Origin of the sequence: Catellatospora paridis, from assembly GCF_009720365.1 — a bacterium.
Lineage (GTDB): Bacteria > Actinomycetota > Actinomycetes > Mycobacteriales > Micromonosporaceae > Catellatospora > Catellatospora paridis.
The window spans coordinates 114,895-172,336 of record NZ_ML769318.1 but is presented as its reverse complement, the minus strand read 5'-3'; the positions used below and the strand labels follow the sequence as shown (position 1 = coordinate 172,336).

General features: G+C 72.3%; 52 protein-coding genes and 1 tRNA gene (2 of these 53 running past the window's edge). 18 read left to right on the top strand and 35 right to left on the bottom strand.

Annotated features, from left to right (window positions below; translation table 11 throughout):
* The 3 genes from F9C41_RS20435 to F9C41_RS20425 form a co-directional block, all read right to left on the bottom strand.
* On the bottom strand, positions 1-532 hold the 5' portion of the coding sequence (locus F9C41_RS20435) for an MFS transporter (protein WP_155388437.1). 764 nt of this gene lie to the left of the window's left edge; the window shows 532 of its 1,296 coding nt (coding positions 1-532); its start codon is at positions 530-532; the stop codon falls past the left edge of the window.
* A 108-nt stretch (positions 533-640) separates the two neighbouring features.
* The gene (locus F9C41_RS20430; RefSeq protein WP_407924714.1) at positions 641-1,090 is read right to left on the bottom strand and encodes a MarR family winged helix-turn-helix transcriptional regulator; all 450 of its coding nucleotides are present in this window, start codon (positions 1,088-1,090) and stop codon (positions 641-643) included.
* Positions 1,091-1,157: 67 nt separating this feature from the next.
* The gene (locus F9C41_RS20425) at positions 1,158-2,597 is read right to left on the bottom strand and encodes an NCS2 family permease (RefSeq protein WP_230689792.1); all 1,440 of its coding nucleotides are present in this window, start codon (positions 2,595-2,597) and stop codon (positions 1,158-1,160) included.
* Between the two features lie 130 nt (positions 2,598-2,727).
* On the opposite strand from F9C41_RS20425, the gene F9C41_RS20420 reads away from it, so the two are divergent.
* Positions 2,728-3,486, top strand: a complete 759-nt coding sequence (locus F9C41_RS20420; protein ID WP_155388435.1) for a DUF3027 domain-containing protein — start codon at positions 2,728-2,730, stop codon at positions 3,484-3,486.
* Positions 3,487-3,595: 109 nt separating this feature from the next.
* Here F9C41_RS20420 and F9C41_RS20415 read toward each other — a convergent pair whose 3' ends face one another.
* Both F9C41_RS20415 and F9C41_RS20410 read right to left on the bottom strand, forming a co-directional pair.
* The gene (locus tag F9C41_RS20415; RefSeq protein WP_155388434.1) at positions 3,596-4,225 is read right to left on the bottom strand and encodes a futalosine hydrolase; all 630 of its coding nucleotides are present in this window, start codon (positions 4,223-4,225) and stop codon (positions 3,596-3,598) included.
* A complete protein-coding gene (locus F9C41_RS20410) occupies positions 4,222-5,040 on the bottom strand; it encodes a hypothetical protein (protein WP_155388433.1) in 819 nt (272 codons plus the stop codon). Before F9C41_RS20410 ends, F9C41_RS20415 begins: the two co-directional genes overlap by 4 nt.
* A 33-nt stretch (positions 5,041-5,073) precedes the next feature.
* Between F9C41_RS20410 and F9C41_RS20405 the strand changes: the two genes are divergently transcribed.
* Positions 5,074-5,304 (top strand): DUF2530 domain-containing protein, encoded by a 231-nt coding sequence (locus tag F9C41_RS20405; RefSeq protein ID WP_155388432.1) that lies wholly within the window; start codon positions 5,074-5,076, stop codon positions 5,302-5,304.
* The gene (locus tag F9C41_RS20400; protein WP_155388431.1) at positions 5,301-6,104 is read left to right on the top strand and encodes a 1,4-dihydroxy-6-naphthoate synthase; all 804 of its coding nucleotides are present in this window, start codon (positions 5,301-5,303) and stop codon (positions 6,102-6,104) included. Before F9C41_RS20405 ends, F9C41_RS20400 begins: the two co-directional genes overlap by 4 nt.
* A 110-nt stretch (positions 6,105-6,214) precedes the next feature.
* Here the strand turns inward: F9C41_RS20400 and F9C41_RS41850 are convergent, their stop codons facing one another.
* A complete protein-coding gene (locus tag F9C41_RS41850) occupies positions 6,215-6,601 on the bottom strand; it encodes a cold-shock protein (protein ID WP_155388430.1) in 387 nt (128 codons plus the stop codon).
* Between the two features lie 191 nt (positions 6,602-6,792).
* On the opposite strand from F9C41_RS41850, the gene F9C41_RS20390 reads away from it, so the two are divergent.
* Complete coding sequence (locus F9C41_RS20390; protein WP_155388429.1) at positions 6,793-9,192, top strand: helicase-associated domain-containing protein; 2,400 nt, start codon at positions 6,793-6,795, stop codon at positions 9,190-9,192.
* A 123-nt stretch (positions 9,193-9,315) separates the two neighbouring features.
* Positions 9,316-9,561, top strand: a complete 246-nt coding sequence (locus F9C41_RS20385) for a hypothetical protein (protein WP_155388428.1) — start codon at positions 9,316-9,318, stop codon at positions 9,559-9,561.
* A gap of 192 nt (positions 9,562-9,753) precedes the next feature.
* Here F9C41_RS20385 and F9C41_RS20380 read toward each other — a convergent pair whose 3' ends face one another.
* The gene (locus F9C41_RS20380) at positions 9,754-10,605 is read right to left on the bottom strand and encodes a L,D-transpeptidase family protein (protein ID WP_155388427.1); all 852 of its coding nucleotides are present in this window, start codon (positions 10,603-10,605) and stop codon (positions 9,754-9,756) included.
* A 132-nt stretch (positions 10,606-10,737) separates the two neighbouring features.
* Here F9C41_RS20380 and F9C41_RS20375 point away from each other — a divergent pair, with 132 nt between their 5' ends.
* A complete protein-coding gene (locus F9C41_RS20375) occupies positions 10,738-12,411 on the top strand; it encodes a DNA repair helicase XPB (RefSeq protein WP_155388426.1) in 1,674 nt (557 codons plus the stop codon).
* Between the two features lie 128 nt (positions 12,412-12,539).
* Here F9C41_RS20375 and ligD read toward each other — a convergent pair whose 3' ends face one another.
* From ligD to ku, 3 genes are read right to left on the bottom strand one after another with little or no spacing between them, the layout of a single operon-like run.
* Positions 12,540-13,367, bottom strand: coding sequence for a non-homologous end-joining DNA ligase (gene ligD, locus F9C41_RS20370; RefSeq protein ID WP_155388425.1), 828 nt, complete (start codon positions 13,365-13,367; stop codon positions 12,540-12,542).
* Positions 13,364-14,221, bottom strand: coding sequence for an ATP dependent DNA ligase (locus F9C41_RS20365; RefSeq protein WP_407924713.1), 858 nt, complete (start codon positions 14,219-14,221; stop codon positions 13,364-13,366). The genes ligD and F9C41_RS20365 overlap by 4 nt, the downstream gene beginning before the upstream one ends.
* The gene (gene ku / locus F9C41_RS20360) at positions 14,218-15,255 is read right to left on the bottom strand and encodes a non-homologous end joining protein Ku (RefSeq protein ID WP_155388424.1); all 1,038 of its coding nucleotides are present in this window, start codon (positions 15,253-15,255) and stop codon (positions 14,218-14,220) included. Before ku ends, F9C41_RS20365 begins: the two co-directional genes overlap by 4 nt.
* Positions 15,256-15,320: 65 nt before the next feature.
* Here ku and F9C41_RS20355 point away from each other — a divergent pair, with 65 nt between their 5' ends.
* The 6 genes from F9C41_RS20355 (at position 15,321) to F9C41_RS20330 (ending at position 20,962) form a co-directional block, all read left to right on the top strand.
* Positions 15,321-15,818: an NUDIX domain-containing protein gene (locus tag F9C41_RS20355; RefSeq protein ID WP_230689790.1), complete on the top strand. Its 498-nt coding sequence runs from the start codon at positions 15,321-15,323 to the stop codon at positions 15,816-15,818.
* 51 nt (positions 15,819-15,869) lie between these two features.
* Positions 15,870-17,177: an MFS transporter gene (locus F9C41_RS20350; protein ID WP_230689789.1), complete on the top strand. Its 1,308-nt coding sequence runs from the start codon at positions 15,870-15,872 to the stop codon at positions 17,175-17,177.
* Between the two features lie 105 nt (positions 17,178-17,282).
* A complete protein-coding gene (locus tag F9C41_RS20345; protein ID WP_155388423.1) occupies positions 17,283-18,245 on the top strand; it encodes a class I SAM-dependent methyltransferase in 963 nt (320 codons plus the stop codon).
* Positions 18,246-18,364: 119 nt separating this feature from the next.
* On the top strand, positions 18,365-18,883 hold the full coding sequence (locus F9C41_RS20340) for a SigE family RNA polymerase sigma factor (protein WP_155388422.1): 519 nt from the start codon (positions 18,365-18,367) through the stop codon (positions 18,881-18,883).
* A 2-nt stretch (positions 18,884-18,885) separates the two neighbouring features.
* Positions 18,886-20,073 (top strand): hypothetical protein, encoded by a 1,188-nt coding sequence (locus tag F9C41_RS20335; RefSeq protein ID WP_155388421.1) that lies wholly within the window; start codon positions 18,886-18,888, stop codon positions 20,071-20,073.
* 76 nt (positions 20,074-20,149) lie between these two features.
* Positions 20,150-20,962 (top strand): ALF repeat-containing protein, encoded by an 813-nt coding sequence (locus tag F9C41_RS20330; protein WP_196279856.1) that lies wholly within the window; start codon positions 20,150-20,152, stop codon positions 20,960-20,962.
* Positions 20,963-21,052: 90 nt separating this feature from the next.
* Here the strand turns inward: F9C41_RS20330 and F9C41_RS20325 are convergent, their stop codons facing one another.
* The 3 genes from F9C41_RS20325 to F9C41_RS20315 form a co-directional block, all read right to left on the bottom strand.
* Complete coding sequence (locus F9C41_RS20325; RefSeq protein ID WP_196279855.1) at positions 21,053-21,289, bottom strand: hypothetical protein; 237 nt, start codon at positions 21,287-21,289, stop codon at positions 21,053-21,055.
* A 144-nt stretch (positions 21,290-21,433) separates the two neighbouring features.
* Positions 21,434-21,506 (bottom strand) — tRNA-Thr (locus tag F9C41_RS20320).
* Between the two features lie 65 nt (positions 21,507-21,571).
* Complete coding sequence (locus F9C41_RS20315; RefSeq protein WP_155388418.1) at positions 21,572-21,865, bottom strand: DUF2218 domain-containing protein; 294 nt, start codon at positions 21,863-21,865, stop codon at positions 21,572-21,574.
* A 133-nt stretch (positions 21,866-21,998) separates the two neighbouring features.
* Here F9C41_RS20315 and F9C41_RS20310 point away from each other — a divergent pair, with 133 nt between their 5' ends.
* Both F9C41_RS20310 and F9C41_RS20305 read left to right on the top strand, forming a co-directional pair.
* Complete coding sequence (locus F9C41_RS20310) at positions 21,999-23,765, top strand: metallophosphoesterase (RefSeq protein ID WP_196279854.1); 1,767 nt, start codon at positions 21,999-22,001, stop codon at positions 23,763-23,765.
* A gap of 140 nt (positions 23,766-23,905) precedes the next feature.
* A complete protein-coding gene (locus F9C41_RS20305; RefSeq protein ID WP_230689788.1) occupies positions 23,906-24,718 on the top strand; it encodes a CPBP family intramembrane glutamic endopeptidase in 813 nt (270 codons plus the stop codon).
* A gap of 219 nt (positions 24,719-24,937) precedes the next feature.
* Here F9C41_RS20305 and F9C41_RS20300 read toward each other — a convergent pair whose 3' ends face one another.
* Positions 24,938-25,792, bottom strand: coding sequence for a PSP1 domain-containing protein (locus F9C41_RS20300; RefSeq protein WP_155388416.1), 855 nt, complete (start codon positions 25,790-25,792; stop codon positions 24,938-24,940).
* A 223-nt stretch (positions 25,793-26,015) separates the two neighbouring features.
* Here F9C41_RS20300 and F9C41_RS20295 point away from each other — a divergent pair, with 223 nt between their 5' ends.
* Positions 26,016-27,566 carry a hypothetical protein gene (locus tag F9C41_RS20295; RefSeq protein WP_155388415.1) on the top strand — a complete coding sequence of 517 codons (1,551 nt, stop codon included), beginning with the start codon at positions 26,016-26,018 and terminating at the stop codon, positions 27,564-27,566.
* 8 nt (positions 27,567-27,574) lie between these two features.
* Here the strand turns inward: F9C41_RS20295 and F9C41_RS20290 are convergent, their stop codons facing one another.
* From F9C41_RS20290 to F9C41_RS20245, 10 genes are all read right to left on the bottom strand, one after another.
* A complete protein-coding gene (locus F9C41_RS20290) occupies positions 27,575-28,282 on the bottom strand; it encodes a hypothetical protein (protein ID WP_155388414.1) in 708 nt (235 codons plus the stop codon).
* A complete protein-coding gene (locus F9C41_RS20285) occupies positions 28,270-28,563 on the bottom strand; it encodes a hypothetical protein (RefSeq protein ID WP_155388413.1) in 294 nt (97 codons plus the stop codon). The genes F9C41_RS20290 and F9C41_RS20285 overlap by 13 nt, the downstream gene beginning before the upstream one ends.
* A complete protein-coding gene (locus tag F9C41_RS20280; RefSeq protein ID WP_155388412.1) occupies positions 28,560-28,889 on the bottom strand; it encodes a YbaB/EbfC family nucleoid-associated protein in 330 nt (109 codons plus the stop codon). Before F9C41_RS20280 ends, F9C41_RS20285 begins: the two co-directional genes overlap by 4 nt.
* Positions 28,890-28,999: 110 nt before the next feature.
* Positions 29,000-30,199, bottom strand: coding sequence for a DNA polymerase III subunit delta' (locus F9C41_RS20275; protein WP_155388411.1), 1,200 nt, complete (start codon positions 30,197-30,199; stop codon positions 29,000-29,002).
* 150 nt (positions 30,200-30,349) lie between these two features.
* Positions 30,350-32,437, bottom strand: a complete 2,088-nt coding sequence (gene tmk, locus F9C41_RS20270; protein WP_230689787.1) for a dTMP kinase — start codon at positions 32,435-32,437, stop codon at positions 30,350-30,352.
* A gap of 309 nt (positions 32,438-32,746) precedes the next feature.
* Entirely contained in the window at positions 32,747-33,376 is a 630-nt protein-coding gene (locus F9C41_RS20265; protein WP_196279853.1) for a TetR/AcrR family transcriptional regulator, read from the bottom strand.
* Between the two features lie 106 nt (positions 33,377-33,482).
* Entirely contained in the window at positions 33,483-36,347 is a 2,865-nt protein-coding gene (gene topA, locus F9C41_RS20260; protein ID WP_155388409.1) for a type I DNA topoisomerase, read from the bottom strand.
* A 293-nt stretch (positions 36,348-36,640) separates the two neighbouring features.
* On the bottom strand, positions 36,641-37,132 hold the full coding sequence (locus F9C41_RS20255) for a hypothetical protein (protein WP_155388408.1): 492 nt from the start codon (positions 37,130-37,132) through the stop codon (positions 36,641-36,643).
* A 1-nt stretch (position 37,133) separates the two neighbouring features.
* A complete protein-coding gene (locus tag F9C41_RS20250) occupies positions 37,134-38,129 on the bottom strand; it encodes a transcriptional regulator TrmB (RefSeq protein WP_155388407.1) in 996 nt (331 codons plus the stop codon).
* 137 nt (positions 38,130-38,266) lie between these two features.
* Positions 38,267-42,025: a S8 family serine peptidase gene (locus tag F9C41_RS20245; RefSeq protein ID WP_155388406.1), complete on the bottom strand. Its 3,759-nt coding sequence runs from the start codon at positions 42,023-42,025 to the stop codon at positions 38,267-38,269.
* A 248-nt stretch (positions 42,026-42,273) separates the two neighbouring features.
* On the opposite strand from F9C41_RS20245, the gene F9C41_RS20240 reads away from it, so the two are divergent.
* Together F9C41_RS20240 and F9C41_RS20235 are read left to right on the top strand one after the other, a co-directional pair.
* Positions 42,274-45,300 (top strand): AfsR/SARP family transcriptional regulator, encoded by a 3,027-nt coding sequence (locus F9C41_RS20240; protein ID WP_230689785.1) that lies wholly within the window; start codon positions 42,274-42,276, stop codon positions 45,298-45,300.
* A 192-nt stretch (positions 45,301-45,492) separates the two neighbouring features.
* On the top strand, positions 45,493-46,164 hold the full coding sequence (locus F9C41_RS20235) for a M15 family metallopeptidase (RefSeq protein WP_155388404.1): 672 nt from the start codon (positions 45,493-45,495) through the stop codon (positions 46,162-46,164).
* Here the strand turns inward: F9C41_RS20235 and F9C41_RS41400 are convergent.
* The 5 genes from F9C41_RS41400 to F9C41_RS20210 form a co-directional block, all read right to left on the bottom strand.
* Positions 46,113-46,988: a hypothetical protein gene (locus F9C41_RS41400; protein WP_230689783.1), complete on the bottom strand. Its 876-nt coding sequence runs from the start codon at positions 46,986-46,988 to the stop codon at positions 46,113-46,115. The two genes, F9C41_RS20235 and F9C41_RS41400, sit on opposite strands and share 52 nt — an antisense overlap.
* Positions 46,979-47,512, bottom strand: coding sequence for a hypothetical protein (locus tag F9C41_RS20225; RefSeq protein ID WP_155388403.1), 534 nt, complete (start codon positions 47,510-47,512; stop codon positions 46,979-46,981). Before F9C41_RS20225 ends, F9C41_RS41400 begins: the two co-directional genes overlap by 10 nt.
* Positions 47,513-47,708: 196 nt before the next feature.
* Positions 47,709-50,054 (bottom strand): sodium-translocating pyrophosphatase, encoded by a 2,346-nt coding sequence (locus F9C41_RS20220; protein WP_155388402.1) that lies wholly within the window; start codon positions 50,052-50,054, stop codon positions 47,709-47,711.
* 215 nt (positions 50,055-50,269) lie between these two features.
* On the bottom strand, positions 50,270-50,680 hold the full coding sequence (locus F9C41_RS20215) for an ATP-binding protein (RefSeq protein WP_155388401.1): 411 nt from the start codon (positions 50,678-50,680) through the stop codon (positions 50,270-50,272).
* Between the two features lie 11 nt (positions 50,681-50,691).
* A complete protein-coding gene (locus tag F9C41_RS20210; RefSeq protein ID WP_155388400.1) occupies positions 50,692-51,027 on the bottom strand; it encodes an STAS domain-containing protein in 336 nt (111 codons plus the stop codon).
* A gap of 305 nt (positions 51,028-51,332) precedes the next feature.
* Between F9C41_RS20210 and F9C41_RS20205 the strand changes: the two genes are divergently transcribed.
* Positions 51,333-53,597 carry a DEAD/DEAH box helicase gene (locus F9C41_RS20205; RefSeq protein WP_230689782.1) on the top strand — a complete coding sequence of 755 codons (2,265 nt, stop codon included), beginning with the start codon at positions 51,333-51,335 and terminating at the stop codon, positions 53,595-53,597.
* A gap of 45 nt (positions 53,598-53,642) precedes the next feature.
* Here F9C41_RS20205 and F9C41_RS20200 read toward each other — a convergent pair whose 3' ends face one another.
* From F9C41_RS20200 to ssd, 6 genes are all read right to left on the bottom strand, one after another.
* Positions 53,643-53,963 (bottom strand): Rv3654c family TadE-like protein, encoded by a 321-nt coding sequence (locus F9C41_RS20200; protein ID WP_155388398.1) that lies wholly within the window; start codon positions 53,961-53,963, stop codon positions 53,643-53,645.
* Positions 53,960-54,250, bottom strand: coding sequence for a hypothetical protein (locus F9C41_RS20195; protein ID WP_155388397.1), 291 nt, complete (start codon positions 54,248-54,250; stop codon positions 53,960-53,962). Before F9C41_RS20195 ends, F9C41_RS20200 begins: the two co-directional genes overlap by 4 nt.
* Positions 54,247-54,375 (bottom strand): DUF4244 domain-containing protein, encoded by a 129-nt coding sequence (locus tag F9C41_RS20190; protein WP_120321631.1) that lies wholly within the window; start codon positions 54,373-54,375, stop codon positions 54,247-54,249. The genes F9C41_RS20195 and F9C41_RS20190 overlap by 4 nt, the downstream gene beginning before the upstream one ends.
* Before the next feature lie 250 nt (positions 54,376-54,625).
* Positions 54,626-56,173: a type II secretion system F family protein gene (locus tag F9C41_RS42185; RefSeq protein ID WP_407924712.1), complete on the bottom strand. Its 1,548-nt coding sequence runs from the start codon at positions 56,171-56,173 to the stop codon at positions 54,626-54,628.
* Entirely contained in the window at positions 56,170-57,372 is a 1,203-nt protein-coding gene (locus F9C41_RS20175; RefSeq protein WP_407924716.1) for a TadA family conjugal transfer-associated ATPase, read from the bottom strand. The genes F9C41_RS42185 and F9C41_RS20175 overlap by 4 nt, the downstream gene beginning before the upstream one ends.
* A protein-coding gene (ssd, locus tag F9C41_RS20170; RefSeq protein WP_155388395.1) for a septum site-determining protein Ssd crosses the window boundary here: on the bottom strand, positions 57,305-57,442 show its end. The gene runs 963 nt beyond the window's last position; only the last 138 of its 1,101 coding nucleotides appear in the window; its start codon lies off the right edge, out of view; the stop codon is at positions 57,305-57,307. The genes F9C41_RS20175 and ssd overlap by 68 nt, the downstream gene beginning before the upstream one ends.

Sequence of the window (57,442 nt, the reverse complement as noted above, 5' to 3'; positions counted from 1 at the left end):
AGACCGGGCCGGTGCCCAGCCACGCGATGGCGACACCGGCCAGCGCCGGGCCGGTGATGCGGGCGGTCTGGAAGGTGGCGGCGGACAGCGACAGGGCGTTGGGCAGCAGCGGCTTGCCGACCAGCTCCGACACGAACGCCTGGCGCACGGGCGTCTCGATGGCCTGGGCCACGCCGAGCATGCCCGCGAAGATCATGATGTGCCACAGCTCGATGACGCCGGTGGCGATCAGGACGGCCTGCGCGATGGCCAGCACGGCCCATACGCCGTTGGAGACCATCAGCAGGGTGCGCTTGTCGAAGCGGTCGGCCAGCGTGCCGGCGTACAGGGTGAGGAGCATGACCGGGACGAACTGAAGTGCGGTGACCAGGCCCAGCGCGGTCGGGGAGTCGTTGCTCAGCTCCAGGACCAGCCAGTCCTGGGCGACGTACATCATCCACACGCCGATCAGCTTGATCAGCTGACCGCCCGCGAAGAGCCGGTAGTTGCGAACCGTCAGGGAACGGAAGGTGGTGCTCAGTCTTGCCCGCACGCGGAGTGCGCCTCCTCGGATAGCCTTGCCGCCGCTCACCGGCCGGGGTGCCCCGGTCGGATCGGACGGATCAGGCCTCCGCTTGCCTGATCGCGAGTTCCCCCGCGATCAGTCGCGCGCGAGCCGCTCCAGCAGTGCTGCGGCACGTACCACCGTGTCGCGTTCCTGGGCGGTGAAACCCGCCAGCTTGCCGGCCAGCCATTCGTCGCGCACCCGCTGGTAGTCCTCCAGCACCGCGAGCCCCTGTTCACTGGGCGACAGCAGAACCTGCCGCCCGTCGGTGGGGTGCGGGGTCCGGCTGATCAGACCGCGTTCTTCCAGCTTCGCCACGATCTTCGTCATCGTGGGCGGTTGCACCCGCTCCGCCTCGGACAGTTCGCGCGGGGTGAGCGCGCCGCCGATCCGGAGGCTGGTGAGGGCGGACAGCTGGGTCACGGTGAGATCGCCGACCGGGCGCTCCTGGCGCAGCCGACGGTTGAGCCGGGTGATGGCGTCGCGGAGCCGCTCGGTCAGCTCCTCGGGAGAAGCTTGCGTCACCATCACCACCTGCTCCGTCACGCTTATTAGCTTAGCTAATAAGCCTGGCTAACGATATCCCTTTACCCAGGTGAGCGCGGTCACGCTCTCAGAAAACCAGCTTCTCGAGCGCGCCCACGGCGAAATAGAGCACGAAGAGCAGCGCCACGATCCACAGCAGCGGATGCACGTCCCGAAGCTTGCCCTTAGTGGCCTTGATCAGGACATACGTGATGACGCCCGCGCCGATGCCGTTCGAGATCGAGTACGTGAACGGCATGATCACGATGGTGAGGAACGCCGGGATGCCGATCTCGTAGTCGGTCCAGTCGATGTTGCGCACCGCGGTCATCATCAGGAAGCCGACGACCACCAGCGCCACCGAGGCGGCCTCGAAGGGCACCACGGTCACCAGCGGGGCCAGGAACATCGCCAGCAGGAACAGGCCACCGGTGACGAGGTTGGCGAAACCGGTCCGCGCGCCCTCGGCGACACCGGCCGCGCTCTCGATGTACGACGTGTTGCTCGACGTGCTCGCCGCACCGCCCGCCGCGGCCGCGATCGAGTCGACCAGCAGGATCTCCTTGGTACGCGGGACCATGCCGTCCTCGGTCAGCATGCCGCCCTCCTGGGCGACGGCGACCATGGTGCCCATCGTGTCGAAGAAGTCCGTCAGCAGCAGCGTGAAGACGAACATCGCACAGACCACGATGCCCGCGGTCTGCCATCCGCCCAGCACGTTGAAGTTGCCGAGCAGGGACAGGTCGGGCACGCCGACCCACTTGTCCGGCACGACCGGCACGTTCAGCGCCCAGCCGGCCGGGGTGCCCGCCGGGCCGCCCATCGGGCCGACCTGCGCGATCGCCTCGACGATGATCGCCAGCACGGTCGAGCCGATGATGCCGATCAGGATCGCGCCCTTGACCTTGCGGGCGACCAGCACGATCGTCACCAGCAGGCCGATCACGAAGACCAGGCCCGGCCAGGTCACGATCTTGCCGCCGATGCCCAGCCCGATCGGCGGCGAGCCCTGCCCGGTCGAGCGTACGAACCCGGCGTCGACGAAGCCGATGATGGTCAGGAACAGGCCGATGCCGACGCCGATCGCCGTCTTCAGCTGCATCGGCACGCTGTGGAAGACCGCCACCCGCAGGTTGGTCAGCACCAGGATCGCGATGATCACGCCTTCGATGACCACCAGACCCATCGCGTCGGCCCAGGTCATCAGCGGTGCGATCTCGTACGCCACGAGGGCGTTGACGCCGAGGCCCGCCGCCAGCGCGAGGGGGAACCGGCCGACGACACCCATCAGGATCGTCAGCAGGCCCGCCATCAGCGCCGTGGCCGCCGCGACCGCCGCCAGCGGCAGCGTCGCGCCGTCCATGTCCTTGCCGCCGCCGAGGATGAGCGGGTTCAGCACCACGATGTAGGCCATCGTGAAGAAAGTGGCCAGGCCACCACGCACTTCGCGGGACATCGTCGACCCGCGGGCGGAGATCTCGAAGTAGCGGTCGACTCCCCCGACCACACCAGGACCAGCTGTGCTCATGGGGCGCATCGTTCCAGATCGAAGGCCGATTGTGTACCGAGCCACGAAGATCGTCCCGCAGCGACCCGCCGGGCAAGCCCTCGGCCAGGGCTGCCGGGTCACCGAAACTCCAAATCAGCGATGAGGAAGAATGGGGAATGTGACCAGGACCGCCACCCGCGCCCCGAAAGTCGATCAAGCCTGCGCCGAGGCCGTGGACATCGCACGTGCCGCGATCACCGAGGAAGCCGGGCACATCGGCGAGCATCTGAACGTGGTCGCCGAGGGCGATCGCGTGGTCACCCATTACTTCGCCTGCGACCTGCCGGGCTACCGCGGCTGGCAGTGGGCCGTCACGGTGACCCGCGCCCCGCGCAGCAAGCACGTCACCGTCTGCGAGACCGTGCTGCTGCCCGGCGGCGACGCGCTGCTCGCCCCCGGCTGGGTGCCCTGGCACGAGCGGCTGCACCCCGGCGACCTGGGCGTCGGCGACCTGCTGCCCACACCCGAGGACGACGACCGGCTCACCCCCGGCTATATGCTCGGCGGCGATCCCGAGGTCGACGAGGTCGCCTGGGAACTCGGCCTGGGCCGCCCGCGCGTGCTGTCCCCGCTGGGCCGCGAGGAGGCCGCCCAGCGCTGGTACGACGGCGAGAACGGCCCCGACGCCCCGATCTCGCTGGCCGCGCCCCGCACGGCGCGCTGCGTGTCCTGCGCGTTCTACGTGAAACTCGGCGGTTCGTTGGGCCGCATGTTCGGCGCCTGCGCCAATGTGTACGCCCCCGACGACGGCCGCATCGTCTCCCTGGACCACGGCTGCGGCGGCCACTCCGAGGTCCTGATCGACGAGACCGTCATCCCCGCCCCGCCCACCATCTACGACGACGGCGTGGTCGAAGACATCGAATGACCCCGCACCGCGTCCGGCTTGCGATGGCTGCAGTTTCAGTGAAACTGCAGCCATCGACGTCTTCATAGCCGCAGTTTCCCCGAACCTGCAGTGCCGGCGCGCAGCGCCGTCAGGGGCGCAGCGAAGCCAGGGCCGGGCCGGCGGCGGTGAGCGCGGCGAAGGCGTCGCCGATGCGCCAGGCGGCGCGGTCGCGGGGGCCGACGGCGTTGGAGATGGTGCGGAGTTCGGCGAAGGACAGGCCCGCGCCCTGGGCGGCGCAGGCCACGCCGTAGCCCTCCATCGCCTCGGCGACCGCGTTGGGGTGACGGCGCAGCAGCTCGGCGGTGCCCTCGGCGGTGCCGGTGACGGTCGAGACGGTCAGGATCTCCCCGGTGGTGGCGTCCGGCAGCGCTTTCCGCAGGGCGGCCAGCAGTGCGGTGTCCACCTCGGCGGTGGCGCTGCCGAAGCCCAGCTCGTCGAGGCTCAGGAAACCCTGCGGCGAGTCCGCGCCCAGGTCCGCGGCGATGCAGCGGGTGGCCAGCGCCGTCGTGCCCGGGGCCAGGCCGATGCCGCCGCCGATGCCCGCCGACACCACCGCCCGGTAGCGGTCCCCGGCCAGTGCCAGCAGCCGCGCGGTGCCCGCGGCGGCCGCGGCCGGGCCGACCCCGACCGGGGCCACGGTCACGTCCGCGCCCGGCGGCAGGCCCCGGGACAGCGCCTCGGCTTCGGCGGCGACCGCCGTCACGATCAGCAGCGTCACTGCTTCTTCCTCCCCTCGTCGCCGGACGGGTCCAGCGACGACGGACGGTACACGTGGAAGCCCTCGGGGATGGTGCGCTGCTCCTGCTGCGGCAGCCGCTTGGCCGGGGGCACCGGCGGCAGCGGCTTGGCCGGGCCGGGCGCCGGGCCGCCCGGCGCGGGCAGCCGCAGCGCCAGCAGCGCGCCGACGGCCAGGCAGAACACGGCCACCCAGAGCGGCCAGCCGCCCAGGAACGCGCCGATGACCAGGCCCGTCACCCCGGCCACCAGACCGGCGATGGAGGCGTACTGCACAGCCCGCCACAGCGCGCCGAACCCGTGCGCTTCGCGCGGCAGCAGGCGGCGCAGCAGGACCAGGTGCACCACCCACTGCGGCAGGATCAGCGCGACCAGCACCAGCAGCAGGATCCAGCTCGTCAGCCACTGCGCGGCGAGCAGTGTCGCGACGGCCCGCCCGACCAGCAGCAGGCCGATCAGCGCCCGCCCCGAGGCGGGTGCCGCCGCGACGGCCAGGCCCGCGGGCACGGCTGCCAGCACCCCGGCCCCGACGGCCAGCGACAGTTCCGTCGGGCTGGGCGCGCCGACCGCCCAGACCAGTCCGGCGAGCAGGGACAGGTCCGCGGCGACGACGACCGCGTGCAGGTCGTAGAGCCGGGCGACGCCGGTGACGCCGCCCGAGCCCTGCACCCGTATCCGCAGGGCGGTGCGGGTCAGCCAGCGGATGCCGACGACCGATCTGCTCACCGTGGCGATGAGCACCCGGATGGTCCGGACCACGACGTCCGCGAACGTCTGGAGCGCGCGCAGCAGGGGCATGGTGCCTATCCTGCCAGCGCGTACGCTGTTGTCGTGCCCTTGGAACCACCCAAACCGCTGGACCCCCCGACCGTCCCCTTCGCCATCGGCGGCATGGCCGCGTTCGCGCTGGTCGGGCTCGTGTTGTTGTTCTTCCGCGACTGGCTGTCGGCCAACGGTCATTCCAGTTGGCTGTGGATCTGCGTCGCCGGTGTGGTCTGGGGCCTGCCCGGACTGGCCACCATGATCGTGCACGACCGGCACCGGAAGGCGCGCCGCACATGAGGATCGCCTTCTCGCCGTGCCCGAACGACACCTTCGTCTTCCACGCCCTCGTGCACAGCCTGGTGCCCGGCGCGCCGGAGCTGGACGTCACCTTCGCCGACGTGGACGTCACCAACACCGCCGCCCTCGACGGGCGCTTCGACCTGGTCAAGGTCAGCTACGCGGCACTGCCGTGGCTGCTGGACACCTACGAGCTGCTGCCGTGCGGCGGGGCGCTGGGGCGCGGCTGCGGTCCGCTGCTGCTGACCGGGGGCCGCGCCGACATCACCGGCGCGACGGTCGCGGTGCCCGGCGACCGCACCACGGCCTACCTGCTCTTCCGGTTGTGGGCGGAGCAGTCCGGGCAGGTCCCGGGGCGCATCGAGGTGGTGCCGTTCCACGAGATCATGCCGGGGGTCGCGGCCGGTCGCTACGACGCCGGCCTGGTCATCCACGAGGCCCGCTTCACTTTCCAGCGGTATGGGCTGACGAGCCTGGTCGACCTCGGCGAGTGGTGGGAGGCCGACACCGGCCTGCCCATCCCGCTCGGCGCGATCCTGGCCAAGCGGGGCGCCGTCGACGCCGCGGCCGCCACCGGCTGGATCCGGTCCTCCGTGCGGGCCGCCTGGGCCGACCCCGAGGCCAGCCGCGCGTACGTGCTCGCACACGCCCAGGAGATGGAGCCGGACGTCGTCGACCAGCACATCAAGCTGTACGTCAACGAGTTCACCGAGGACCTCGGCCCCGACGGCCACGCCGCCGCCCGCGCCCTCCTCCTCCGCGCCGCCACCGCCGGCCTCGTCCCGCCGGTCGACCTGTGACCCCACCCCCTTGCCGCAACTCTTAAAGACTTGCGCCCTCACGGAGTCCGTGAGGGCGCAAGTTTTTAGGAGTTGTCCCGAGGGCGGCGGGCCGGAGGGCCCGCGGGCGGTCAGACCTCGAGGTCGCGGGCGATGGTGTGGAGGGCCTGGGCGAGGGCCTGGGCGGTCTTCTTCTCCGGGAAGCGGCCGCGCTTGAGATCCGGGAGGATCTTCGCCTCCAACACCTTGATCATGTCTTCGATCAGGGTGTTCAGCTCGTCGGCCGGACGGCGGCGCAGCTCCTGCAGCGAGGGCGGCGCGTCGATGAGCTTGACCTGCAGCGCCTGGTCTCCCTTGCGGCCCGCGGCGACCCCGAACTCGACCTTCTGGCCGGGCTTGAGCTCGCCGACGCCGTCAGGCAGCGCGGCCTTGTGCACGAAGACGTCGCCGCCCTCGTCACGGGTCAGGAAACCGAATCCCTTCTCCGTGTCGTACCACTTCACGCGACCCGTAGGCACTGCTGCACACCTGCTTCTTTCCCCGAGGGCGCCAGGCGCCCGGCACGTCCGAACGGCCACGCCGGTGGTGGCCCGCTGACAAGGCTAGCGATCGTGATCCGGGGGCCCAACTGGAATCCCCGCTTCCGCGTCACCGTCCCGTCCTTACGACTGCCGCGCGCGGACCGCCGACCGGATAGCGTGGAGGCACGATGAGCACCGAGCTGTCCGACCATCTGCGCGCGCTGTCCGACGACGCCCTCGGCGCGCTGCTGCGCCTGCGCCCTGACCTGATCACCCCCGTGCCCACCGACCTGACGGTGCTGGCCGCGCGGGCCCAGACCCGGGTGTCGGTGGCGCGCACGCTCGACACGCTCGACCGGTTCACCCTGGAGATCCTCGACGCGGCCCGCTTCACCCGGTCCCCATCGGACGGCACCACCTCGGCCGCCGAGATCGTGGCCATGGCGTGCGCGCCGACCGGCGGGCCCGAGCCGGCCCGGGTCACCGAGGCGATCGAGCGGCTGCGCGCCCGCCTCCTGCTCTACCCGGCGACCCCCGGCGACCCCGACACGCTGCGACTGGTGCCCACCGTCGACGAGGTCTGCTCGCCGTACCTGGCCGGTCTCGGCCGTCCAGCGGTCGAGCTGGACACCGCGGCCGACCTGAAGGGCGCGGTCATCGCGCTGGTCACCGATCCGGCGCGGCTGCGCCGCACGCTGCTGGCCGCCCCGCCGGCCGCCCGCGCGGTGCTGGACCGGCTCGCCGAGGGCCCGCCGGTGGGCACCACCACCAACCGCACCGAGCCGGTGGCCTGGCTGCTCGAACACCACCTGCTGGTGGAGACCGCCGAGGGGGCCGTCGAGCTGCCCCGTGAACTGGGCCTGCTGCTGCGCCGCGACGCGGGCCCGCTGGGGCCGCTGCACCCGCTGCCGCCCACCATCAGCGCCGCGCCACGCGCGGTGACCACGGTGGACCGGGCCGGCGCGGGGCAGGCGATGACCGTCGTGCGCCATACCGAGGACCTGCTGGAGGCGCTGGGCGAGGAGCCCGCCGCGGTGCTGCGCGCCGGCGGCATCGGGGTGCTGCCGATGCGCCGCCTGGCCAAGGCCGCCGGGATCGCTGAGCCGCTGGCCGGGCTGCTCCTGGAGACCGCCGCCGCGGCCGGGCTGATCGGCGAGCTCGAACTCGGCTCGGAGCTGGCGTTCCTCCCCGCGGCCGGCTACGACCAGTGGCGGGTGGCGCCGCTGGCCCAGCGCTGGACGCTGCTGGCCGGCGCGTGGCTGGCCATGCCGCGCCAGCCGGGCCTGGCCGGGCAGCGCGATCTGAAGGACCGGCCGCTGACCGTGCTGTCGCCGCAGCTGGAGCGGGCCGGCACGCCCGCGGTCCGCCGGGCGGTGCTCTCGGCGCTCGGCGAGCTGGTGCCGGGGACCGGCCCGGACGCCGACGAGCTGCTGGAATGGCTGCGCTGGCAGGCGCCGCGACGGCTGCGGGGGCGGGAGGACCTGCACCGCGAGGCGCTGGCGGAGGCCGCCGATCTGGGCATCACCGCGTTGGGCGGGCTGACCGGATACGGTCGGGCGCTGGTGGAGCAGGCGGCCGCGGCGGGTGCCGACGACGATCCGCTCGGGCGGCGGCCGGAGGCGGAGCTGCCCCCGGAGGAGACTCCGGTGGCCGTAGCGCTGGCGAAACTGCTGCCGCCGCCGGTGGACCACGTGCTGATCCAGGCCGACCTGACCGTGGTGGTCCCGGGGCCGCCGGAGCCGGCGCTCGCCGCCGAGCTGGACCTGATCGCCGAGCACGAGTCCGGTGGCGGGGCGAGCGTCTACCGGGTCACCGCGGCGAGCCTGCGCCGGGCGCTGGACGCCGGGTACGCCGGGCCGGACCTGCACACGCTGTTCGCGCGCCGCTCCCGCACCTCGGTTCCGCAGGCGCTGACCTACCTGGTGGACGACGTGTCGCGGACGCACGGCGGGCTGCGCACCGGCACCGCCACCAGTTACCTGCGCAGCGACGACGAAGGCCTGATCTCGGCAGTGCTGGCCGACCGGCGGCTGAGCGGGCTGCTGATGCGCCGGCTCGCGCCGACGGTGCTGGTGACCGCGTACAGCTCGGCACGGCTGCTGACCGCGCTGCGCGACGCCGGATACGCACCGGTGCCCGAGGACGCCACCGGCGCGGCGGTGCTGACCCCGCCGAAGGTGCGCCGTGCCGCGGCCCGGCCCGCGCTGGAGCCGGCACCCGACGCCCTCGACGCCCCCGGGCTGACCGCGCCGCGGCTGCTCGGCATCGTCGAGGAGATCCGGCGCGGGGACGCTCGCGCCCGTGCCGCCCGCCGCGCGCCGGCCGAGGTGCGGGCCGCCGCCGGGCAGCCGATGTCCAGCCTGACCGCGGTGCAGGCGCACAGCCACGCGCTGGCCGTGCTGCAGCAGGCGGTCCGGGACAAGGCGACGGTCTGGGTGGGGTACGTGGACGCGCACGGCGCGAACGCCTCGCGGCTGGTCCGGCCGGTCTCCATCGGCGCGGGCTACCTGCGCGCCGAGGACGACCGCACGCAGACCCTGCACACCTTCGCCCTGCACCGGATAACCGCGGCGGCACCCGCGGACTGACCGTCGTCGGCACGGTGCGCCGCCACCGCCGATGATCATCGCGATATCCCCCTAATGCCTGGCATTTCTGCCGCAATCCGGCATCGGATGGCACGCTGGAACCGGGAAGGGATGAGGGATGCGATGACGACTGACCAGGAGACGGCGACCGAGCAGAGCGAACCGACGCCGCCCGCGGTGCGGGGGCCCTCGCGCAACATGGTCATGATCGCCGGCGGTGCCGGCGGCGGGCTGGTGGCCTGGTTCTTCTACGCCTGGCTGGGCCTGCGCCGCAACGTGGTGGACGCGGCCGGGGAGTCGATCGGCAGCGGCATCTTCCTGCTGCTGGTGCTGTCCGTGGCGGGGGCGACCTACCGCAGTCGCAGGTGACCCTCGAGCGAAGGGTGATGGGCCGTGGCTGCCCCTAACCGCCACGGCCCATCCGACGTTGCGCTCGCCCCCGTTTGGCGCCCCGAACGCGCACGGCAATCGGATTACGCATCCCGCACGGTAAGCGGTTGCGGTCCTGCATCGATTCAGGCCGAAAGACTGACCGTCATCGACCATTCGGGGGAGGACCGGTCAGGTGCCGGGACGGCGACCGAAAATCTTGACCGGGGTGCCGCTCTTGAGCGTGCTCCAGTACTTCTGCGAGTCGGCGGGCAGCAGGTTGACACATCCGTGCGAACCGATGCTGGAGTTGTGGATGTAGGTCGTGGTGGTGTGGAAACCCTTTCCCTCCACGATCCGCTGCCACAGTGGCAGCCACACGTCCCAGTCGGTGGACCAGTTCTTCGTCTGCCGGTCGTGGATCGTGTACGAGCCGGTCGGCGTGGTGAAGCCGGCCATGCCGGTCCGGGTCACCGTCGGGCCGTAGATGACCCTGCCACCGCTCATGATCCAGGTGGTCTGGTTGGTCAGGTCGATGCACGCGGTGAGCGCGTTGCCCGCGTTGCAGCTGCTCGGCTTCGACTTCAGCAGGCGCTGCGACACGCTGTTGGTCAGCGGGCCGGCCTTGCCGTTGACGGGCCGGATGTCGAAGCGCCTCTGGAACTTCTTGATCGCGGCGCAGTCGGCGGCGGACTGCTTGCCGTCCACCGTGACCGTGCCGTATCCGCCGAGTGTGACCAGTGCCTGCTCGACGGCCTTCTGGTGCTCCCCCTGCGGGCAGACGGCGGCGGCCGGGCTGGTCGTCGGCTTCTTCGTCGGTGAGGGCTTCACGCTGGGCGAGGGCTTCACGCTGGGTGAAGGCACCACGCTCGGCGAAGGCTCCACGCTCGGCTCCGGATCGCTCGACGCGGGTGCCGGGATGGGCTGATCAGTCGGTGCGGCCACGAAGTCCGGCTGCCCACCGGCAGTGTTGTCCTTCGGGTCGCAGGCGGCCGCGAGGGCCAGAGTCGTGACTGCCAACAGGCCCACGAGTAAACGGCGCACCAGGCCTCCCCAGGTTCGATATCGCCGGTGTCGGGACTATAGACGCCTGTGCTGGACGCACGGTTGCCAGCCGTTCGGTCAGAGCGTGGGAGACTGGACTGTTGACCCTCAGTTCCCCAGCGCGAGGTGAGCATGACGAACGGCCCGCTGATCGTCCAGTCCGACAAGACCCTGCTGCTCGAGGTGGACCACCCTGACGCGACCGCGTGCCGGATGGCGATCGCGCCGTTCGCCGAGCTGGAGCGCTCGCCCGAGCACATGCACACGTACCGGCTGACGCCGCTCGGGTTGTGGAACGCCCGCGCGGCCGGGCACGACGCCGAGAGCGTGGTGGACGCGCTGCTGCGCTTCTCCCGCTACCCGGTGCCGCACTCGCTGCTGGTCGACGTGGCCGAGACGATGGACCGCTACGGCCGGCTGCAGCTGCTCAACGACCCCGCGCACGGGCTGGTGCTGCGCGGGCTGGACCGCGCCGTGCTGGTCGAGGTGGCGAAGTCGAAGAAGGTCGCCGGGATGCTCGGTGCGCAGCTCGACCCGGACACCATCGCCGTGCACGGCTCCGAGCGCGGCCACCTCAAGCAGGTGCTGCTGAAGCTCGGCTGGCCCGCCGAGGACCTCGCCGGATACGTCGACGGCGAGGCGCACCCGATCGCGCTGCGTCAGGACGGCTGGCAGCTGCGCTCCTACCAGCGCGAAGCCGTGGAGCACTTCCAGGCCGGCGGCTCGGGCGTGGTGGTGCTGCCCTGCGGCGCGGGCAAGACCCTGGTCGGGGCGGCCGCGATGGCCGACGTCAGCGCGACCACGCTGATCCTGGTCACCAACACCGTCGCCGGCCGCCAGTGGCGGCGCGAGCTACTGGCCCGCACCACCCTCACCGAGGACGAGATCGGCGAGTACTCCGGCGAGCGCAAGGAGATCCGCCCGGTCACCATCGCCACGTACCAGGTGCTCACGACCCGCCGCAACGGCACGTTCCCGCACCTGAACGTGTTCGACGCGCGCGACTGGGGACTCATCGTCTACGACGAGGTGCACCTGCTGCCCGCGCCGATGTTCCGGTTCACCGCCGACCTGCAGGCCCGGCGGCGGCTGGGCCTGACGGCCACCCTGGTCCGCGAGGACGGCAAGGAGGGCGACGTGTTCAGCCTGATCGGCCCCAAGCGGTACGACGCACCGTGGAAGGACATCGAGTCCCAGGGCTGGATCGCCCCCGCCGACTGCACCGAGGTCCGGGTCACCCTGTCCGACGCCGACCGGCTGACCTACGCGGCGATCGAGCCGGAGGAGAAGTACAAGTTCGCGGCCACCGCGAAGGCGAAGCTGCCGGTGATCGAGGCGCTGATCGAGCGGCACTCCGACGAGCAGGTCCTGGTGATCGGGGCCTACCTGGAGCAGCTGCACGAGATCGGCCGCTACCTGGAGGAGAAGGGCGTGTCCGCGCCGATCGTGCACGGCGGCACCACGAACAAGGAGCGCGAGCGGCTGTTCGACGCGTTCCGCGACGGCTCGGTGCGCACCCTGATCCTGTCCAAGGTCGGCAACTTCTCCATCGACCTGCCCGAGGCGGCGGTGGCGGTGCAGGTGTCGGGCACCTTCGGCTCGCGCCAGGAGGAGGCGCAGCGCCTGGGCCGGGTGCTGCGGCCCAAGGGCGACGGTCGCCAGGCGCACTTCTACACCGTCGTCTCCCGCGACACCATCGACACCGAGTACGCGGCGCACCGCCAGCGCTTCCTCGCCGAGCAGGGCTACGCGTACACGATCGTCGACGCCGACGACGTGCTCAGCGGCGGCCCCGCAGGCGCCTGAGCACCCGCGCCGGCTCCGGACGGTCGCCCTGTGGGTAACTCACTACTGCTTGTGGACATCGCGTCACTACCTGTGGATATCACGCTGTGGACAACGCCCCTGACCTGTGGATATCCGGCTCCGCAGGCTCAGAGCCCGGCCAGCAGGCCCGCGTGGAGGTCGCCGAGTCGGGCGGCGCGGTCGAGGACCTCGACGGGGCCGAAGGAGGCTGCGGTGAAGTCGCCATGGGCGACCTCGTCCCAGGTCAGGGGGGCGGAGACGGTGGGTGTGGGGCCGGCGCGCAGGGAGTAGACGCATACCGTCGTCTTGGCCTGGTTGTTCTGGCTCCAGTCGATGAAGACCTTGCCGGGGCGCAGCTCCTTGGCCATCTGGTCGGTGACCATGTCCTTGGCGGCCGCGGCGAACTCGGCCGCGATGTCCCGGGCGTAGGTCGCCACCTCGTCGAAGGTGCCCGCGAAGGTGCTGCTGACCTGCATGCCCTTGCGGCCGGAGGTCTTCGGGAAGGCCTCGCGGCCGTCGACGGCCAGGCGGTCGCGCAGCGCGAGGGCGACGGCGCGGCACTCGTCGAGGCCGGCGGGCGGGCCCGGGTCCAGGTCGAAGACCACCCGGTCGGGACCGGGGCCGCCGACCCTCCACTGGTGGGTGTGCAGTTCCAGGGCGGCGAGATTGGCCAGCCAGACCAGGGTGGCCGGCTCCTGGCAGATGATCAGGCCGTCGGGCGAGACGGGCACCCAGGCGGGCTTCTTGGGCGGGGCGTTCTTCTCGAAGAAGCCGGGCCGGTCCGCGCCGTCGGGGAAGCGGATGCGGGTCAGCGCACGGCCGGCCAGGTGCGGCAGGATCACCGGCGCGATCCGGTGGTAGTAGTCGATCACCTCGGCCTTGGTGGTGCCGTCGGGATAGAGCGGCTTGTCCAGGTTCGACAGGCTCAGCTCGCGGGCGTCGACGCTGACCTTCATCCGCAGTCCTCGCCCAGGCAGTCGCCGGGCAGCTTGTCCGGGCGCAGCCGCAGGAAGATCGGGAACCGCAGGCGGCCGTCGGGCGTGATCTCGCTGAACCGGACCTCGACCACCAGCAGCGGCTCCACCCACGTTCCCGGTTCCGCCGGGCCGGCGAACGGCGAGGCCGGGCGGACCAGGTCCCGCAGCACGGGCAGCAGCGCCCGCTCGGTGCGCACGGTCAGCCCGCCGCCGACCCGACCGCGGTAGCGCAGCGTGCCGTCCGGCAGCGGCGTGCCGATGAGCAGCGCGCCCAGCGGGCGGGCCCCGGCGCGCCAGCCGCCGATCACGAAGTCGCCGGTGCGGACGAACTTCCACTTGATCCAGTCGGGTGAGCGCACCCCGGGCTGGTAGCGCGAGGCCCGGCGCTTGGCCATGACCCCTTCGAGGCCGAGTTCGCGGGCCGCCGCGACGGTGGCCGGACCGTCGTCGAAGCTCGGTGAGACGGTCGCGGCCGGGCAGACCGCGGGCAGGCGCAGCCCGTCCAGCACCTCGCGGCGCTGGTCGTAGGTCAGCTCCGGGCGGATCACGTCGAAGGCGACGTACACCGGGGCGGCGCCCTGCTGCATGGCGTGGAAGCTGGGCAGGCCGGCCGCGTCGAACGCGACCAGTTCGCCGTCGAGCACCTCGGGCACCGGCGGCAGCGCGGGACCGGTCAGCTGCCGCCCGGACCGGCCGAGGAACCGCCCGCCGGCGTAGACGGCCCGGTAGCCGTCCCACTTCACCTCGTACGCCCACAGCGGGCCGCTCGGCAGCGGGCCGGCCGTGGCCAGCATCGGCGCGATGGCGGTCCGGCCGGACGCGACGCGGATCAAGCTGCCTTGGCCTTCTTCGCCGGCGCCTTCTTGGCCGCCGTCTTCTTGGCGGTGGACTTCTTCGCCTCGGCCTGTGCCGACCCGCCCTTGGCCGAGGCGGCCGCCGCGGATGCGGCCTTCGCGGGCTGCGCCTTGCGGGCCGCCGCCTTCTTCGGCGCGGGCTCGGCGTGCTCCGGTTCGGCCTTGGCTGCCTTCTTGATCGGGTGCACGGTGGCGTTACCGGTGCGCTTCTCCGCCGGCTCGGCCGCGCCACCGCGGGCCGCGCGAGCCCGCTCCACCGACTGGCGCAGCGCCGCCATCAGGTCGATCGTCGGCGCGATCGGCTCCTCCGTGGTCGGCTGCACCACGGTGTCCTTCTTGCCGATCTTCACGTCGATGACCTGCTGCAGCGCCTCGCGGTAGGAGTCGGTGAACTCCTCGGGCCGGAAGTCGCCCGACATCGAGTCGACCAGCGAGGCGGCCATCTTGACCTCCTGCGGGCGCAGCTTCACGTCGTCGTCGAGGAAGTCGAACGCGGCCTCGCGCACCTCGTCCGGCCACAGCATGGTGTTGAGCACCAGCACGCCCTCGTGCACGCGTACCGTCGCCAGGGTCTCGCGCTGCCGCAGCGCCACCTTCACCACCGCGACCCGGTCCACGTTCTCCAGCGCCTCGCGCAGCAGCAGGTACGGCTTCACCCCGGCCGCGCCGTCGGGCTCGAGGAAGTACGCCTTGTCGTAGAGGATCGGGTCGATCTGCTCGTTGGGCACGAACTCCAGCACCTCGATGGCGCGGGAGCTGGTCAGGGGCAGATTCTTGAAATCGTCGTCGGTTAGCACCACGATCTCGCCGCCGCCCACGTCGTACCCCTTGGCGATCTGGTCATAGCTGACCTGCTCACCGTCGAGTGCGCAGACGCGCTGATACTTGATCCGTCCGCCGTCGGCACGGTGCACCTGGTGAAATCGGATGTCCTTCTCCTCCGTGGCGGAGTAGAGCTTCACCGAGATGGAGACCAGGCCGAACGAGACGGCGCCCTTCCAGATCGCCCTCATATGGGAAGTATGCCCGATAGGCGGCCGTGTACCGCAAGAACCGTGTGGGATCTAGGCTGGCGCCCATGGGTTCTGACGACGGCTGGGTGAACTCGTACCACGGCAGGATGCGTGCGGCCATGGGCGACGCGACGCTCTTCTTCCTGGGTGCGCGTGGCGTCATCCGGGACGAGCAGGGCCGGGTCCTGCTGATCAAACGCACCGACAACGGGTACTGGGCCTTCCCCGCCGGGGCCATGGAGCTCGGCGAGTCGATGCGCGACTGCGCGGTCCGGGAGACGTTCGAGGAGACCGGGCTGAAGGCCGGGCGGGCGACGCTGTTCGCCTTCCTGTCCGGCCCGCAGTACACCTTCACGAACATCTTCGGCGACACGTACCAGCACGTCTCCGGGTCGTACCTGCTGACCGAGGTCTCCGGCGAACTGGCCCCCGATCCGGACGAGGCCGCCGACGCGGGCTGGTTCTCCCCGGAGGACCTGCCGGAGCCGACCTCGGGCGCGGTGCGCTGGACGCTGGACCACCTGGCCCGCTTCGAGGAGACCGGCCAGATCTACTCCGACTGAGCGCCATAACGGCTTGCCGCGACCGCGGCCCACCAGGCAGTATCGGCGCACGTGACGAGCAAGAGGCGCTTCGCGCTGGACCTGTCGCCGCTGCGGCGGCGTGACTTCCGCCTGGTGTACACCGCGGCCGGGGTCAGCAGCTTCGGTTCGATGATCACGTACGTGACCATCCCGTTCCAGCTCAAGCAGATGACCGGCGATCCGCTGACGGTCGGCCTGCTGGGCGTGGTCGAGCTGGCCCCGCTGCTGTTCATGGCGTTCGTCGGCGGGGCGCTGGCCGACTACATGGACCGGCGCAAGCTCGTCTTCTGGGCCGAGGCGGCGCTCGCCGGGCTCACCGCGCTCCTGCTGCTCAACGCCCTGGTCGGCACCCCGAAGGTCTGGGTGCTGTTCGTCATCGCGGGCCTGGCCGCCGCGGTCGACGGCATCCACCGCCCGGCGATGGACGCGATGATGCCGCGGCTGGCCCCGGCCGAGGAGATGGCCGCCGTCGGCTCGCTGAACTCGCTGCGCTGGCAGATCGCCCAGATCGCCGGCCCCACCCTGGCCGGTCTCATGATCGCCAACTTCGACGTGGCCTGGGTGTTCGCGTTCGACCTGGCCACGTTCGCGGTCGCGCTGGTCTGCTTCGGGCTGGTGCGCGCGGTCGCCCCGCCGGAGGCCGCCGAGCGGCCGTCGCTGCGCTCGGTCGTCGAGGGCATCCGGTACGCCCGCAGCCGCCCCGAGCTGATCGGCACCTACCTGGTCGACGTCAACGCGATGTTCTTCGCCTTCCCGGTCGCCCTCTACCCGTGGGTGGCCGACAAGTACGGCGGCGCGTCGGTGCTCGGCCTCTTCTACGCCGCGCTGGCGGTCGGCTCCCTGCTGGTCACGGTCACCTCCGGCTGGACGGCCCGGGTGCACCGGCACGGCCTGGCAGTGCTGCTGGCCGCAGGCGCCTGGGGCCTGGGCATCGTGCTGTTCGGCCTGGCCGGCTCACTCTGGCTGGCCCTGCTCGGCCTGGTCGTCGCGGGGGCCTCGGACATGATCTCCGGCTTGTTCCGGGGCGTGATCTGGAACCAGACCATCCCCGACCACCTGCGCGGCCGCCTGGCCGGCATCGAGATGCTGTCCTACCTGACCGGCCCGATGCTGGGGCAGACCCGCGCCGGGCTGAGCGCCCGCTGGTGGGGTTACAGCGGCGCGGTCGTCTGGGGCGGCGTGCTCTGCGTGGCCGGCACCGGCGCGCTGGCCGCCGCGCTGCCCGCCTTCCTGCGCTACGACGGTCGCGAGGGCCTGGCCCGCAAGCAGGCCGAGGAGGCCGCCCGCGCCGCCGAACTCGCCGCCCTCCGCCCGGCCGGGGCCCCGACTCCCGCGTGAACGATTCGGCCGACGGAAGGTTTCTGCCTATTCGGTCACTTTCGTGCCAGCTGGTGGCTTAGCCTCCTGTTGGGGCAATTCGCGAGGCGGAACGGAGCGGTCGCCATGCAGACCACACCCGTCGAGGTCATCGACTACGACGCAAACGGCTACGACTACCGCGAATACTGGTCGGGCCGGGACTACGAACTCTGGGCCGAGCAGCGGGTGCTGCGGCGGCTGGTGCCGAAGCTGGGCCGGCCGGCCTGGTTCGCCGACTTCGGCGGGGCGTTCGGCCGCAACGCGGGCCACTACCTCGCCCGCGCCGAACACTCCGTGATCATGGACTTCTCGGCGACCAACCTGCGCAACGCCGGTGAGCGCCACGCTGCCGAGGTCGCCACCGGCAAACTGCACCTGGTGCGCGCCGACCTCTACCGCATCCCGTTCCGGGATTTCGCGTTCGACGCGGGCATGGTGGTCCGGGTGCTGCACCACCTGTCCGAGGTGAACCGCGGGCTGACCGAGATGAGCCGCACCGTCGGCAGCCGCTGGCTGGTCGACGTGCCGATCAAACACCACGTGCTGGGACTGGCCCGGGGCCTGCGCTGCGGGCAGCTGCGCGACGTGCGCAGCCCGGACCCGGTGGCCATGGGCGTCGAGGAGCAGTTCTGGAACTTCCGGCTGGGCGCGGTCCGCGACCGGCTCGGCGACCTCGGCTGGCGCACCTCACTGGGCGCGAGCGTGAACAACTTCCGGCAGTGGGAGAAGGTCGCCCCGCGCGCGAACAAGCTGGCCCGGCCCTTCGTGCACGGCATGGAGGTGGTCGCGCAGACCTGGGGCAAGGGCTGGTGGGGGCCCAGCCAATTCCTGGTCGCCCGACGCCACGATCCCGCGCGGCCGGCATACGACCGGCCGGGCGGACACACCGTGGACCTGCCGCCCGAGCTGGCCGGCCTGGCCCGGCGCATGGTCTGCCCGGTGTGCATGACCCGGCTGAACTGGACGCCGGAGACCGCGACCTGCACCCGCTGCGACCACACCTACCACCGCCACGGGGCGTTCTGGGACTTCGTCCCGCCCCAGTGACCCGAACCGAACGGGCCCCGGATCCACCGATCCGGGGCCCTTCGCCGTTTCCGAGCGGCCGTGCAACCTTTCAGGCCCGGGCGGCCGATGAGAGGGCGACGGAAGTTTGGAGGTAACGGATGTCGCGGGAATCCGACGGCGACTTCACCGAGTACGTCTCGGCGCGCCTGGAACGGCTGCATCGCACCGCGTACTTCATGTGCGGCGACACCCACACGGCCGACGACGTCGTCCAGGCCACGCTCCTCTCGCTGTACGGGAGGTGGCGGCACGCCAGGTCGGCCGACAACCTCGACGGGTACGTCTACCGGATCATGACGCGCCGCTTCCTCGACCTGAAGCGCTCGCGCTGGTCCCGGGTGTTCCTGCGGGACACCGTGCCGGAGCGGCCCACCCCGGCCGACGACAGCGTCGAGCACCGCGACTCGCTCATCGCCGCGCTGCAGCAACTGCCCAAGGGCCAGCGCGCCATCCTCGTGCTGCGCTACTTCAGCGACCTGTCGGTGGAGTCGACGGCACAGGCGCTGGGCTGCTCGACCGGGAACGTGAAGAGCCAGTGCTCGCGGGGCCTGGCCACGCTGCGCACCATCATGGCCGTGCCCGAGCCGGCCGCCGCACGCCACCGAGGAGGTCACTGAAGATGTTCGAGGAGAACGAGTTCCGCGCGCTGCTCAACGACGCTGACGTGCCGCCCACCGGCGTCGACGTCGGCCGGGTGCTCCACGCCGGCCGACGCCGGGCCCGCCACCGCAGCCTGGCCGGAGTGGGCGGCACCCTCGCGGTCATGCTGGCCGTGGCCGGGGTGGTGCCGCTGACCCTCGGCCCGACCGGCGGCGGACAGTCCGAAACCGACCCCACCGCCTCGGGCGCGGCCGCCACCGCCGGCCCGTCCGCCGGCCCGCGGACCTGCACGGTGACCGCGCTGGCCATGCCCGCCGAGTACCAGGCCTGGCAGAACCAGCCGAAGTTCCAGCGGGTGGAGGTCAACACCGCGGACCCGACCGGACGCTACATCGGCGGGCACGCGGTCATCGGGCAGAACCTCATCCCGATCCTGTGGACCGACGGAGTGCCGCAGGTGCTGCCGATCGATCCGACGACGGCGAGCATCGACGCGATCAACGAGCACGGCGTGGTCGTCGGCATGGCCAGCGCCGCCCCCCGCCCCTACCGGTACGACCACGGCACGGTCACCAAACTGCTGCCGCCACCCCACAAGTTGTTCCTCTATCCGCAGCCGTACCTCAACGCGGCGGGCGACATCACGATGAACGCGAAGCCGAAGGCGGGGTACGACGACGAGGCGGGCACGGTCGTGGTGTGGTGGAGAGCGGGCACCCGAGTCCCGGTGGTCCTCCCCCTGTCGGAGAACGCCCGCGCGCAGGGCATCGGCGACGACGGCCGGATCGTCGGCGGGACCGTGGGCGACGCGGGCGCGCTCGACGCGTACCTGTGGGACCCGCGGGGCGACGGCCGGAAACTGGCCGGACCCGCCGGGACGAGGACCAACGCCCACGCCGCACGCGGCGAGTGGGCGACCGGCGGAGCGTGGCGGTCAGGGCAGCAGGGCCCCACGGTGATGCTGTGGAACCTGCGCACGGGTGAGGCGAGGGAACTCGCCGCCGGGCTGGGCGTCGGCGTGAACAGCTCCGGCTGGGTCGTCACCAGCGCCCCGACGGCAACCGTGCTCGTCGACGGCGTCAAGCTCGCGCTGCCCGCCGTGGTGGCCGGAGGGGTGGCCAAGGCCAAGGCGGTCGCCGACGACGGGACGGTCTTCGGGGACTCGTACGACGGGGACGACAGCGTCCCGGTGCGGTGGCGCTGCTGACCGACAAGTTCGTTGCCAGATGAGGACGGTGTGCTCTACCCTGGCCCCCTTTGGTGATCACGGGGAGGCACGCAACATGCGATGGAAAACGCTGGCCGGTGTCGTCATTGCCTTGGCATGGCTGGCACCGGCAGTCCCGGCAGCCGCCAACGAGCCGGTCCAGATCGGCCTCAGCCAGGCATGCAAGCTCGGGCAACCGGTGTCCTACCCGGATCTGCAGCCGCTGCTCGACGTCGATGTCGACGCCATGACCGACAGCCAGGTGCGGGTCAAGGTGGACCAGGTCCTCGCTGCGAGCAAGGGCATCTACGGCCGAGTGGCCGAGGCGGCGCAGGAGGCGCTGGACGGCAAGAAGGAAGGCCCGGAGAAGGACACCCGTGACTTCCTCAAATCCGGTGCACAGTCGAGGTGGTACACGGACGTACGGCTCCTGACGTCGCAGACCATGGCCGCGGGCGGTCCTGCTGTCAAGGAAGCCGCGAACAAGGTGCTCGGCGTCGACTCCATCGGAGCGATGCTCGGTTTCCTCGACGAGGGCCAGCACACGGCACGCGCGCAGGACTACCGCGACCTCGTCACCGAGGCCAAGCGCACCGGCGGACCCGAGGTCGGCAAGGCCGCGACGGCCGCACTGGCGGGCACCTTCGAGGACCTGCGCGTGTTCCTGTGCAGTGGCTGGCTTGCCGCGCACGCCAAGGACCAGGCGACGGTCACACCGACGCCGAGGCCGACTTCTGCTTCGACGCCGACTCCCGTGCAGGCCGTGACACCCAGCGGACCCACGCTGCCCGTCACCGGCTCGAACACCGTGGCCCTGCTGATCGTGGGTGCGTCCCTGGTCATCTGTGGTGCTGCCGGAGTCGTGATCGCCCGCCGCCGCCGGGCGTGACCACGCCCGACACCGGACCGGTCTGATCATCTCTCGCGCCTTCGGGGCGGGCGCTTCCGGCGCCCGCCCCGAAGGCATTCCGCCTGCCGTTCAGCGGCAGCGCGGCACCACCACGCACAGCCGCGCCGCGGCCTTCGGCGCCAGTGCCTCGATCCGCTCCGGCTGGTCCTTCTGCAGGTAGAGGACCGTGATCACGTCCCGCATCCGGATCAGGGCGTACAGCGCCACGCCGCCCTGCCCGGCCGACTCCCCGGTGCTGTCCAGCACGGAGACATACTGCTGGCGGACGAGCACCGATTCGTCACCGGTGAAGCCCTCCGCCAGCACACTACGCCCGAGCCACCGGTAAGGTTGCCGATCTTGGTGCCCCGTCTGAGCGCTCTCCGGGCAGGACGGGCGTGTGGCCCAGGACTGCGACCGAACAGCAGAAAGCCCCGGGTCAGATGTACTGACCCGGGGCTTACGTTGCAGAGCCGCCTAACGGAATCGAACCGTTGACCTTGTTATTACGAGTAACACGCTCTACCGACTGAGCTAAGGCGGCAACGTCGCATCACTATACGCGATCAGGTGGCCCCCGGGCGAACGGGTAGGCGGTGGGTCACATTTTCACGCCGCGACGGGCGTGAACTGCCCGAACTTGAGGCCGTCCTTCTCGCCGAAGCGCTCGGCGTGGCTCACGATCACGCGCTGCACGGTGGCGGCCCGCTCGGCGTCCTCGGCCTCGATCCGGACCACGAGGGCCTCGTCGGTGGCGGTCAGCTCGGCCCGGCCGGCCTCGAAACGGGCACTGCCGCGGTCCTCGGCCAACTCCACGTCGATCTTGTGGCTGAAATGGGTGAGCACCTGCTTGAGGTAGCGGGCGGCGCGGGTGGTGGGGGCGTTCCCCTCAACGATCAGCATTCAGTTAGGTTAACCTAACTTTCGCTGGTCGCCCACACGAGCACCACCGCGGGTGTCCGGTTGACGGCAGCCGGTGCGGATTGCCCGATCGGGCCGGTGCGACCTGTTCCACTGCGGACTAGGCTGCGCTGCTGTGACCGTGATCCCTCCGCGCAGTCCCTCAGACCCGACGCCGGTGTCGGGCCGGACGCACCGTCCGAGCAAACTCGAGCCCGCGCAGCTCGGATTCACCCCCCAACCTCCGGTGGCCTGGCTGAGCCCGCTCCAGCTCGCCGCCACGGGCGTCCGCGTCGCGTTCGCCGCACAGTTCGGCGCCTATCTGGACAAGCGCGAACTCCAGAACGCCTTCCCCACCAAGGTCCACGACGAGCACGTCAACGACGAGGAGCTGTGGCTGGACTACATCGCCGACCTCGGCGACGGGTTCGACGCCACCTACTCGATGGCCTACCTGCTGGCGCAGGAGGAGGTCGAGGCGAGCGGCGAGCGGCTGCCGCGCGGCCGGGTGCTGGTGCTCGGCGGCGACTCCGTGTACCCGACGGCCAGCGGCAAGGCATACGAGGACCGCTTCGAGGGCCCGTTCCGCGCGGCGCTGCCGCAGGTCCCGCCGGAGAACGGGCCGACGCTGTTCGCGCTGCCCGGCAACCACGACTGGTACGACGGCCTGACCGCGTTCCTGCGCCTGTTCGCCCGGCGCGAGGGTTCGCGCATCGGCGGCTGGCGCACCAAGCAGACCCGCTCGTACTTCGCGCTGCAGCTGCCGCACCGCTGGTGGCTGCTGGCGCTGGACGCCCAGGGCGCGGCCTACATGGACGACCCGCAGTTGGAGTACTTCCGGGGCGTGGCCGCCAACATCGAGGAAGGTGACCGGATCATCCTGGTCACCCCGCAGCCGGCCTGGGTGCAGTCCGAGGAGCACCCGCTCTACTACGACACCATCGACTACTTCCTGCGTACCGTGATCGACCCGACCGGCGCGAGCGTGGCCCTGATGGTCAGCGGCGACCTGCACCACTACGCGCGCTACGCGCAGAGTGACAGCGGCCAGCAGCTCATCACCTGCGGCGGCGGCGGCGCCTACATGGCGGCCACCAACCACCTGCCCCAGGCCATCACCGTGCCGCCCAAGCACTCACAGGTGCGCCGGCAGAGCACCGGCATGCCGTACGCGCTGCAGAAGACGTACCCGAGCAAGCTGCGCTCGCGCTGGCTGGGCAGCGGCGTCTTCGCCCGCCTGCCGTGGCGCAACCCGGGCTTCGCCACCATGCTCGGCATCATGCACACGATGCTGATGCTGTCGCTGAACAACGCGGCGGGCCGCATCCTCACCGTGCCGATCTTCATGATGACCGCGCTGGTGATGTTCTCGTGCGTGTTCTTCTCGGTCGGCCTGACCGAGGCCGCGGCGAAGACGACACCGGTGGTGCTGGGCGCGCTACACGGTTGCGCGCACATCGCGCTGGGCGTGGTGGGGCTGTCCCTGTGGCGGCTGCTGCCGTTCGACGGCTACAAACCCGCGGTGCAGGCCGCCCTGGCGGTGGTGGTGTACCTGACCCCGGCGGGGGTCGCGGCGGCGCTGCTGGTGTCGCTGTACCTGCTGATCGCGGCCTCGTTCAAGGTGAACGTCAACGAGCTGTACGCCGGCCAGGGCATCGAGGACTTCAAGAGCTTCCTGCGGATGCGCTTCGCCCCCGACGGCACGCTGAGCATCTACGTGGTCGGCGTCGACAAGATCTCGAAGAAGTGGCTGGCCCAGCCGACGGGATCCTGGTTCCGCCCGGCCACGGCGCTGAAGCCGCGCCTGGTCGACGAGGTCATCACCCTCGGCCCGGCCAAGCAGCACGCCGCCCCGCCCACCGTGCTGCCCTCCGACGCGGAGGACCCGAGTCACACGGCGTAGCGGTCCTCGTACGACCTACGGCTCCCGCACACCGACGCCTTCGGGCAGACGGTGCGGGAGCCGTCGGACTGTCAGAACCCTTCGCGCCGTGTCAGGGCCGAGACAGGCCGATGTCAGGAGGCGCGGCGAATCTCTGCGGTATGGAGAACACCCTGACCCGCACCGCCGCCACGACGGCCACCCGCCCGAACCGCCTGGTCGAACTGCTGCTCGCCGACCGTCACTCGCTTCCGCTGTCGATCGCGCTACACCTCGTGCCCGGTGCCCTGGTCGTCGCCGCCTACCTGTTCCTCGCCGAGCCGTTCGTCAAAGCGATCGACTACCCGGTCTTCCTCGCCTGGGCGATCGCCCTGGTCATCGTGCTCGCACCGCTGCTGTTCGGCCTGTTGTGGCTGGGCCGCAAACGCACCGGCCGCTACACACTGCGCACCGTGGCCCACTACCGGGACAAACCGATCGGGCGCGGGAAGATCATCGCCCTCGTCGCCGGCCTCATCGTGTGGATGACGGTGGTGTCGCTCGCCCTCGTCCCGCTGGACAACTTCGTCTTCGACAACTTCTTCACCTGGATCCCCTTCGAAGGAGCCGGCGGCAGCGCCACCACCTACATCGACGGGTACTCCCACGCACAGCTGGTCGTCACGATGCTGATCTGTCTGCCGTTGACCGGCTTCACGCTGCCCCTGATCGAGGAGTACTACTTCCGCGGGTTCCTGCTGCCCCGCATCTCCCACCTGCGCTGGGGAGCACCCGTGCTCAACACGGTCCTGTTCTCGGTCTACCACTTCTGGGCGCCGTGGACCGTCCTGTCGAAGATCATCTTCCTGTTCCCGGCGGTCTGGCTCGTCTGGCGCAAGCACGACATCCGGATCTCCATCGGCATGCACCCCGGCACCTGCCTGCTCATGGCCACGGCCGGCACCATCGCGATCATCCTGGGCGTGACGCCGTGACCGGATACGCCGAGGCGATGCGGACCCGCACGGTCGCCGCGATCGAGGCCGCGGGCCATACCGTGGACATGGAGTTCGGTCTACGTCGACCCACCGACCGGCGCGGGTGACCGCCAGCCGACCTTCCTGATCCGCGCAACACGGCCCACATGAGCAGAGGGCCCTCGGCAAGCACCGCCGAGGGCCCTCGCACATGCCGATCCTGCGTGCCGAACCACGTCACACGGCGTAGCGGTCCTCGTACGACTTGCGGCTCCCGCACACCGAAGCCTTCGGGCAGACGGTGCGGGAGCCGTCCGCTGCCAGCCGGATCACCACGGCGTCGCGGGGCACCGAGTGCCCGACCACGCGGCCGTCGCCCTCGGGCGTGCTGACCTGCTCGCCGATGGCCGGCGCGGAACCGTGGAAATCCTGGTACATGGGATGTTCGTACTTCAGACAACACATCAGCCGGCCGCACGCCCCCGAGATGCGCATCGGGTTGAGCGGCAGATCCTGCTCCTTGGCCATGCGGATGCTGACCGGCTCGAACTCGGTCAGGAACGTCGCGCAGCACAGGTCGCGGCCGCACGAGCCGATGCCGCCCTGCACCTTCGCCGAGTCGCGGGCCGACAGCTGGCGCAGCTCCACCCGGCAGCGCAGGGTCGCGCCCAGGTCGCGGACGAGCGAGCGGAAGTCGACCCGGTGCGGGGCGGTGAAGTAGACGGTGGTGCGCGGGCTCGGGCCGGGGTCGTCGCCGTCGGCCGGGCCGCCGGGCACGTGGTCCACTGCGATGACCTTCATGGGCAGCTGGTGCTCGCGGATCAGCCGGTTCGACGCGACGCGGGCTTCGGCCTTGCGCTGGCGGATCAGCTCGTCGCGGCCCACGTCCTCGGGACCGGCGATGCCGATGACCTTCGGGAAGCCGGAGGTGTCCTCCTCGCTCCACTCGGCCGCCCACACGCAGTCGGCCACCTCGGGGCCGTCGTCGGTGTGCACCAGCACCTTGTCGCCGACACGCGGCCGGAACTCACCGGGATCGAGGTAGTACAGCTTCCCGTACCGGTTGAAGGTGACCGCGCAGAGCATGCCCATCGGCACACGATAGCCCGGTTTCGCGCATCCGCGGAGATCCGCGACGGTCGGGATCCGGGAAAGCGCAGCCTGGAGGAACAGATCTAGTTGCGTACCTTTTCGGTTGATTCGTCGTTAGCTCTTATGGATAGGTCTTCGGGTTTGCCGTAACCCTGCCCACAAGCCTTCGTTGGGCCACGACGTAGGTGCGCACCCCCGCGCACCCGTCCGCCCCGGAGGAAGCATGCGCCGCCATCTCGCCGCAGCCAGCACGGTCGCCCTTGTCTCGCTGAGCTCGCTGACGATCCTGTCCGCCCCCGCCACGGCCGGGGTGTGCGACCGGCCTGCCGGATACGCCGCACGCGCCGGGGCCGACCTGTTGAAGGTGGGCGTGCTGAACCTCGGCCCACTCGGGCTGAAACTGCCCACGGTCGCCGACCTGACCATCGCCTCGGCCAACGCCGGCATGTCCGCCACCAGCCGGGTCACCAGCTCGGCCGCGGCCCGCTATGCCGACGCCAAGCTGCTCGGCCTCCAGCTGCCCACCGGACCACTGGACGGACGGGTCTACCAGCAGGCCCCGCCGACGAACACGACCGGCGTGAAGAACCAGGCGCTCTCGGTGGACCTCGGCCTGGTCAAGGCCGGCACCGGTGACCTCACCGCACACGCGCGCTGGGCCGAGGGCATGGCCTGCGGCAAGACCGACGGCCCCGCGGGCGAGGCCGACGCCGCCCTGGTCGACGCCGCGATCCTGCCCGGCGCCCGAGGCGCCCTGGTGAAGGCGACGCACAACGCCTCCGGCGAGGCGCGCACCGCGACGGTGCGGATGGAGGACCGCACCATCGCCTCCGGCGCGCTGGCCGAGATCGGCCTGACCGACCTGGAACTGCTCGGCGGCGCGATCGGCGTCGAGGTGCTCGAGCCGCCGAGGCTGACCGTGCTGGCCACCGGCCGCGCCGCCACTTCGGTGGTCGACTACCAGGCCCCGATCCTGAAGGTCTCCGGTCCCGGCATCGGCACCAAGACCCTCTCCGGAGTGCACCGCGAGATCGAGTTCGCCGTTCCGGCACCGTCGGCCGGCGGGCTCCTCGGCGCTCTGGACCTCGGCAGCGTGCAGCAGCGCGCCAAGGCCGAGGGCCTGCCGCTGCTGGCCGCGAACCCGCTCGGCGGCCTGCTCGACGGCCTGCCGCTGGGCAGCCTGACGGAGACCGTCAAGGGCCTCGGCGGCACCGGGGGCGGCGGCACCGGCCTGCCCGCGCTGCCGGAACTGGGCGGCCTGCCCGACCTGGGCGGCCTGCTCGGCGGCAGTGGGGGCAACCTGCTCGGGCTGTGCGAGCTCGCCGTGGTCAAGATCTCCATCGGCAAGCTGGAGAAGCGGGTCACCGACCGCGGCGTGACCGCGCAGGCGGCGAGCATCCGCATCCAGGTGCTCGCGCTGAGCCGCCCGAACAGCAAGCCCGCCACCGTGCTCGACCTGGGCGTGGGCCTGCTCAACGCCTCCGCGACCGCGCCGGCCAAGGCCGCGCCGTCCACCTCGCCGACCGCACGGCCGTCCGCCTCGCCGAGCACCGGCGGGCCGGGCAACGGCGGCGGTGGCACCACCCCCTCGCCGGCTTCCGGCACCGATGACGACGATGACGGCTGCGGTGGTCCCGGCTGCAGCCTGCCGCGTACGGGCACGAGCATCGCCCTGATCGCGGGCACCGGCACCCTGCTGTTCGTGGCGGGCCGGTTCCTGCTCCTGCTGACCCGCCGCCGCACCTCGGGCGGGCCGGAGGACCTGCTGGGCTGACGCCGTATCTACAGCTCGACGCGCAACGTGGTGGCGGTGGACGGGATGTCCGCCGCCACCACTTTCGTCTCCACGACCGCGGGCCCGCGCGCCAGCAGCTCGTCGAGCTCCGTCAGCAGGGCGTCGACGTCGGTCAGCAGCGCCACCGCGATCGCCGCGGCAGCCTGCGCCCGGAGGCCGGGCGCCAGCCCGAACTCGGTTTCGCCGATCGCACCGACACCCCGCCCGGGCCTGGTGGCCGCCGCGGCCCCGACCGTGACGCCCGTGACCAGGGCGACCGCCTCCGCGCTGCCGGCGACCCGGGCCAGTCCGCGGGCGACCCGAGCTCGGCCCGCGGTCAGCACGTCGGCCAGTTCGTCGTGGAACACGGCGTCGGCCCGCAGCCGGTCGGCCCGGTGCCGGGCCTCCCGGCTGATCCGCTGCCGGGCCACCGCGAATGCGTCACCGGCAGTGCCCTCCCAGGACGGCAACCGGTCCAGGCCGCCGCCGACGGCCCTCGCCGCCTCGGCATGCCCGCGCAGAGCCGCCGCCTGCTGCCGCCACGGCTCCGGCGACCAGTCGGCCAGCCCGGACACCACGTCACCGGGCAACGCGCCCGTGCGCCGCAGCAGCGGCCACACCGGGTGCTCCTCGGGCGCGCCCCAGCGGGCGAGGCTGTCATCGACCCGGGCCAGCAGCCCGGCCGTGCTCGCGTTCAGGCGCCTCAGTGCGTCCATCCGGTCACCCCGTCCAGGTCCCGTTCGACCATGCGGTAGGTGGTCCCGGCGGCGCGCACCGCGTCGGCCAGCTCGGCGATCTCCCGGTCGAGGCGGCGCGCGCCGTCCAGATGCCCGGACCAGGACGCGCGCTGCCAGTCCCCGACCGCGTCGGCGAGGAGCGACAGGCGTCCCGGCACGTCGAGCACCGCCGGGACGGGCGCCGTGCGGTCCAGCGCCGGGACCAGCCCGGCCGTATCGGCGCCGATCCCACTGATCGACACTGCCAGCTCGTCCGTCACCGGGCACCTCCGAGCGCCGTGAAGTCGCCGAACGTCTCCTCGTAAACCTTGCGCCGGGCCCACGCCGCCGCGTCGTGCGCCGCGGTGATCGCCTGCTGGATGGCGCGCGACAGCTGCGGGCCGGTCAGCCCGTCGAGCGAACCGGTCACCACCACCCGGCGCACCGCGCCGTCACCGTCCACCACGACCTCGACCAGGTCGTCGGGGTCGCGCACGGTCACCTCCAGCTCGGCCAGGGCGCGGGCGAGGCTTGCCTGCCGCTCCTCGATCCGCCGGTATGACGCGATCGCCTCCTCGATCCAGGCGTCGTCGATCTCCCGGGGCATGCGGGGGCTCCTCAATGGACGGCATCGGTTCCGCCAGAACGGTACCGGTAGATCCCCCGCCGCCGACACCCCTGTGGACAACCCCTGTGGACAAGTGGCCCCAGGGCAGATCAGCCGCGCCAGAGTTCGAGCATCATGGCTTCGACGGCGATCCGGGGTTTGACGTTGGCGTCGATGGCGGTGCGGCAGGCGAGGATCGATTCGAGGCGGCGCAGCGTGCTCTCGGCGGTCCAGCGCTGGCTGGCGGCCTCGGCCAGCGCGGCGGTGTCCGCGTGCACCGGCGAGACCGGGCCGCCCCAGCGGGCGTTGAGCACGTCGCGGTAGAAGCCCGCCAGGTCCAGCAGGGCCCGGTCGAGGGCGTCGCGCTGGGCCCGGGTGGCCCGCGACTTCTGCCGCTTCTCCAGGTCCTTCAGCTGCCCGGCGATGCCGCGGGCCGCGCCCGCGGCGCCCTTGCCGGTGCCGCCCGCGCCCAGTGCCATCTCCAGCGCCGCCCGCTCGGCGGCGTCGGTCTCGGCGACCGCCGCGGCTGCCTCGGCCTCGGCGGCCTCGATCAGCGCGCTCGCGGCGTCGAAGCAGGCGCCCACGCCGGTCAGCTGACGCGGCACGGCCAGCACCGCGGCCCGGCGGTCGCGTGCCTGGGCGTCCCCGGCGAGCCGGCGCGCGCGCCCGACGTGGCCCTGCGCGGCCGCGGCGACCCAGGCCGCGGTGCGGGGATCGACCCCGTCGCGCTCCACCAGCAGCGCGCTCACCGCGTCGGCGGCCGGCTGGCGCAGCGGCACCACCCGGCATCGCGAGCGGAGGGTGACGGAGATGTCGTCGGGGTGGTCCGACGGCGCGCAGAGCAGGAAGATGGTGCGCTCCGGCGGCTCTTCGACGGCCTTGAGCAGGGCGTTGCCGGCAGCCTCGGTGAGCCGGTCGGCGTCCTCGACGAGCAGCACCTGCCAGCGGCCGTTGGCCGGGGTGGTGGCCGAGCGCATCACCAGCTCGCGCATCAGCGCGACCGGGATGCTCAGCCCGTCCGGCACCACGAGGCGCACGTCGGGATGAGTGCCGGCCAGCGTGGTGTGGCAGCCGGTGCAGTGGCCGCAGCCAGGCCCGGCGGCCTGGTCGGTGCACTGCAGCGCTGCGGCGAAGGACCGGGCGGCGACCGAGCGGCCGGAGCCGGGCGGGCCGGTGAACAGCCAGGCGTGGGTCATCCCGGCCGCGCCGACGGTCTCCCCGCGGAGCACCGCGGCACCCGCGGCCGCGGCGGCACGCAGGGTGACAATGGCGTCGGGCTGGCCGACGAGCTGGTCGAAGACGTCCGTCACGCTGCCTCCCGCTCGTTCACGCCTGCTCCCTGCTCCCTGGCGCGCACGGCCCGTGCACCCGTCCGCGTCCGGCTCACGCGGCCGTCCGCCACGCTCGCACCCTGACGACAGTACGGGGACCCGCTGACACGGTCCACGTGCTGCCCGGTGTCACGTGCGGGTGGCGCGTAACTCGGCGGAACTGTCGCCCGCGGAGCGCGGCTCGCCGGGTGCGGGAACCCGCCCCGCGGCGCCGCCCCCGGCCCCGTCGGCGGCGACCGGCGCGGGCGGCAGCAGCTTGGCGACCCGCAGCACGATCTCCGCGGCCAGCTCCCGCTCGTCGCGGGTGCCGTCGAGCACCAGGTAGCGCGCGGGGTCGGCCGCGGCCAGGTCGAGGTATCCGTGCCGGACCCGCTCGTGGAAATCGGTCGACTCCTGCTCCAGCCGGTCGGCCTCGCCGCGCCGGCCGACCCGGGCCAGCCCGGTCTGCGGGTCTATGTCGAGCAGCACCACCAGGTCGGGCTTGAGGCCACCGGTCGCCCACGTGGACAGCCAGGAGATCTCGTCGACCGGCAGGGTGCGGCCGGCCCCCTGGTATGCCAGGGAGCTGTCCACGTAGCGGTCGGAGATGACGATCTCGCCGCGGCGAAGCGCGGGACGCACCAAGGTCGACACGTGGTGGGCCCGGTCGGCGGCGTAGAGCAGCGCCTCGGCCCGCGGGGCCAGCGCGCTCGCGCCGACCGGCCCGGATGCCGTGGTGTGGGTGTCCAGCACCATCTTGCGGATGCGCGCGCCGATCTCGGTCGCGCCCGGCTCGCGGGTCACCACGACGGAGCGGCCCTCGCCCAGCAGCCGCTGGGCGAGCTGGGCGATCTGGGTCGACTTGCCCGCGCCTTCGCCGCCCTCGAAGACGATGAACACGCCGGTCTTCGGCGACGGCTCGGCGACCCCGAGGGGACGGCCGCGCATCGAGCTGAACAGGTCGGCCATCAGCGGCACCCCGGGCTTGTCGTCCATCTGGCGCAGCGCCCAGAACCCGGCCAGCACGCCCAGCACCCCGGCGACGGCCAGCAGCACCCGGGTCGAGGAGATCGGCACGCCGGTGCTGCCCACGTCGTGCGAGCCGCCGCCACCGGCCAGCACGCTGGACAGCGCGATGGCCAGCATCAGCACCACCCGGGTGCCGGTCTGCACCACGGCGAACACCCGGCCCCGGACCTCGTCGTCCACCTCACCGCCGAGCAGCGTGGTGCCGGACAGGAAGGCCATGCCCGCGCCGGAGCCGACCAGCAGCGCGCCGACGACGGCCAGCGACAGGTGCGGTGCCAGCGACAGCAGCCCGACGGACACGCCGGCCAGCATGATGCTCAGGCAGAACCAGCGCCGCCGGGACAGCCCGCCGATCAGGCGCGGCCCCAGGGCGATACCCAGCCCCAGCCCGATGAAGATCGCCGCGAACAGGATGGCGAAGGTCGCGTCACCGCCGCCCAGCGACAGGGCGAAGAACTGGCCGGTGCCGATGACCACGCCGCCGGCCGCGAACGCACCCAGGATGCCCAACACCAGGCCGCGCACCATCGGCGTCTTGCCGATGAAGCGCCACCCGTCGGTGAACTGGCGCAGCATGCTGGTTTCCTGCTTGGCGCCGCCGTTGTGGCCGGAGATCTCGCGGATGCCGTAGAAGACGACCAGGGCGCTGGCCAGGCGGGAGAAAGCGAGGAAGTACAGGGCGAGGCTCGACGGGGCGGCCCAGGCCGCGACGATCACGCCGGAGCGCTCCAGCCACTGGTAGAGCTGGTTCAGCCCGGCCAGCACCGCGGCGGCGAGCACCGGGGTGATGCCGTACGTCGTGATCAGCGTGAGCTGGTTCGCGGCCTCCAGCCGGGCGCGCGGGATCAGGTTCGGGACCGCGGCGTCCTTGGCCGGGATCCAGATCAGCGTGATCGCCTCGATGAGGAACGTCGCGGCGGCCGCCCAGCCGACCGTGATCTTGGCGTCCGAGGAGTAGAGCGCGACGGTCGGGATCGTGGCGAACAACACGAATCGCAGCAGGTCACAGATGACCATCGTGTAGCGCCGGTCCCACCGGTCGGCCATGACGCCGGCCAGCGGACCCAGCACCAGCGCGGGCAGCAGGCGCACCGCGATGACCGAGCCGAAGGCCAGGCCCTTCGCGGCGTTGCCGGACACCTGCGCGGAGGCGAACGTCGCCGTGGCCAGCAGGCCCAGCCAGTCTCCGAGCGAGGCCACACTGAGCACCAGCCACAGGCGGCGGAACGGCCGGATGCGCAGGATCGCGCGCAGCTCGGCGCCGCCGCTCAGATCCGCCTGGGCGATGGCGGCCGGGAACGGCGCGGCGTCCGCTCCCTGCGATGGCGTGCTGATGGCCGTACCCTCCCCGCGTCACTGCCCGTCCTGGCCTCAGCGTGCTCGCTGAGGCATGGCCATGGCAATAGCGCCCGGGCGTCCTGCGGCTTCACTCTAGTCCTGCCCCGGCGAGGGCCGACCCTGGTTCGACCCTGAAGACTTGCCACAAAAACGAGGGAGTGGTACGGCCCCTGCCTGTCGTCAGGCCAGCGCGAAGGTCTGGAGGTATCCGCGCACCAGCCGCTTCGATTCTGCCAGCACGGCGGCGTCGCCGTCCGGGTGACGGCGGAACGCGAGCTTGATCAACGCGTCGGCGGCCTCGACCGAGACGGTCAACGCGAAGCGCAGCTCGCGCGAGTCCGGCGCGTGGTGGAAGCGGATGAGCAGGTCGGCCAGGTGATCGGCGATGACCGCGTTGTTGTCGCGCTCCGGGTCGATCAGGTGCACGTCCACCACGTCGCCGAAGTGCAGCGTGCGGAAACCCGGCACGCTGCGGTGCAGCTCGATGTACTCCTCGATGGCCCCGTCGACGCCGTCCCACCAGTGCGAGAGCTCGCCGGCGGGGATCCGCTCGGCCAGCCGCTCCAGGTAGGCCTCGACGTTGCGCAGGGTCAGCGCCTGCACGATGGCCCGCTTGTCCGGGAAGAACTGGTAGACCGACCCGATCGCGACGCCGGCCCGCTCGGCCAGCAGCGTGGTGCTGAGCCCGTCGTACCCGACTTCGTCGATCAACTCAGCGCACGCGTCGAGCATGCGCTGCACCCGCGCGACACTGCGCCCCTGTACCGGCACCCGGCGCAACGGCCCGGCACTGACAGCTGGTGTGGACACTGATCCGCTCCTCACCGCGGCGCGCGTTCCGGGAACCGAACCGGTCGCCACGCTCGCATCGACACCCTACCCAGGGTCAACGACCCTGGGCAGGGTCGGTAAGCGGTCAGCTCGCTGTCTTCTTCGCGGCAGCCTTCTTTGGCACGCTCTTGGTCGCGCCCGTGGCGGCCTTCTTGGCGGTCGCGGCCTTGGCCGTGGTGGCCTTCTTCGCAGCTACAGCCTTTGTGGCCTTCGTCGCCTTGGCCGCCGTCGCCTTCTTGGCGGGCGCCTTCTTCGCCGGAGTTTTCTTCGGAGCCGGACCCTTGGCCCGCTTCTCCGACAGCATCTCGCTGGCCTGCTCCATGGTCAGGCTCTCCGGGGTCTGCCCGCGCCGCAGCGAGGCGTTGGACTCCCCGTCGGTGACGTACGGGCCGAACCGGCCGTCCTTGATGACGAGAGGCTTGTCGGTGAGCGGGTCGACGCCCATCTCCCGCAGCGGGGGCTGCGCCGCGCGGCGGCCCCGCTGCTTCGGAGCGGCCAGCAGGGTCAGCGCCTGCTCCAGGGTGACCGTGAAGAGCTGCTCCTCGTTCTCCAGCGACCGGGAGTCGCCCTCGCGCTCGATGTACGGGCCGTACCGCCCGTTCTTGGCGAAGATCTCCTGGCCCTCGGCGTCCTTGCCGACCAGGCGCGGCAGCGACAGCAGCCGGAGCGCCTCCGCCAGCGTCAGCTGATCGGGCACGTGCGTCTTCAGCAGGGACGAGTTCGTCTCGCCGCTGGACACGTACGGGCCGTACCGGCCTGACTTGAGCACCACCGGCTCGCCGGTCTCCGGGTGCTCGCCGAGCTTGCGCTCGCCGCCGCCGCCCAGGAACAGCTCGTCGACCTTCTCCGGGGTCAGCTCGTCGGGGGCGATGCCGTCCGGGATCGAGGCCCGGTCGCCGTCGGACGGGGTCTCTGCGGCCTCCTCGGCCGGGATGTCCGTGTCCCCGGCCACGGGCGCGGCCGTCTTGCCGTTGCCGCCCTGCGGGCCGCGCTGCAGGTACGGGCCGAACTTGCCGACCCGGACCACGACGTCGCGGCCCTGCTCGTCGGTGAACAGCTTGATCGAGTTGATGCTGCGCGCGTCGATCTCGCCGAGGTGCTCGGTGACCAGCTTCTTCAGGCCCCCGGCCTGCGCCACGGAGCCCACCTCGGCGGTCGGCGAGCCGAAGTAGAAGGAGGTCAGGAACTCCAGCGCGGTGGCGTCGCCGCCGGCGATCTGGTCGAGCTGGTCCTCCATCGCCGCGGTGAAGCCGTAGTCGACCAGCCGCGGGTAGTGCTGCTCCAACAGCCCGATCACGGCGAACGCGACGAAGGTCGGGATCAGCGCCTGGCCACGCTTGACGACGTAGCCGCGGTCCTGGATCGTCTGCATGATCGACGAGTACGTCGACGGGCGGCCGATGCCCAGCTCCTCGAGGGCCTTGACCAGCGACGCCTCGGTGTAGCGGGACGGCGGCTGGGTGGTGTGACCCACCGCCTCCAGGCCCTCCTCGGTCAGCTTCTGGTCCTTGACCAGCACCGGCAGCTTGCGCTCGGCGTCGTCGGCCTCGGCGGACTCGTCGTCGGAGGACTCCACGTACGCCCGCAGGAAGCCGGGGTCGGTGATGGTCCGGCCGCTCGCGGCGAAGTCGGCCTCCTCGTTCTGGGCGGTGGTCGCGCGGATGCGCACGCTCATCGTCATGCCGACCGCGTCGGACATCTGCGAGGCGATGGTGCGCTGCCAGATCAGCTCGTAGAGCCGGTACTCCTCGGTGGACAGCTCGCCGCGCACCGCACCCGGGGTGCGGAAGGTGTCGCCCGCGGGGCGGATCGCCTCGTGCGCCTCCTGCGCGTTCTTGACCTTGCCGGTGTAGCGGCGGGGCTGCGGCGGCACCGCGCCGGAGCCGTACAGCTCGGCGATCTGGGTGCGGGCGGCGGCGATCGCCGACTCGGACAGGTTCACCGAGTCGGTACGCATGTAGGTGATGTAGCCGTTCTCGTACAGCCGCTGCGCGGTGCGCATCGTCGCGGCCGAGGAGAAGCGCAGCTTGCGGGCCGCCTCCTGCTGCAGGGTCGAGGTGATGAACGGCGCGTACGGCTTGCGCCGGTACGGCTTCTCCTCGACCTTGGTGACGGTGAACGGCCGGTCGTCGAGCCGGGCGGCCAGGCCGCGCGCGCCGTCGCCGTCGAGCTGCACCACACCGGAGCCGGGACGCAGCCGGCCGGTGGTCGGCTCGAAGTCCTTGCCGGTGGCGATGCGGTCGCCGTCCAGCGCGATCAGCGTCGCGGTGAACGTGCGCGGGCCGGTCTCGCTCGCCTTCTCGACGGCGAGGGTGGCGGTGATGTCCCAGTAGTCGGCGGCGCGGAACGCCATACGCTGCTTCTCGCGCTCGACCACGATGCGGGTCGCGACCGACTGCACCCGGCCCGCGGACAGCCCGCGCTGCACCTTCTTCCACAGCACGGCGGAGACGTCGTAGCCGTAGAGCCGGTCCAGGATGCGCCGGGTCTCCTGCGCGTCGACCAGGTCGCGGTCGATGTCGCGCGGGTTGGCCACGGCGGCCTGGATGGCAGGCTTGGTGATCTCGTGGAAGACCATCCGCTTGACGGGGACCTTGGGCTTCAGGGTCTCCACCAGGTGCCAGGCGATCGCCTCGCCCTCGCGGTCCTCATCTGTCGCCAGCAGGACTTCGTCGGCGTCCTTCATCAGGGCCTTGAGCCGGGTGACGTGCTTGGCCCGGTCCGGGTTGACGATATATACCGGCGCGAACCCGTTGTCGACGTCGACGCCGAGGTAGGCCCACGGTTCCTTCTTGTACTTCTCCGGCATCTGCTTCGCGCCGGCTGGCAGATCGCGGATGTGCCCGAGGCTCGCCTCGACGACGTAACCCGGGCCGAGGTACCCCGAGATCGTCTTCGCCTTCGCCGGAGACTCGACGATGACGAGACGGTTCCTGGAAGCTGTCGGCACGTTTCTTCTCCGCAGTGGTCCGGGTGGCTGGCGCCGCCAGAATGATGGCGGCCGGTCTGAGGTGGCTCGGGTCTGAGGTGGCTCGTTCTGAGGTTACGCAGCGGTCGGTGCGGTGGGCGTCGCGGGAGCGACACGGTCCGCGGATGTCCAAGGTAACGCTCAGTGTGCGCCGAGGGTTGCGCACCCCATCGACGTACGGGCACATTCCTGTGACCGCAGACACCATACTCCCCGCCACAATACGGACAAGGGGGATTCCCGGGTGCAACCGTCCCGACCGGTGTGAGCCGGGTTCACCGCCCGCTAGCGCGCGCCTCGGCCTCGGCCCGCATCTCCGGGAACTCCGGCCACTCCCCGGCCACGTCGATGCCCAGGTCGGGGAAGAGTTTCTCGAGGTCATCGGCGTTTGATGCACCGTCTCGGGGCATGAACAGCTCCGGCCGACCGCCCAAAGTGATCTTGATGGGGACCATGGACAGGCTCAGCAACCCGTCCGGGCCGGGCGTGCCGCAGACGGTCTTCGCCCAGATCACCGTGAGCTGTCCGACATTGCTCGCGCCCTCGGGCGCCGCGCCGAACGAGCGGACGCTGCACGTCACCGGCACCGGGTCCAGCGTCGTGCGGTCCTTGAAGTCGATCTCCATCAGCTGCCGGACCAGCCGGTCCGCGTCGACCGTCAGCGCCTCGCCCGGCCGCAGCGGCATCGCGTCGTCACCGCCGCCGCACCCGGCCGCCGAGGTCGTCAGCAGCGCCACGGCGAGCAGGGACAGCAGCGATCGCGTCAACTCAGGCCCATTCGTGTCGGGCGGCGTGCCAACCCAGCTGCATGCGGGTCTCCACGCCGGCGAGGTCCATCAGGTGGCGCAGCCTGCGCTGCAGGGTGCGCAGCGACAGGTCGAGCTGCGTGGCCACGGCCTGGTCGGTGAGGCCGGACAGCAGCAGCGACAGGATCCGGCGGTCCAGCTCGGTGGGCTCGTCGGTGTCCAGCTCGACGTACGGTAACCCGCCCGATCCGAAACCGGACAGCTCCAGCGGGTAGGCGCGCTGCCACACCGTCTCGAACAGGGCCTCCAGCGCGGCGAGCAGGCCACTGCGGTGCAGCAGCACCGCTCCCGGCTCGCCGCCCGGCTGTGCCGCGTGCGGGGCGGTGACCGGCACCAGGGCCAGGTCGGCGTCGGCGAGGATCAGCTTCATCGGCAGCCGGTCGGCCACCCGCAGCTCCACGCCGCGTTGCAGCGAGTCGACCACCTCGTCGACGATGCCGGGCTCGGCCAGCACCGACCGCTCCAGGACCACCCGGAAGCGCACCCCGCGCGCGGCCGCGGCATCCTCCTGGGCGTTGGAGCCCGGCGGCACCGCGATGTAAGGCGAGGTCACGAAGTTGCGGATCTCCGTGCGGGCCGCCTGCTGCACCTGCTGAAACCGGTGCCGGATGGCGTCGACGCCGGAGACCACCTCGATCAGCTCGCTGATGCTGCGCCCGGCGACCGCCGCCCGGTGCTCCTCGGCGAGGCTGATCAACGCCTGCTCGGCGATGCGCAGACCGTCGCGGCGCTCGGTGATCAGCGCGCCGAGGGCCATCGCGGGCGGCGCGGCGACGAAGGCCTCCCCGCCGGAGCGCAGCGCCAGGCCGCTCTCCACCAGGCGGGCCAGCGCCTGCTCGATTCCGGCCTCGGGCCGGTCCAGCAGGTCGGCCAGCAGCATGGCGGTGGCGCTGGGCCGGCCGAGCAGCGCGCGGTAGACGAACTCCTCGTCGGGTTCGAGTCCCAGCGCACCGAGCATCGGCGACCTGCCCCTCTCCATCACCAGCGGCGGGGAGAGTATGCGCCATACCGGCAGATCTTGAATAGCCCCTGTTCGCGACCCCGGTGACGGGAAGGGCCCCGGGGAGTCGCCTCCCCGGGGCCCGACACTTGGACTCATCGCAGGCCGTAGGCCCGGATGATCTCGTGCTTCACACTGAACCCGGCGTCGGTCGCCGCGCTGCCGCGGATCGACAGGAAGCCGCCGGACTTGCCGTTCGCCTTGAACGAGCCCGTCCAGTAGCCGTCGGCGCCCTTGATCAGGTTGATCTTCTGCCAGCTCTTGCCGTCGTTGTAGGAGACGTCCAGGGTCACCGTGGTGACCTTGCCGGGCACGGTGCCCAGGTCCATCGACACGGGGTGCAGGCGGATCTGCTGCAGGGCGCCGGCCTTCACGTCACCGTGCAGGTCGGTCTCCAGCAGGTAGTCCATGTTCAGCACCGAGAACGGCTGGAAGTAGTCCGAGTCGACGGTGTCGGACATGAACGTCCACTCGCTGTGCGAGCGGGTCGACAGCCGGAACTGGTCGGCGGGCCGCTCCACGTCCAGGACGGCACGATAGGGCAGGTTGCCCGCGGGCACTTCCTTCCACTGCATGTCCGCGCTGTACGGATTGTCGTGGATCAGCGTGTCGCCCTGGAACACCTGCAGGTGGCTCGGCACCTCGCCCCACGGCAGGTAACCGCCCAGCCGCATAGTGTCGCTCGCCGAACTCCACGCCTGCACGTTCCAGGTCATGTAGTTCTGCGCACGCGAGTTGTAGACACCGAACGAGTCGCTGAACCCGGGCCGGGTCGCCGGGGCGAACCAGTCCGTGCGGGTGGTGCTGCCCTTGGCGAACGTGTTGACGCCGGACACCATCTCCCACGGCAGCGGGCTGCCGAGGTACTGCGCGTGCGACTCGACCCAGACCTGGTCCGGGGTGACCCACTCGGTGCGGGTGCCGGGGTGCCACTCGCGCTCGTGGAAGCCGAGCGATGGGCTGAGGGTCAAGTCGTACCGGTAGCCCCCGCCGTCGGCCGGCGCGCCGGCGTTGAACCACCGGGCGTCGATCTTGGCGAGGTCCCGCTGGCTCGGCTGGTAGACCAGCGGCTTGTCCGGCACCTGGCCGGGGTAGTCGCGGGCCAGGTCGTAGACGAACGGGGAGTACTCCACGCGCTTGGCGGTGAAGGTGAACAGGCCCAGCTTCGCCATGCCGATCAGCAGCTTGCCCAGGTCCCGGTGCACGGAGGTGACCGGGACGGAGGACTCGCCGACGTACTCCAGCAGGGTGCCGGGGCCGTCGTTGACGATGACGACGGCCTTGGCCCCGTCGGCGATCGCGTTGGCGACACGCTCGGCCGCGGAGACCTCGTCGCTGCGCTCCACCACGGCGATCTTGCCCTTGGCGTTGACCTTCTTGAAGTCGGCCGCGGAGCCCTTGCCGCCGTAGACGGCGTCGAGGTGGTCCGTGGCGGTGTCGAGCTTCGAACCGCTCTGCACGAACGTCGGGATGTCCAGCAGCCCGCCGAGCGCGCTCAGGCTGAACATCGGCTCGCCCTTGCGCCAGCGCGTGGTCAGCACGAACTCGCCCTTGGTCATCGGCTCGGTCGGCGAGACGTAGAGGTCGTCGTACATCGGCGGGACCTGGAAAGCGCTCCGGACGTCGTACCAGGAGTCCATGCCCGTGAAGTGGACGTTGAAGTCCACCTTGCGCTGCCGGTCCTCGGTGCGCTGCGGTGCGTCGGTCTGCAGCAGGCGCGCCTTGCTGGCGTCCAGCACCACCTCGGCGGGGCCGTTGCCGAGCACCGTCTCCGGGTCGACCAGCGTCGCGACGCCGGTGCGGTCCGGCTTCTCACCGGGAACGTCCAGGTACGACGTGGTGGTGTACGTGCCCGCGGGCAGCCGCAGCGTGGCCGAACCCTCGACGTACAGCGAGTAGGGCCACTGGTCGCCGGCCATGGCGACGCCGACGTAGCCGGCGGCGGGCTTGCCGTCGCGACCGATCAGCTTGATGGTCAGGTCGTAGCGCTCGTCCTCCTTGAGCAGCGCGACCGAGGTGCGGGTCACCGGCTGGCCGGTGGTCGCGTCGGTGCCGATCACGTAGCCCACGTGCCGCTGGCCCGGGGCCGCGGCCTGCGGGTCGCCGGTGACCGGGACGGTCGCCTTGGCGCCCGCCGGGATGGTCACCGAGGATGCGCCCAGGGTGAACGGGCCGCCCGCGTTGCTCAGCGCCAGGTTCAGCGTGACGTCGGCGGAGCCGGTGTTGGTGAAGGTCAGGTCCTTCGTGACCGCGACGTCGCTCGCCTCGTGCGGCCAGGTGTAGTTGCCGAAGAACAGCGACCCGGTGCCGCGGACCGACGTCTTCACGGCGCTGGCCACGTCCAGGCGGCCGGTGCCGACCTCGTACGGCGAGTACCAGTCGGCCAGGCCCTTCGCGCTGCTCATCAGGTGTTCCTTGAGCATCGCGCCGGTCCAGTCCGGGTGCTGCTGGGCCAGGATCGCCGCCGCGCCCGCCACGTGCGGGGTGGCCATCGAGGTGCCGCTGATGGTGCGGTAGAGGCCCTCGCCGCCGTCGGTCATCTGCTGCGAGCGGGCCGCGGTGATGTCCACACCGGGCGCCGCGATGTCCGGCTTCATGCCACCGGAGTACGCCAGCGGGCCGGTGCTGGAGAAGTACGCCAGCTGGTCCTGCTTGTCCGTGGCGGCCACGGTCAGCGCCGAGGCGGCCGCACCCGGGGTGGAGATGCTCTCCGGGCCCGCGTTGCCGGCGGCGATGACGAACAGCGCGCCGTACTGCGCGGACAGCGCGTCGACCGCCTGCGACATCGGGTCGGAGCCGTCGGACGGGTAGGTGTCGCCCAGGCTCATGCTGACGACGTCGGCGCCCTGCTGGACGGCCCACTCCATGCCCGCGATGATCCACGAGTCCTGGCCGTAGCCCTCGGCGCCGCCGAGCACCTTGCCGACGATCATGTCGGCGTCAGGGGCGACGCCCTTCTGCTCACCGCCCGAGGCGGCGCCGGTGCCGACGATCGTCGAGACGACGTGCGTGCCGTGCCCGTTGACGTCGTCGGTGGCCGACTCGCCCGGCACGAAGCTGGCCGTGCCGTCGATGACTCCGGCCAGGTCGGGGTGGCTGACGTCGACCCCGGTGTCGAGCACGGCGACCTTGGAGCCCTTGCCCGTGAACCCGGCGGCCCAGGCCTCGGGCGCGCCGATCAGCGGCACGCTCTCCTTCAGGTTGACCTCGACGCGGCCGTCGAGCCACAGCTTGGCCACACCCTCGCCCAGCGTGGTGCTGTTCTGCGCCGTCGTGCTGCCCTGTGGCGCGACGGTGGTCCAGAACGAGCGGGTCTGCTTCTTGTCCGCGGTCAGCGCCGCACCGCGGATGCCCTTGAGCTTGCGGGTCAGCTTGCTGCCCCGGGGTGCCTTCGGCTCGACGGCCGAGCGGGCCTGCGCCGCGGTGTACGTCGCGATCAGCGGCACACCTGACGACTTCGCGTCGTCGTAACCCATCTCGATCAGGTCGGTGACGTTGAACAGCCGCCGGTCGAGCTTGTTCGCGCCCAGCAGCGCCACCGCCTCGTCCGGAATGACGTACAGGTCGCCCTTGATCTTCTGCATTTTCACGCCGCCGACGGCATTGTCCGGCCGGTCCACGTCGGCGATCTGGTTGCCGTCGGCCATCGTGGTGACCGTGACGACGTCGCCGGTGACCAGGGTGACCTTGTGGGTCGCCGAGGGCTTGGCGGGAACGGAGGGCTTGCTCGGGGCGGCCTGCGCGGGCACCTGCAGCGCGGTGATACCCGCGGCCAGCAGCGGCACCGCGGTGGCGGCCGAGAGCAGCCGCCATCGCCTGCGCCAGAAGGCGGAAGACTGTGAGGGGGAGAACATGACAACGGTCTACCGGCCCGCCGTTACGGAGTGAATAGATGGCGATGGCGGGGTTACGCCATGGCGAAACTCCGCCAACTGCCAGGTCGGATCGGTTGCGTTGACGGCATGTCCGGGCCACCTGGACAAATTGGGCATCTTCTCGTTGCGCTAACCTCTGACCTGCGATGCGGCAACGGCCAGTGGTCCTCGGCCACGGTCCGGCCGTACGCTGGAACGATCTAGTTGCGCGGCGGAGGAGTGGCGAGGTGGAATTCCGGCTGCTCGGGCCCGTCTCGGCGCACGCCGCAGGCGAGGCCGTGCCGCTCGGCGGCACGAAACCGAAGGCGCTGCTCGCGACCCTGCTGTTGGAACACGGCCGGGTCGTCTCGGCGAACCGGCTGGTGGACGTCCTCTGGGGTGAGGACCCGCCGGACACCGCCCGCGCGCTGATCCAGACCTACGTCTCCACGCTGCGCCGCACGTTCGCCAGGTACGGCGCCGGTGACCTCATCGCCACCGCCGCGCCTGGCTACGTCATCCGGATCGACCCGCAGATGCTCGACGTCGAGGAGTTCACCCGCCTGCTGGCGTCCGGACGGGCCGCGGCTGCCGCCGGCGACCAGCCCGCCGCGGCGGACCTGCTGCGCCGGGCGGACACCCTCTGGCAGGGTCCCGCGCTGTCCGGCCTGGACGCGACCGAGCTCGCCGTGCAGGCGTCCCGCCTGGACGAGCTGCGCGCCGCGGCCGTCGAGGAGCGCATCGCCGCGGAGATCGCCTCCGGCCAGTGGGGCGACCTGGTCGCCGAGCTGACCGTCCTGGTGGGACGCCAGCCGACCAACGAGCGGCTGCGCGGGCAGCTGATGACGGTGCTGTACCGGCTGGGCCGCCAGGCCGAAGCGCTGGCCTGCTATCGCGAGGGCCGCGACGTGCTCATCGGCGAGCTGGGCGTGGAGCCCGGCCCCGAGCTCAACGCGCTGCACCACGCGATCCTGCGCGGCGAGACCGAGCAGCTGGCCGTCGCCTCGCACTCGCTGGAGCTGGCCGGACCCGGCACGGTGCACCCGGTGCCGGCCCAGCTGCCGCCGGTGCCGGCCGACTTCACCGGCCGCGCCGCCGAGATCGAGGCGCTGGCGCAGGCCCTGCTGCCCGCGGGCGGCGCCCCGGCCGTGCAGGTCATCGCCGGCCCGGGCGGCACCGGCAAGTCCACCCTGGCCACCGCGGTGGCGCACCGGCTGGCCGAGCACTTCCCGGACGGGCAGCTCTACGCGGAGCTGCGCGGCATGAGCGACGCCCCGGCCGAGCCGGGCGAGGTGCTGTCCCGGTTCCTGCGCGCGCTCGGCGTCGAGCAGGCCCAGCTGCCGGAGGGCCTCGGCGAGCGGGCCGACCTCTACCGCACGCTGCTCGCGCAGCGCCGCATGCTGGTCGTGCTCGATGACGCCGCGTCCGAGCAGCAGGTGCGGCCGCTGCTGCCGGGCCGGGCCGGCAACGCCGTCGTGATCACCAGCCGCGACCGCCTGGCCGGGCTCTCCGGCACCACGCTGACCGACCTGCGCGTGCTGGAGCCCGACGAGGCGCTGCTGCTGCTGCGACGGCTCGCCGGGGAGGAGCGGGTCGACGAGGACGTCGACGCGGCCCGGCGGATCGTCGAGTACTGCGGCAACCTGCCGCTGGCGCTGCGCATCGTCAGCGCGCGGCTGGCCGGGCGGCGGGCGCTGCCGCTCAAGCCGCTGGCCGATCGGCTCGCCGACGAGAGCCGCCGGCTCAACCACCTGTCGGCGGGCGACGTCGGCGTACGCAGCAGCATCGAGCTGAGCTACCGGGCGCTGGACCCCGACGGCCGCACCACCCTGCGCCGGCTGGGCTGGTTCGGCGTGCCCGACTTCTCGCCCTGGGTGGTGTCCTGGCTCGTCGAGACCTCGCCGGACGCGGCCGAGGAACTCGTCGAGCAGCTGGTCGACGCGCAGTTGGTGGAGTTCGTCGGGGTGGACCGGATGGGCGGGCTGCGCTACCGCCTGCACGACCTGATCCGGCTCTACGCCCGCGAGTGCGCCGCGCTGGAGGAGCCCGCGGAGGACCTCGCCGCCGCGGTGGCCCGGGCGCTGCGCGGCTGGCTGGCCCTGATCCACCGCGCCGCGGTCGACTCGCCGCCGGCCGAGATCCGGTGGCGGCGGCCGTTCAGCCCGCACGACGTGTCGGAGGAGCTGACCGCGCTCGTCATCGCCGACCCCTGGGACTGGTTCGAGGCGGAGCAGTCCGCGCTGGCCTCCGGGGTGGAGCGGGCGCTCGCGCTCGGCCTGTACGACCTGGTCTTCGAGTTCGCCTCGGCCCGCAACGCGTCGGCGTTCATGGGCGCCAACCGGTTCGCTGCGCGCACCCGGGTGATCGAGGCGGCGCTGACCGCGGCCCGCCGCGCGGGCAAGCCGCACGACGAGGCGGTGATCCTCACCGAGCTGGGCCAGCTGCGCTACGACCAGGACCACTACACCGAGGCACGGCGGCAGTTCCGGGCCGCGCTGAGCCTGTTCCGCGAGCTGAACGACGTCCCCGGGCAGGCCACCGCGCTCGCCGGGCTGGGCATCGCCTGCCGCGAGCCGGGCCGGTTCGCCGAGGGCGTGCACTTCCTCGACCAGGCCGCGGCGCTGCTGCACGACGCCCGCGACGACATCGGCATCGGCTACTCCCGCCGCATCGCGGGTTCGGTGCGGCTGGAGCTGGGCGACTACACCGGGGCGCTGGCCGACCTGACCGAGTCGCTGGCCGCGTACCGGCGGGCCGGCAGCCGGCTCGGCGAGGGGCACACTCTTCGCACGCTCGGTCTCTACCACCGGGCCAGGGACGAGTGGGCCGCCGCCGAAAGGCGCTGCGCCGAGTCCGCCGAGATCTTCCACGAACTCGGCGACGAGCTGATGGAGGCGTACGCGGTGCGCGCGCTGGCCAAGGCGCGCATGCGCCAGGGCCACCACGGCGAGGCGCTGCCCCGGCTGGAGTGGGCACTGTCGGTCAGCCACACCATGGGCGACCGCTGGGGCCAGGGCGCGACGCTGCGCGTGCTGGGGCAGCTCCATCTCGCCGCGCACCGGCTCGACCTCGCCGAGGCCTGCTTCGACGCCGCGCACGACATCTGGCAGTCCATGGACGTGCCGGTCTGGCAGGCCCGCCTGCACCTGGACCGGTCCCGGCTGCTGGCGGCCCGCGGCGACACGGCCGGCGCGCAGACGGCGCGGGCGAGTGCCCGGCGGGTGTTCCACGACCACGGCGCCCGCGAGATCCGCGAACTCGACGGCGACCGCTGACCCGGCCACGGCCGGGCACGACCGCCGTCTATTACAGAAAAGTTCCAGCGCCACCTGCGAGTGTCACTCCCGTCGGAGGTACGGGTGGCTCGGCACGGGGCGAGCCACCCGTCCCGGCGTTTGTTTCGCGACCGGGCAGGTGGGGGGCCCCTCGGGCGCAGCGGGGGACGGGCCTGCGCGGGGAGGGATGTCATGGCGGAGATGGTGCTCCTGTCGGACACGGCGGTCGTGGAGACGCCGGTGGCCGAGTGCGACGAGTGCCTGGTCGATCTGCGTGGCGTCGGCGCGCTGCGGATCGATCCACGCCTGGCCGACGGCGACGGGGCCTTCGCCCACGTCCGCCTGAGTGTGGTGGACCGGCTGGTCACCGCCCAGACACTGCTGCCCGCGGGGATGCGGCTGCTGATCGTCGAGTGCTACCGCCCGCTCACGCTGCAGCAGGAGTACTTCGAATCGCACAAGCAGCGGCTGCGGGGCATCCAGCCCGGCCACGACGACGCCTGGTACCACCGCCGGGCCAGCCGGTACATCTCCCCGCCCGAGGTCGCCCCGCACGTCGCGGGCGCCGCGGTGGACCTGACGCTGTGCACCACCGACGGCAGCGAGCTGTGGATGGGCACGCAGGTCAACGACACCGACAGCGAGGCCTGCCACACCGACTCGGAGAACGTCTCCGCCGAGGCCGCCCGCAACCGCCGCTACCTGTGCGACGCGCTGACCTCGGTCGGCATGGTGAACTACCCGACCGAGTGGTGGCACTGGTCCTACGGCGACCGGTACTGGGCGCACGTCACCGGCGCGCCGACGGCCCGCTACGGCCCGGTGAGCTCGCTGCCCGTCCCGAGCGCAGCCGCCGCGGTCTGATCCGGCACCCGCTCGATCGCGGCCTGACCCGGCTCGCTTCGGTCATGCTCGCCCGTGACGGGCTCGCCCCGGCCCGGCCCGTCGGCGATCGGCGCGGCCAGCTCCGGCAGGACCTGGCCGGTGTCGAGCTGGCCCGGAGCCACGGCGGCCGGGCGCATCCGCGGTGACCGGACCGTCCGCACCGGACGCGCCTGCTCCTGGTCCGCGGGGTTCGGCTCGTCGCCGCTCTCCTCGCCGACCGGCTGGTCGCCGGGCCACGCGCCCAGCGGGGCCATGGCCGGGCGCTCACCGACCAGCTCACGAAGGCGGGCCACCCGGCGCCGCCCGGCGATCCGCAGCACCGGCCCCCGTCCCAACTCGGCCATGCAGGCCAGCGCGGTGAAGGCGCGCAGCGCTGGGGCCGCGCAGTGCTCGTCGTTGCCGCCCAGCCGCAGCACCGCGCCGTCGCCCTCCGGATCGACCGAGCCCGCCGCCGCGAACCACAGCCGCAGCCGCGCGCCGTCGAGCGCGAATCCGGCGGGCGGGCGCTTGCCGGAGCCCCGCAGCCACGCTTCGGCCAGCGGCGCCAGCATCCCGGTGTAGGCGGTGCGCACCCCGAAGTGGCCGTCGATCGCGGCCGGCTCCCAGCTCGTCTCCAGCCCGCGCGCGGTGAACTCGGCGGCCAGCGCGTGCACCCGCCAGGCCGCGTCGACCACCACCGACACCCGTGCCGTGCCGCCCATCCGGGTCACCTGGCCCGGCCCGATGAGCAGGCCCGCGAGGTCGTACGCCGAGGGGCGGGCCGACTCGGCGGAGAACATGGCGAGCTGGCGGTTCAGAGACACTCCGGCACCTCGCCGAAAGCCTGCTGCAGCTCGGTGGAGCGCAGCTCGCCGGTGTCCAGCGCGCTGGCGTCGTACTCCTGCTGCAGGGTCGTCATGACCGTGCTGACGCCGGTGTAGAAGGCGGCCGCGTCGTCGGTGGACAGCCCCCGCAACGCCTCGCCGGCCCGGCCGTAGGCGTCACGCACCTTCGCCAGCGACTCGGTCACCCCTTCGGCGATGGCGTCCCCGCCGTCCACCTCGGGCACCCCGGCGTCGACGATGCGGCCGCGGGCCTTCTCGCTGGCGTCCCTGGCCCCCTCCAGCATGCGGACCAGGTTCTCCTTGGCCTGCTGGGGCGTGGTCGAGGTGGGCGTCTGCTGCTGCGCCCGCGTCGTCAACGTGGCGATCTCCTCCCGCCACGGATTGAGCGCCCCGCACACCGAAGCAGCCCACACCCTCGGCGGTGGCCCGTCCGCCACGCACCCACCCGACACCGCCACCACCACGAACAGCAGCGGCAAGAAACCAGCGCGGGGCCTACGCATGATGTGCAGCCTAGCGCCGCCTACCGCAGCCGCGGCGATCTTGCGTGGATGTACGCCGCGACACGGGCAAACGGGGCAGCTCCGGGCCTGCGCGCCGGGTCGCCGCCGCGCGGCGGGTCCGGGGGCGGGCTGGACGAGGCGCAAAAGGGAGCGGCGCCCTCCCCGGGTGGGGAGGGCGCCGCGGAGGTGCGGTGCGTCAGGCGTTGACCTTCTCGCGCTGCGTCGGCGCAGCGTCAGCTTTTCCCTCGTCGTCGCCGCCGACGGTGATCGGCTTCCGCTTGCTGATGACCACGGCCACCACGATCACCAGAGTCGCGCCGATCGCGATCAGGTTGCGGGCGGTGGCATTCTCGGTGCTGCCGTACCAGAGCGCCACCACGGCGGGGGCGATCAGCAGCGACACCAGGTTCATGACCTTGAGCAGCGGGTTGATGGCCGGACCGGCGGTGTCCTTGAACGGGTCGCCGACCGTGTCGCCGATGATGGTCGCCTCGTGCGACGACGAGCCCTTGCCGCCGTGCGCGCCGTCCTCGACCATCTTCTTCGCGTTGTCCCAGGCGCCACCGGAGTTGGCCAGGAACACCGCCATCAGGGTGCCCGCGCCGATGGCGCCGGCCAGGTACGCCGCCAGCGCGCCCGCGCCGAGGCCGAAGCCGACGGCGATCGGGGCGAGGACCGCGAGCAGACCCGGGGTCATCAGCTCCCGCTGGGCGTCGCGGGTGCAGATGTCGACGACCTTGCCGTACTCGGGCCGCTGCGTGCCGTCCATGATGCCCGGCAGCTCGCGGAACTGGCGGCGCACCTCGTGCACCACCGCGCCGGCCGAACGCGACACCGCGTTGATGGCCAGACCCGAGAACAGGAAGACGACCGACACGCCGATCAGCAGGCCGACCAGGTTGGCCGGGTTCGCCACGTTGAGCATGTTGTTGACGAAGCCCTCCGCGGTCTCACCCGCCTCGGCCAGCGAGACGCCCAGGGTGTCGGTGTACGACCCGAACAGCGCGGTCGCGGCCAGCACGGCCGTCGCGATCGCGATGCCCTTGGTGATCGCCTTGGTGGTGTTGCCGACCGCGTCGAGCTCGGTCAGCGTGCGCGAGCCCTGCTCGTCGATGTCGCCGGACATCTCCGCGATGCCCTGCGCGTTGTCGGAGATCGGGCCGAAGGTGTCCATGGCCACGATGACGCCGACGGTGGTCAGCAGGCCGCAGCCGGCCAGCGCGATGGCGAACAGCGACACGACCAGCGTGCCGCCGCCCAGCAGGAACGCGCCGTACACCGCCGCGCCGATGAGCAGCGCCGAGTAGACGGCCGACTCCAGGCCGACGCTGATGCCCGCGAGCACCACGGTCGCCGCGCCGGTCTCCGACGACTTGCCGATGTCCTGCACCGGACGCCGCCCGGTCTCGGTGAAGTAGCCGGTCAGCGCCTGGATGGCGGCGGCCAGCACGATACCGATGACGACCGCGCCGATGGCGACGATCTGCGGGTTGCCGCTGATCTCGGGCTTGCCGAGCTCGCCGAAGGTCTTCGGCAGGTAGTACAGCGAAGCGCCGGCCACCACGACCGCGGACAGCGCGGCGGAGATGTAGAAGGCGCGGTTGATCGCCTGCAGGCCGTTCTTGTCGGACTTGCGCAGGCGGGTCAGGAACACGCCGACGATCGCGATCAGCACGCCGATGGTGGAGACGATCAGCGGGAAGACCAGGCCGTCCACGCCGAACGCGGCCCGGCCCAGGATCAGGGCCGCGACCAGGGTCACCGCGTACGACTCGAACAGGTCGGCGGCCATGCCGGCGCAGTCGCCGACGTTGTCGCCCACGTTGTCGGCGATGGTCGCCGCGTTGCGCGGGTCGTCCTCGGGAATGCCCTGCTCGACCTTGCCGACCAGGTCCGCGCCGACGTCGGCGGCCTTGGTGAAGATGCCGCCGCCGACCCGCATGAACATCGCGAGCAGCGCGGCGCCGAAGCCGAAGCCCTCCAGCACGGTCGCGGCGTCGATCCCGTAGATCCACACCACCAGCGCCGCGCCGAACAGGCCCAGGCCCACCGTCAGGAAGCCGACCACACCACCGGTGCGGAAGGCGATCGCCATGGCGGCCTCACGGCCACCCTCGGCCTCGCGGGCCGCCGCGGCCACCCGCACGTTGGCCCGGGTCGCCAGCGCCATGCCGGCGCCGCCGATGAAGGCGCTGAACAGCGCGCCCACCACGAAGAATGCGGAACGGCCGATCTTCAGCGCGGTGTCGTTGTCACCGTCGCCGTGGACCGGCAGCAGGAAGAGCAGGATGACCGCGAGCACCACGAAGATGCCGAGCGTTTTGAACTGGCGGAACAGGTATGCCGACGCGCCCTCCTGGACGGCCCCGGCAATCTCCTGCATCTTTTCGGTGCCCTTACCGGTTGCAAGCACGGCCCTGACCAGCACGGCGGCAAAACCCAGCGCCACCAGTGCGATCACAGCCGCGACGACCACGTACGAAACGTTTGCGCCGGTAAGGGCCAGCTCGCCGTCAGGAGCGACGAGAGTGGACCCGGACATCTTTGTCCTCCCAAAGATCACGATCTACTTGTGAGGCAGCCGCGCCGTCGGCCACGAGTGACGTCGGTTACGGCCTGGAAACAACCCGTGAACTGTAAACCGGACACGTGGCCGGGGTCACACCCGCCACCTGCCGTGTCGCGGTGATCTTCGTTGCTGCGCCGCTCCCAGGTTGTGGGGTACGCTCAGCGACTCTATGCCCGCAGGTGAGTGAATCAGCGCCCAAGACGCGAGGCGCGCCGAACCGGCCAGGCCATCTGCACCTCGGTGCCGGGGCCGCCTTCCAGCGGTCGAACCTGCAGATCCTTCACGATCGCCTGCAACAGGCTGGCGCTCACGTCGACGGTGATCTGCTCCTCGTCGGTGATCTGCTCCTCGTCGCCGGCGTGGTCCCACACCTGCACGACATACCGGTCGCCGTCGGTGAACGCGACCGCGACCACGTCGCGCAGGCCCACCCGCTGGTGCCGGGCCACGGCCCGCGCGCACGCCTCGCCGATCGCCAGGCGCACCTCGTCCAGCTGGTCGTCGGGCACCCCGGCACGCCGGGCGACGGCCACGCCGACGAGCCGCGCCGTTCGCACGTGCGCGGGTTCTGGAGTGAATTCGAGCCGGACGGTCGCCATGTCCGCGCTGGTCAACTCGCGGTGGCCGCGTCGACGGACGGGTACAGCGGTAGCACCTGGTCCAGCGCGGTGATGCGGAAGATCTTCAGCAGCGACTCCCGCGAACACACCACACCGAAGGTGGCTCCCGCGGCCCGCGCCCTGCGCAGCCCGCCGACCAGCACGCCGAGCCCGGTCGAGTCCATGAAGTCGACCCGGGCGAGATCGACCACCACCGCGGTCACCCCGCTGTCCAGCAGCTCGGTGATGCGTTCACGCAGCTTCGGAGCGGTGTAGACGTCCACCTCGCCGCCGACTTCGAGCACGGTGTGCGCGGCGACGACACGCGTTGCCAGCGACAGCTCCATCGGCACCTCCTCTACGACGTCCGGTCACTGCCCGGAATCTCTCCGTGCGCCCGATCCCCATGCATCTAACCACTGGTCTGGTTTCCGGGCTACGCGCCCTTTGCCCTTAACGCGCACTCACACGGACCGCGGACGGCCACCGGACGGCGTGCGGTTTCGGGCAAGGTACCGCCCCGACCGGCACCTCGGCGGGCCATTCGGAGAAACCGCAGGTGGCGTCCTCGCGCCGAGGTCACGGCCCGGGTCGCCGTCGGGCGGGCACCGGCGGCTGGCCGCGGCGTGGCCCGCGGTGGCAGAGTGCTGGGGTGGACCTGCTGCCGTACTGGCTCAAACGTGACCAGGTCACGCACGTCGAGCTGCTGCCCGCGCGGGCCGGGCGCGCCGCCGCGTGGCCGGACTGGGTCCCCGCCGAACTGCTCGGGGCGCTGCACGCGGGCGGCATCACCGCCCCGTGGGAGCACCAGGTCGAGGCCGCCGAGCTGGCCTGGGGCGGCACGGACGTGGTCATCTCCACCGGCACCGGCTCCGGCAAGTCGCTGGCCTACCAGCTGCCCGCGCTGTCCGCGGTGCTCACCCGGCCCCGGGCCCGGGTCCTCTACCTCGCGCCGACCAAGGCACTCGCCGCCGACCAGCACCGCGCGCTGACCGGCCTGAACCTGCCCGGCCTGCGCGCCGCGGTCTGTGACGGCGACACCCCGCGCGAGGAGCGAGACTGGATCCGCCAGCACGCCAACGTCATCCTCACCAACCCCGACCTGCTGCACCACAGCCTGCTGCCGGGCCATCAGCGGTGGTCCGGTGTGCTGCGCAACCTGCGCTACGTGATCGTCGACGAGAGCCACAGCTACCGCGGCGTCTTCGGGGCCCACGTCGCCCACATCCTGCGCCGCCTGCGCCGCCTCACCGAACGGCCCGGCGGCGGGCCGGTGTTCCTGCTGGCCTCCGCGACCTCCGGCGACCCGGCGGGCAGCGCGGGCAAGCTCATCGGCCGCCCCGTGCGGGCCGTCACCGAGGACGCCGCACCGCGCGGCTCGATGACCTTCGCCCTCTGGGAGCCGCCCGAGCTGCCCGGCAAGGACGGCAACGGCGACGCCGCCCCGGTCCGCCGCTCCGCGCTGCGTGAGACCGCCGACCTGCTCGCCGACGCGGTCGTGCAGGGCGTACGCACCCTCGCCTTCGTGCCCTCCCGCCGCGGCGCCGAGGTGGTGGCCGGGCACGCGCGCGCCGCGCTGGAGGAGGCGCAGCCCGGCCTCGGCCGCCAGGTCGCCGCCTACCGGGCCGGCTACCTGCGTGAGGAACGGCGCACCCTGGAACAGCAGCTCACCGACGGCACCCTCACCGGCCTGGCCACGACCAACGCCCTGGAGCTGGGCATCGACGTCACCGGCCTGGACGCGGTGCTGCTGGCCGGCTACCCCGGCACCCGCGCCGCAGTCTGGCAGCGCGCGGGCCGGGCGGGCCGGGCCGGACGCGACGGGCTCTGCGTGCTCGTCGCCCGCGACGACCCGCTCGACACCTACCTGGTGCACCACCCACAGGCGCTGTTCGGCAAGGCCGTCGAGGCCACCGTGTTCGACCCCGCCAACCCGTACGTGCTCGCCCCGCACCTGTGCACCGCCGCCGCCGAGCAGCCGCTCACCGAGGCCGACCTGCCCCTGTTCGGCGCGGACCTCGCCCTGCTCGACGAGCTCGTCGCCGCGGGCGCGCTGCGCCGCCGCCCCACCGGCTGGTACTGGACCCACCCGCAGCGCCCCGAGATCGACCTGCGCGGCACCGGCGGCCCGCCGATCGCCGTCATCGAAGCCGCCACCGGACGCCTCATCGGCACCGCCGACGCCGGCGCCGCCCACCACCACCTGCACCCCGGCGCCGTCTACACCCACCAGGGCCGCGTCTACGTCGTGCAGACCCTCGACCTCGCCGACGGGGTGGCCCTGGTCGAGGCCGACAACCCGCCGTACTCCACGCACGCCCGCGACACCATCGACCTCACCGTGCTGGAGGTGCGCTCCCAGGTGGACGCCGGGCCGGTCCGGCTGTTCCTCGGCGAGGTCGAAGTGACCAGCCAGGTCGTGTCGTTCCAGCGCCGCCGCATGGACAGCGGCGAGGTGCTCGGCACCTGGCCCCTCGACCTGCCCACCCGCACCCTGCGCACGGTCGCGGTCTGGGCCACCATCGAGGAGTCCGCCGTCGCCGGGCTCGAGGACCTGCCCGGCTCGCTGCACGCCGCCGAGCACGCCGCGATCGGGCTGCTGCCGCTGGTCGCGAGCTGCGACCGGTGGGACATCGGCGGCCTGTCCACCGCCCGGCACGCCGACACCGACGCGCCGACCATCTTCGTGTACGACGGCCACCCCGGCGGAGCCGGTTTCGCCGAACGCGCCTACGGCATGGCGGCCGAATGGCTCGGCGCGACCCGCACCGCGGTCGCCGAATGCGCCTGCGAACGCGGCTGCCCCAGCTGCGTCCAGTCCCCCAAGTGCGGCAACGGCAACAACCCCCTAGACAAACCCGGCGCCGTAACCGTCCTCGACACCATCCTCACCCACCTCCCACCCCACACGACCTGAGGGCAGCCCGGCCCGCCGGGGGTGGCCGCGGGACGCACGGGCCGGTCACGGCGACTCCCGGATCGGGCCGGCGACGGCGGTGGCTTCGGCGGCGCCGGCAGCGGTCACCACCTGGACGGAGAGGGTCAGGTCGAGGCCGTCGAGGTGGCAGGCGGAGACGGTCGCGGCGTTGGCGGCGGCGATCACGGCGGCCCGGCCGCAGGCCGCATCAGCCCCGTCGATCGCATGCGCCGCACCCGCGAGCGCACCGAGGTCGGCGGCGGTCTGCGCCTGCTCACGGGCGATCAACTGTGCGCCGTCGGCGGCCACCACGGTGCCCGCGGCCACGAAGACCAGTCCCACGCCGAGCGCATACAGCGAGCTCATGGCGCACCCGGTTCCCGGGCGGCGGTCGCGGTGCAGGTCAGCTCAGTCACCCGGATCGAGCGCCGCACCGTCGCGGTGACGGTATCCCCGGTGACGTTCACGCTGGCCCCACCCGGCGCGGCACCGCCGCGGGCGGCGGTGAGCGCGGCGTCGCGGGCGGCGGCGACACACCCCAGCTTCACGGTCACGGCGGCGACCGCGCCGATGCCGGTGACCAGCAGCAGCACCACGGCGGGTAGCGCAACCGCCAGCTCGGCGGTCGCGCTACCCCGATCCCTTCGGCTCACCCGAGCGCCCGTTGGATCACACCGGCCAGCGCCGCCTGCACGCTGTCGCTGGTCAGCACCTTGAGCAGCAGGCCCGCGAACGCGACCGCCGCCAGCGTGCCGACCGCGTACTCGGCGGTGTTCATCCCGGCGTCCGGCGGTCCGGCCGGACGCGCCGCCGCAGCGTCCTCGGGGCGGGCAGTGCGGCGGCTCGGCTCCGTGTCGGCCGAGCCCACGGTTTCGGCGAGGATTGCGGCGGCGTCCGCGTCGACGTCGCGCAGCAGGGCCGGTACAGGCACCGGCGGGCGGATGGAGGTGCGAGCCGCGGCGGCCGCGAGCGGGCCCTCCGCTCGCAGGGACCTCTGTCGGGGCATGACGATCTCCTTTCAGGGTTGGTCACAGCACCTCGCCGAGCACGGCGAGGACCACCGGCACCAGGCCGGCGAGCACGAAGGCGGGCAGGAAGCACAGCCCGAGCGGGAGGACGATCAGGACACCGGCGCGCTGCGCACCGGCCTGGCGGCGTACGGCGGCGTCCGCGCGCAGGTCGTCAGCGCAGCGGTGCAGCGCTCCGGCCAGCGCGGATCCGTTGGCGGAGCTGCGTTCCACGGCCGCCGTCAGCCGGCCGGCGGGTGGCAGATCGGCCAGGTGCGACCAGGCTTCGGCGGCGGTCGCGCCCAGGCGCAGCGAACGTCCGATCCGCTGCAGCCGGGTGCCCAGTGGCCCGTCCAGCGCCGCGCCCACACTCAGCACCGCGTGGTCGAGCGGAGCTCCGGCCCGCAGTGCGGTGCCGATCAGGTCGACGGCCCACGCCAGGTCGGCGAGTGCCTGCTCCCGTTCGAGGCGAACCGCCGCGGGTTCCATCCGCCGCAGCACCCGCACGGTCACCGCCGCGACCGCCACGCCCAGCAGCGCACCGGTCATCGACGGCAGCAGCACGCCCACCGCACCGCCCGCGACCACGCCGAACAGCCACGGCGTACCCCCGCGCGGCGGCGGCGCGGTCCGCCGCAGCGGCAACCGGCGCAACCGCCGCCGGGCCGCGAACCGCCCGACGGCCCGGGCCGCGGCGGAACGGGCACCCGGCCGCTGCAACCGCCGGGTCCACGCGAGGCCCGCCGCCTGGAGCACGGCGGCTCCGCAGGCACAGGCCACTCCGGTCGGCGTGTGCAGCAGGATCCGCAGCGCGTCGACGCCGATCAGGTGACCGAGCCCGATGCCGCCGACCGGCAGCGCGGCGAGCAGCACCGCGGTCAGTTGCGCGCCGGCCGCCTGCGCGTGTGCCGTCGCGTCGGCCCGGTCCGCGGCACGGCACTGCTCCTCCAGCCGTTCCAGCAGGTCGGCCAGGGGTGCCCCGGTGCTCGCGGCGAGCCGCTGCGCGGCGTGCACCGACCGGTCCAGCTCGTCGTCGGGCAGCAGCAGCACCGTGCCCACGCCACCGGCGCGCAGCTCGGCTGCACAGGCGGCGAGCAGGTCGAGGGCCCGTTCCCGGTGCCCGGAGTCGCGTCGTGCGGTGCGCTGCTCACGCCACATCCGCAGTCCGAGCAGGGTGTATCCGGCCGCGATCAGCCCGCCCACCGGCGAACCGAGCAGCAGCCAAGCGCCTGCGCCGGTGACCACCGCGACGGCCCAGGTCAGGCGCGGCGACCAGGTATCGGCGGTCAGCGGGCCGGGTCGGCGTTGACCGGCCGCCCGCCCGCCGAAGCGCGACCCTGTGCTCGGCCCGGGTTCACCGGGCCGCCGTCCACCGGTGGCCCGCGCGAGACGACGCCGCGCGGCGGGCGCGAGCGCAGTGCCCACAAGGCCCTGCAGGCGACCCTCGACCAGGCCCCGGCGAGACGTCCGCGCCCCGCCGGACCCGGCAACAGCGTTCGCCCCGCCGGACCCGGTGGCCGCGCGGAATCCGGACGTGGTCGAGCCGGTGGTCCCAGCGGTCGTCCTCATCGCGCCTCCAGCCAGGTCGGTGGGGTGACGTCGCGGGCGCGCAGCAGGGCCACGAGTTCGCCAGCCGCGGGCAGCACGCCGCCGGACCGCCGCCACACCGGTCGTGCCGCCACCAGGTGTTCCGGTCCGTCCGCGGTGAGCAGGCAGACCTCGTCGAGCACCCGGCCCGACGATGTGCGCCGCAGGTGCAGCAGCACCCGGATCGCCGCGGCGACCTGTGCGTGCAGCGCGGGACGGGGCAGCCCGCCGAGCAGACCGAGCGCCTCCAGCCGCGCGGGCACGTCCGCGGGCGTATTGGCGTGCAACGTTCCGGCACTGCCCTCGTGCCCGGTGTTGAGCGCCGCCAGCAGATCCACCACCTCCGCGCCACGGCACTCACCCACCACCAGGCGGTCCGGGCGCATCCGCAGTGCCTGCCGGACCAGCTCGGAGAGCCCGACCACGCCCGCGCCCTCCACGTTGGAGGTACGGGCCTGCAGTGCTACCACGTGCGGGTGCGCCGGACGCAGCTCGGCCGAGTCCTCCACCAGCACGATGCGTTCGCGGCCGGGCACCGCGGCGAGCATCGCGCCGAGCAGGGTGGTCTTGCCGGATCCGGTGCCGCCGGAGACGAGGAAGGTCAGCCGGGCCGCGACGATCGCCGACAGCAGCGCGACGACCTCCGGCTCGGCCAGCTCGGCCAGCGCCATCGGCCGCTGCCGGAACGTACGCAGCGACAGGTACGGCCCCGCCGTCGCCACCGGTGGCAGCACCGCATGCAGGCGGGTGCCGTCCGCCAGCCGTGCGTCCACGAACGGCTGCCCGTCGTCGAGCCGCCGCCCGCACGCGGCCGCGAGGCGTTGCGCCAGCCGCCGCACCGCCTCCGCCGACGGCATCGTGAACGGTTCGCGGACCAGCCCGGATCCCCGGTCGGTCCACACCTGCACCCCGTTGACCAGGACGTCGGTGACCTCGGGCAGCGCCAGCAGCGCGCCCAGCGGCCCGGCCCCGACCAGCTCCCCCGGCACGCTCATGCCTTCTCCTCGGCGCGCTCGGCGCGGGCGCGCGGACCCGGCCGCCCGGTTGGTGCGCCCGAACCTGCTGCCCGCTGGGCCCGCCCTTGCCGTGGCGTCGCCATCCGGTGCGCCGCGCTCATGCCATGACCTCGCTGATGAGGCGGCCACACAGGGTCGCCAGCGGGCCGCGGGGCGCGCTGCCAGGTGCCTGGCCGCGTTCGAGTGCGGTGGCCAGGCGCGGTTCCGGGGCGAGCACCCCGGCCAATGGCAGGCC

Coding starts and splice junctions, on each gene's coding strand:
- F9C41_RS20345 (WP_155388423.1), top strand. CDS start 17,283: ATGCAGACCACACCCGTCGAGGTCATCGACTACGACGCAAACGGCTAC.
- F9C41_RS20245 (WP_155388406.1), bottom strand. CDS start 42,025: ATGTTCTCCCCCTCACAGTCTTCCGCCTTCTGGCGCAGGCGATGGCGG.
- F9C41_RS20250 (WP_155388407.1), bottom strand. CDS start 38,129: ATGCTCGGTGCGCTGGGACTCGAACCCGACGAGGAGTTCGTCTACCGC.
- F9C41_RS20375 (WP_155388426.1), top strand. CDS start 10,738: ATGACGAACGGCCCGCTGATCGTCCAGTCCGACAAGACCCTGCTGCTC.
- F9C41_RS20300 (WP_155388416.1), bottom strand. CDS start 25,792: ATGGGCATGCTCTGCGCGGTCACCTTCAACCGGTACGGGAAGCTGTAC.
- F9C41_RS20410 (WP_155388433.1), bottom strand. CDS start 5,040: ATGCCCCTGCTGCGCGCGCTCCAGACGTTCGCGGACGTCGTGGTCCGG.
- F9C41_RS20420 (WP_155388435.1), top strand. CDS start 2,728: ATGGGGAATGTGACCAGGACCGCCACCCGCGCCCCGAAAGTCGATCAA.
- F9C41_RS20385 (WP_155388428.1), top strand. CDS start 9,316: ATGACGACTGACCAGGAGACGGCGACCGAGCAGAGCGAACCGACGCCG.
- F9C41_RS20200 (WP_155388398.1), bottom strand. CDS start 53,963: ATGAGCTCGCTGTATGCGCTCGGCGTGGGACTGGTCTTCGTGGCCGCG.
- ligD (WP_155388425.1), bottom strand. CDS start 13,367: ATGAAGGTCAGCGTCGACGCCCGCGAGCTGAGCCTGTCGAACCTGGAC.
- F9C41_RS20340 (WP_155388422.1), top strand. CDS start 18,365: ATGTCGCGGGAATCCGACGGCGACTTCACCGAGTACGTCTCGGCGCGC.
- F9C41_RS20335 (WP_155388421.1), top strand. CDS start 18,886: ATGTTCGAGGAGAACGAGTTCCGCGCGCTGCTCAACGACGCTGACGTG.
- F9C41_RS20290 (WP_155388414.1), bottom strand. CDS start 28,282: ATGGACGCACTGAGGCGCCTGAACGCGAGCACGGCCGGGCTGCTGGCC.
- F9C41_RS20330 (WP_196279856.1), top strand. CDS start 20,150: ATGCGATGGAAAACGCTGGCCGGTGTCGTCATTGCCTTGGCATGGCTG.
- F9C41_RS20280 (WP_155388412.1), bottom strand. CDS start 28,889: ATGCCCCGGGAGATCGACGACGCCTGGATCGAGGAGGCGATCGCGTCA.
- F9C41_RS20225 (WP_155388403.1), bottom strand. CDS start 47,512: ATGCGTAGGCCCCGCGCTGGTTTCTTGCCGCTGCTGTTCGTGGTGGTG.
- F9C41_RS20210 (WP_155388400.1), bottom strand. CDS start 51,027: ATGGAGCTGTCGCTGGCAACGCGTGTCGTCGCCGCGCACACCGTGCTC.
- F9C41_RS20425 (WP_230689792.1), bottom strand. CDS start 2,597: ATGAGCACAGCTGGTCCTGGTGTGGTCGGGGGAGTCGACCGCTACTTC.
- F9C41_RS20390 (WP_155388429.1), top strand. CDS start 6,793: ATGAGCACCGAGCTGTCCGACCATCTGCGCGCGCTGTCCGACGACGCC.
- F9C41_RS20295 (WP_155388415.1), top strand. CDS start 26,016: ATGCGCCGCCATCTCGCCGCAGCCAGCACGGTCGCCCTTGTCTCGCTG.
- F9C41_RS20215 (WP_155388401.1), bottom strand. CDS start 50,680: ATGGCGACCGTCCGGCTCGAATTCACTCCAGAACCCGCGCACGTGCGA.
- F9C41_RS20190 (WP_120321631.1), bottom strand. CDS start 54,375: ATGAACACCGCCGAGTACGCGGTCGGCACGCTGGCGGCGGTCGCGTTC.
- ku (WP_155388424.1), bottom strand. CDS start 15,255: ATGAGGGCGATCTGGAAGGGCGCCGTCTCGTTCGGCCTGGTCTCCATC.
- F9C41_RS20315 (WP_155388418.1), bottom strand. CDS start 21,865: ATGCTGATCGTTGAGGGGAACGCCCCCACCACCCGCGCCGCCCGCTAC.
- F9C41_RS20400 (WP_155388431.1), top strand. CDS start 5,301: ATGAGGATCGCCTTCTCGCCGTGCCCGAACGACACCTTCGTCTTCCAC.
- F9C41_RS42185 (WP_407924712.1), bottom strand. CDS start 56,173: ATGAGGACGACCGCTGGGACCACCGGCTCGACCACGTCCGGATTCCGC.
- F9C41_RS20235 (WP_155388404.1), top strand. CDS start 45,493: ATGGCGGAGATGGTGCTCCTGTCGGACACGGCGGTCGTGGAGACGCCG.
- F9C41_RS20305 (WP_230689788.1), top strand. CDS start 23,906: ATGGAGAACACCCTGACCCGCACCGCCGCCACGACGGCCACCCGCCCG.
- F9C41_RS20220 (WP_155388402.1), bottom strand. CDS start 50,054: ATGTCCGGGTCCACTCTCGTCGCTCCTGACGGCGAGCTGGCCCTTACC.
- F9C41_RS20355 (WP_230689790.1), top strand. CDS start 15,321: ATGGGTTCTGACGACGGCTGGGTGAACTCGTACCACGGCAGGATGCGT.